Source organism: Ruegeria sp. AL1 (genome assembly GCF_056540905.1).
Window position 1 is genome coordinate 1 of the sequence record NZ_JBQFXP010000003.1, and the last position, 56,953, is coordinate 56,953.

Annotated in this window: 54 protein-coding genes and 3 pseudogenes (1 of these 57 cut by a window edge); 16 read left to right on the top strand and 41 right to left on the bottom strand. The window is 56.7% G+C overall.

The features are described 5' to 3' along the window. Window positions 1-56: 56 nt before the first annotated feature. The 4 genes and pseudogenes from ACRZ9X_RS05415 to ACRZ9X_RS05430 form a co-directional block, all read right to left on the bottom strand. Window positions 57-624: pseudogene (locus ACRZ9X_RS05415) on the bottom strand (IS6 family transposase); the annotation flags it as partial. Between the two features lie 530 nt (window positions 625-1,154). Next, entirely contained in the window at window positions 1,155-3,077 is a 1,923-nt protein-coding gene (locus ACRZ9X_RS05420; protein WP_480516597.1) for a DUF3604 domain-containing protein, read from the bottom strand. A gap of 183 nt (window positions 3,078-3,260) precedes the next feature. Beyond that, entirely contained in the window at window positions 3,261-3,968 is a 708-nt protein-coding gene (locus ACRZ9X_RS05425) for an IS6 family transposase (protein WP_480516599.1), read from the bottom strand. A gap of 109 nt (window positions 3,969-4,077) precedes the next feature. Beyond that, window positions 4,078-5,085, bottom strand: coding sequence for a LacI family DNA-binding transcriptional regulator (locus ACRZ9X_RS05430; RefSeq protein WP_480516601.1), 1,008 nt, complete (start codon window positions 5,083-5,085; stop codon window positions 4,078-4,080). 94 nt (window positions 5,086-5,179) lie between these two features. Here ACRZ9X_RS05430 and ACRZ9X_RS05435 point away from each other — a divergent pair, with 94 nt between their 5' ends. The 3 genes from ACRZ9X_RS05435 (at window position 5,180) to ACRZ9X_RS05445 (ending at window position 7,943) form a co-directional block, all read left to right on the top strand. Continuing rightward, entirely contained in the window at window positions 5,180-5,536 is a 357-nt protein-coding gene (locus ACRZ9X_RS05435) for a TRAP transporter small permease (protein WP_480516603.1), read from the top strand. A gap of 128 nt (window positions 5,537-5,664) precedes the next feature. Next, window positions 5,665-6,945 (top strand): TRAP transporter large permease, encoded by a 1,281-nt coding sequence (locus tag ACRZ9X_RS05440; protein WP_480516605.1) that lies wholly within the window; start codon window positions 5,665-5,667, stop codon window positions 6,943-6,945. A gap of 17 nt (window positions 6,946-6,962) precedes the next feature. Then, window positions 6,963-7,943 carry a DctP family TRAP transporter solute-binding subunit gene (locus tag ACRZ9X_RS05445; RefSeq protein ID WP_480516607.1) on the top strand — a complete coding sequence of 327 codons (981 nt, stop codon included), beginning with the start codon at window positions 6,963-6,965 and terminating at the stop codon, window positions 7,941-7,943. A 454-nt stretch (window positions 7,944-8,397) separates the two neighbouring features. Here the strand turns inward: ACRZ9X_RS05445 and ACRZ9X_RS05450 are convergent. The 17 genes and pseudogenes from ACRZ9X_RS05450 to ACRZ9X_RS05530 all read right to left on the bottom strand — a co-directional run bounded on the left by ACRZ9X_RS05450 (window position 8,398) and on the right by ACRZ9X_RS05530 (window position 24,579). Beyond that, window positions 8,398-9,105 (bottom strand): annotated as a pseudogene (locus tag ACRZ9X_RS05450) (IS6 family transposase). Window positions 9,106-9,308: 203 nt separating this feature from the next. After that, entirely contained in the window at window positions 9,309-10,004 is a 696-nt protein-coding gene (locus ACRZ9X_RS05455) for an RraA family protein (RefSeq protein WP_480516609.1), read from the bottom strand. After that, a complete protein-coding gene (locus ACRZ9X_RS05460; protein ID WP_480516611.1) occupies window positions 10,001-10,696 on the bottom strand; it encodes an alpha/beta fold hydrolase in 696 nt (231 codons plus the stop codon). Before ACRZ9X_RS05460 ends, ACRZ9X_RS05455 begins: the two co-directional genes overlap by 4 nt. After that, window positions 10,693-11,817 carry a cobalamin-independent methionine synthase II family protein gene (locus tag ACRZ9X_RS05465; protein ID WP_480516613.1) on the bottom strand — a complete coding sequence of 375 codons (1,125 nt, stop codon included), beginning with the start codon at window positions 11,815-11,817 and terminating at the stop codon, window positions 10,693-10,695. The genes ACRZ9X_RS05460 and ACRZ9X_RS05465 overlap by 4 nt, the downstream gene beginning before the upstream one ends. 10 nt (window positions 11,818-11,827) lie before the next feature. Beyond that, window positions 11,828-12,430 (bottom strand): class I SAM-dependent methyltransferase, encoded by a 603-nt coding sequence (locus tag ACRZ9X_RS05470; RefSeq protein WP_480516615.1) that lies wholly within the window; start codon window positions 12,428-12,430, stop codon window positions 11,828-11,830. After that, window positions 12,427-13,386, bottom strand: coding sequence for a cupin domain-containing protein (locus ACRZ9X_RS05475; RefSeq protein WP_480516617.1), 960 nt, complete (start codon window positions 13,384-13,386; stop codon window positions 12,427-12,429). The genes ACRZ9X_RS05470 and ACRZ9X_RS05475 overlap by 4 nt, the downstream gene beginning before the upstream one ends. A 144-nt stretch (window positions 13,387-13,530) precedes the next feature. Beyond that, window positions 13,531-14,520 (bottom strand): nuclear transport factor 2 family protein, encoded by a 990-nt coding sequence (locus tag ACRZ9X_RS05480; protein ID WP_480516619.1) that lies wholly within the window; start codon window positions 14,518-14,520, stop codon window positions 13,531-13,533. Next, entirely contained in the window at window positions 14,517-15,560 is a 1,044-nt protein-coding gene (locus ACRZ9X_RS05485; protein ID WP_480516621.1) for a LacI family DNA-binding transcriptional regulator, read from the bottom strand. The genes ACRZ9X_RS05480 and ACRZ9X_RS05485 overlap by 4 nt, the downstream gene beginning before the upstream one ends. Further along, on the bottom strand, window positions 15,553-16,308 hold the full coding sequence (locus tag ACRZ9X_RS05490; protein WP_480516623.1) for a hypothetical protein: 756 nt from the start codon (window positions 16,306-16,308) through the stop codon (window positions 15,553-15,555). The genes ACRZ9X_RS05485 and ACRZ9X_RS05490 overlap by 8 nt, the downstream gene beginning before the upstream one ends. Continuing rightward, window positions 16,308-17,072: an SDR family NAD(P)-dependent oxidoreductase gene (locus ACRZ9X_RS05495; RefSeq protein ID WP_480516625.1), complete on the bottom strand. Its 765-nt coding sequence runs from the start codon at window positions 17,070-17,072 to the stop codon at window positions 16,308-16,310. The genes ACRZ9X_RS05490 and ACRZ9X_RS05495 overlap by 1 nt, the downstream gene beginning before the upstream one ends. Continuing rightward, window positions 17,072-18,124 (bottom strand): ester cyclase, encoded by a 1,053-nt coding sequence (locus ACRZ9X_RS05500; RefSeq protein ID WP_480516627.1) that lies wholly within the window; start codon window positions 18,122-18,124, stop codon window positions 17,072-17,074. Before ACRZ9X_RS05500 ends, ACRZ9X_RS05495 begins: the two co-directional genes overlap by 1 nt. Then, window positions 18,121-19,452: a histidinol dehydrogenase gene (gene hisD, locus ACRZ9X_RS05505; RefSeq protein ID WP_480516629.1), complete on the bottom strand. Its 1,332-nt coding sequence runs from the start codon at window positions 19,450-19,452 to the stop codon at window positions 18,121-18,123. Before hisD ends, ACRZ9X_RS05500 begins: the two co-directional genes overlap by 4 nt. A gap of 11 nt (window positions 19,453-19,463) precedes the next feature. Next, entirely contained in the window at window positions 19,464-19,994 is a 531-nt protein-coding gene (locus tag ACRZ9X_RS05510; protein ID WP_480516631.1) for an ester cyclase, read from the bottom strand. Window positions 19,995-19,998: 4 nt separating this feature from the next. Then, window positions 19,999-21,153, bottom strand: coding sequence for a carbohydrate ABC transporter permease (locus ACRZ9X_RS05515; RefSeq protein ID WP_480516633.1), 1,155 nt, complete (start codon window positions 21,151-21,153; stop codon window positions 19,999-20,001). A 1-nt stretch (window position 21,154) separates the two neighbouring features. Next, window positions 21,155-22,177 (bottom strand): carbohydrate ABC transporter permease, encoded by a 1,023-nt coding sequence (locus tag ACRZ9X_RS05520; RefSeq protein ID WP_480516635.1) that lies wholly within the window; start codon window positions 22,175-22,177, stop codon window positions 21,155-21,157. Window positions 22,178-22,244: 67 nt separating this feature from the next. Then, the gene (locus tag ACRZ9X_RS05525; protein ID WP_480516637.1) at window positions 22,245-23,456 is read right to left on the bottom strand and encodes an ABC transporter substrate-binding protein; all 1,212 of its coding nucleotides are present in this window, start codon (window positions 23,454-23,456) and stop codon (window positions 22,245-22,247) included. Window positions 23,457-23,532: 76 nt separating this feature from the next. Then, window positions 23,533-24,579 carry an ABC transporter ATP-binding protein gene (locus ACRZ9X_RS05530; protein ID WP_480516639.1) on the bottom strand — a complete coding sequence of 349 codons (1,047 nt, stop codon included), beginning with the start codon at window positions 24,577-24,579 and terminating at the stop codon, window positions 23,533-23,535. 153 nt (window positions 24,580-24,732) lie between these two features. On the opposite strand from ACRZ9X_RS05530, the gene ACRZ9X_RS05535 reads away from it, so the two are divergent. Then, window positions 24,733-25,746, top strand: a complete 1,014-nt coding sequence (locus ACRZ9X_RS05535; RefSeq protein WP_480516641.1) for an ester cyclase — start codon at window positions 24,733-24,735, stop codon at window positions 25,744-25,746. Next, window positions 25,743-26,615 (top strand): amidohydrolase family protein, encoded by an 873-nt coding sequence (locus ACRZ9X_RS05540; protein ID WP_480516643.1) that lies wholly within the window; start codon window positions 25,743-25,745, stop codon window positions 26,613-26,615. The genes ACRZ9X_RS05535 and ACRZ9X_RS05540 overlap by 4 nt, the downstream gene beginning before the upstream one ends. 419 nt (window positions 26,616-27,034) lie before the next feature. Here the strand turns inward: ACRZ9X_RS05540 and ACRZ9X_RS05545 are convergent, their stop codons facing one another. From ACRZ9X_RS05545 to ACRZ9X_RS05560, 4 genes are all read right to left on the bottom strand, one after another. After that, the gene (locus tag ACRZ9X_RS05545) at window positions 27,035-27,517 is read right to left on the bottom strand and encodes an HAD family hydrolase (RefSeq protein WP_480517294.1); all 483 of its coding nucleotides are present in this window, start codon (window positions 27,515-27,517) and stop codon (window positions 27,035-27,037) included. A gap of 230 nt (window positions 27,518-27,747) precedes the next feature. Beyond that, complete coding sequence (locus ACRZ9X_RS05550) at window positions 27,748-28,737, bottom strand: quinone oxidoreductase family protein (RefSeq protein WP_480516645.1); 990 nt, start codon at window positions 28,735-28,737, stop codon at window positions 27,748-27,750. 36 nt (window positions 28,738-28,773) lie between these two features. After that, window positions 28,774-29,421 (bottom strand): DsbA family oxidoreductase, encoded by a 648-nt coding sequence (locus ACRZ9X_RS05555; RefSeq protein ID WP_480516647.1) that lies wholly within the window; start codon window positions 29,419-29,421, stop codon window positions 28,774-28,776. Between the two features lies 1 nt (window position 29,422). Next, entirely contained in the window at window positions 29,423-30,130 is a 708-nt protein-coding gene (locus ACRZ9X_RS05560; protein ID WP_480516649.1) for a glutathione S-transferase family protein, read from the bottom strand. A 115-nt stretch (window positions 30,131-30,245) separates the two neighbouring features. On the opposite strand from ACRZ9X_RS05560, the gene ACRZ9X_RS05565 reads away from it, so the two are divergent. The 6 genes and pseudogenes from ACRZ9X_RS05565 to ACRZ9X_RS05590 all read left to right on the top strand — a co-directional run bounded on the left by ACRZ9X_RS05565 (window position 30,246) and on the right by ACRZ9X_RS05590 (window position 35,517). Next, window positions 30,246-30,620 carry a winged helix-turn-helix transcriptional regulator gene (locus ACRZ9X_RS05565; RefSeq protein WP_480516651.1) on the top strand — a complete coding sequence of 125 codons (375 nt, stop codon included), beginning with the start codon at window positions 30,246-30,248 and terminating at the stop codon, window positions 30,618-30,620. Then, window positions 30,565-31,482, top strand: a complete 918-nt coding sequence (locus ACRZ9X_RS05570; RefSeq protein ID WP_480516653.1) for a hypothetical protein — start codon at window positions 30,565-30,567, stop codon at window positions 31,480-31,482. Before ACRZ9X_RS05565 ends, ACRZ9X_RS05570 begins: the two co-directional genes overlap by 56 nt. Before the next feature lie 186 nt (window positions 31,483-31,668). Beyond that, a pseudogene (locus ACRZ9X_RS05575) lies at window positions 31,669-32,379 on the top strand (haloalkane dehalogenase); the annotation flags it as partial. A gap of 110 nt (window positions 32,380-32,489) precedes the next feature. After that, window positions 32,490-33,452 carry an HlyD family secretion protein gene (locus tag ACRZ9X_RS05580; RefSeq protein WP_480516655.1) on the top strand — a complete coding sequence of 321 codons (963 nt, stop codon included), beginning with the start codon at window positions 32,490-32,492 and terminating at the stop codon, window positions 33,450-33,452. Continuing rightward, window positions 33,449-34,375, top strand: a complete 927-nt coding sequence (locus tag ACRZ9X_RS05585; RefSeq protein WP_480516657.1) for an ABC transporter ATP-binding protein — start codon at window positions 33,449-33,451, stop codon at window positions 34,373-34,375. The genes ACRZ9X_RS05580 and ACRZ9X_RS05585 overlap by 4 nt, the downstream gene beginning before the upstream one ends. Then, window positions 34,372-35,517, top strand: coding sequence for an ABC transporter permease (locus ACRZ9X_RS05590; protein WP_480516659.1), 1,146 nt, complete (start codon window positions 34,372-34,374; stop codon window positions 35,515-35,517). Before ACRZ9X_RS05585 ends, ACRZ9X_RS05590 begins: the two co-directional genes overlap by 4 nt. 195 nt (window positions 35,518-35,712) lie before the next feature. Here the strand turns inward: ACRZ9X_RS05590 and ACRZ9X_RS05595 are convergent, their stop codons facing one another. The 5 genes from ACRZ9X_RS05595 to ACRZ9X_RS05615 all read right to left on the bottom strand — a co-directional run bounded on the left by ACRZ9X_RS05595 (window position 35,713) and on the right by ACRZ9X_RS05615 (window position 40,994). Next, window positions 35,713-36,369, bottom strand: coding sequence for a lipid-binding SYLF domain-containing protein (locus tag ACRZ9X_RS05595; RefSeq protein WP_480516661.1), 657 nt, complete (start codon window positions 36,367-36,369; stop codon window positions 35,713-35,715). A gap of 7 nt (window positions 36,370-36,376) precedes the next feature. Next, on the bottom strand, window positions 36,377-37,486 hold the full coding sequence (locus ACRZ9X_RS05600; protein WP_480516663.1) for an HlyD family secretion protein: 1,110 nt from the start codon (window positions 37,484-37,486) through the stop codon (window positions 36,377-36,379). A 75-nt stretch (window positions 37,487-37,561) separates the two neighbouring features. Then, window positions 37,562-38,422 (bottom strand): tyrosine-protein phosphatase, encoded by an 861-nt coding sequence (locus ACRZ9X_RS05605; RefSeq protein ID WP_480516665.1) that lies wholly within the window; start codon window positions 38,420-38,422, stop codon window positions 37,562-37,564. Between the two features lie 90 nt (window positions 38,423-38,512). After that, on the bottom strand, window positions 38,513-39,265 hold the full coding sequence (locus tag ACRZ9X_RS05610; RefSeq protein ID WP_480516667.1) for a porin family protein: 753 nt from the start codon (window positions 39,263-39,265) through the stop codon (window positions 38,513-38,515). A 73-nt stretch (window positions 39,266-39,338) separates the two neighbouring features. Continuing rightward, window positions 39,339-40,994: a sulfatase-like hydrolase/transferase gene (locus tag ACRZ9X_RS05615; RefSeq protein ID WP_480516669.1), complete on the bottom strand. Its 1,656-nt coding sequence runs from the start codon at window positions 40,992-40,994 to the stop codon at window positions 39,339-39,341. 268 nt (window positions 40,995-41,262) lie between these two features. Between ACRZ9X_RS05615 and ACRZ9X_RS05620 the strand changes: the two genes are divergently transcribed. Then, window positions 41,263-42,243 carry a helix-turn-helix domain-containing protein gene (locus ACRZ9X_RS05620; protein WP_480516671.1) on the top strand — a complete coding sequence of 327 codons (981 nt, stop codon included), beginning with the start codon at window positions 41,263-41,265 and terminating at the stop codon, window positions 42,241-42,243. Window positions 42,244-42,417: 174 nt separating this feature from the next. Here ACRZ9X_RS05620 and tnpA read toward each other — a convergent pair whose 3' ends face one another. Both tnpA and ACRZ9X_RS05630 read right to left on the bottom strand, forming a co-directional pair. Continuing rightward, a complete protein-coding gene (gene tnpA / locus ACRZ9X_RS05625; protein WP_480516673.1) occupies window positions 42,418-42,663 on the bottom strand; it encodes an IS66-like element accessory protein TnpA in 246 nt (81 codons plus the stop codon). A 317-nt stretch (window positions 42,664-42,980) separates the two neighbouring features. Further along, entirely contained in the window at window positions 42,981-43,691 is a 711-nt protein-coding gene (locus ACRZ9X_RS05630; protein ID WP_480516675.1) for a M48 family metalloprotease, read from the bottom strand. 645 nt (window positions 43,692-44,336) lie between these two features. Here ACRZ9X_RS05630 and ACRZ9X_RS05635 point away from each other — a divergent pair. The 3 genes from ACRZ9X_RS05635 (at window position 44,337) to ACRZ9X_RS05645 (ending at window position 49,155) form a co-directional block, all read left to right on the top strand. Next, entirely contained in the window at window positions 44,337-45,422 is a 1,086-nt protein-coding gene (locus tag ACRZ9X_RS05635) for a hypothetical protein (protein ID WP_480516677.1), read from the top strand. A 258-nt stretch (window positions 45,423-45,680) separates the two neighbouring features. Next, a complete protein-coding gene (locus ACRZ9X_RS05640; RefSeq protein WP_480516679.1) occupies window positions 45,681-47,333 on the top strand; it encodes a hypothetical protein in 1,653 nt (550 codons plus the stop codon). Between the two features lie 265 nt (window positions 47,334-47,598). Then, window positions 47,599-49,155 carry a flavin monoamine oxidase family protein gene (locus tag ACRZ9X_RS05645; RefSeq protein WP_480516681.1) on the top strand — a complete coding sequence of 519 codons (1,557 nt, stop codon included), beginning with the start codon at window positions 47,599-47,601 and terminating at the stop codon, window positions 49,153-49,155. Window positions 49,156-49,422: 267 nt separating this feature from the next. On the opposite strand, the gene ACRZ9X_RS05650 is transcribed toward ACRZ9X_RS05645, so the two are convergent. Then, window positions 49,423-49,878, bottom strand: coding sequence for a hypothetical protein (locus ACRZ9X_RS05650; protein ID WP_480516683.1), 456 nt, complete (start codon window positions 49,876-49,878; stop codon window positions 49,423-49,425). 95 nt (window positions 49,879-49,973) lie between these two features. Further along, entirely contained in the window at window positions 49,974-51,056 is a 1,083-nt protein-coding gene (locus ACRZ9X_RS05655; RefSeq protein WP_480516685.1) for a class I SAM-dependent methyltransferase, read from the bottom strand. A gap of 54 nt (window positions 51,057-51,110) precedes the next feature. Here ACRZ9X_RS05655 and ACRZ9X_RS05660 point away from each other — a divergent pair, with 54 nt between their 5' ends. Then, window positions 51,111-52,952 carry an ankyrin repeat domain-containing protein gene (locus ACRZ9X_RS05660; RefSeq protein ID WP_480516687.1) on the top strand — a complete coding sequence of 614 codons (1,842 nt, stop codon included), beginning with the start codon at window positions 51,111-51,113 and terminating at the stop codon, window positions 52,950-52,952. 48 nt (window positions 52,953-53,000) lie between these two features. Here ACRZ9X_RS05660 and ACRZ9X_RS05665 read toward each other — a convergent pair whose 3' ends face one another. The 7 genes from ACRZ9X_RS05665 to ACRZ9X_RS05695 form a co-directional block, all read right to left on the bottom strand. Continuing rightward, window positions 53,001-53,456: a GNAT family N-acetyltransferase gene (locus ACRZ9X_RS05665; protein ID WP_480516689.1), complete on the bottom strand. Its 456-nt coding sequence runs from the start codon at window positions 53,454-53,456 to the stop codon at window positions 53,001-53,003. Window positions 53,457-53,725: 269 nt separating this feature from the next. Next, window positions 53,726-54,385 carry a DUF2461 domain-containing protein gene (locus ACRZ9X_RS05670; RefSeq protein WP_480516691.1) on the bottom strand — a complete coding sequence of 220 codons (660 nt, stop codon included), beginning with the start codon at window positions 54,383-54,385 and terminating at the stop codon, window positions 53,726-53,728. A gap of 12 nt (window positions 54,386-54,397) precedes the next feature. Next, window positions 54,398-54,742 (bottom strand): TfoX/Sxy family protein, encoded by a 345-nt coding sequence (locus ACRZ9X_RS05675; protein WP_480516693.1) that lies wholly within the window; start codon window positions 54,740-54,742, stop codon window positions 54,398-54,400. Continuing rightward, entirely contained in the window at window positions 54,742-55,140 is a 399-nt protein-coding gene (locus tag ACRZ9X_RS05680) for an MAPEG family protein (protein ID WP_480516695.1), read from the bottom strand. Before ACRZ9X_RS05680 ends, ACRZ9X_RS05675 begins: the two co-directional genes overlap by 1 nt. Window positions 55,141-55,161: 21 nt before the next feature. After that, complete coding sequence (locus ACRZ9X_RS05685) at window positions 55,162-55,548, bottom strand: VOC family protein (protein WP_480516697.1); 387 nt, start codon at window positions 55,546-55,548, stop codon at window positions 55,162-55,164. Between the two features lie 68 nt (window positions 55,549-55,616). Continuing rightward, a complete protein-coding gene (locus ACRZ9X_RS05690; RefSeq protein ID WP_480516699.1) occupies window positions 55,617-56,852 on the bottom strand; it encodes an RNA polymerase sigma factor in 1,236 nt (411 codons plus the stop codon). A gap of 3 nt (window positions 56,853-56,855) precedes the next feature. Then, window positions 56,856-56,953, bottom strand: partial view of a YciI family protein gene (locus ACRZ9X_RS05695; RefSeq protein WP_480516701.1) — the end only. 274 nt of this gene lie beyond the right edge of the window; only the last 98 of its 372 coding nucleotides appear in the window; its start codon lies off the right edge, out of view — the gene reads right to left on this strand; it ends in the stop codon at window positions 56,856-56,858.

Genomic DNA, 56,953 nt, shown 5'->3' on the forward strand with positions numbered 1-56,953 from the left:
TATTCCGCAGATGAGAAGATCAGGATCGTGCTGGACGGCCTAAAAGGCGAGGACAGCATTGCAGAGCTGTGCCGTCGTGAGGGCATCGCGCGTTCACGCCGTCGGAAAGGAAGGTGCGAATTCTCGACGCCGTTATTTAGCCACCTGCCCGTCTGTTGTTTTTCGAGCGCACTCATTTCTCTGAACGCAGCCTTGTAATAAGCGAAGCGATCTGTGACGATCTCTTCGGCGCAACCGTGACGCTTCATCAATTTCTTGAGGAATCTCAATGCCGCCTGCTTGTTTCGGCGTTTGGTAACGATTGCTTCCAACACTTCGCCCTCATGATCGATGGCCCGCCAGGTAGTGTCTCTTCACGAAAACCTCGTCCAAGTGCCAGTTCCATTTGGAGAACGCGCGCAACTGCTGAATACGCTTCCGTCTGATCTCAGCAGCAAACATCGGGGCAACCCTGTTCCACCAATACCAGACAGTTTCGTGGCTCACGTCGATGCCTCGCTCGTGCAGCAGATCTTCGACATTCCGAAGCGAAAGTGGGAAACTGACGTACAGCATCACCGCCACGCGGATGATCTCGGGGCTGGTTTTGAAGTACTTGAATGAGGCAGATTTGCTCGTGGGCAAAAGCTACGAAAGCCCCCTGCCCATCTCAACTCAAGTTCTTCTGACAAGGCCGACGTGGCGATTGCTTCTGTCAGAAAGCCCATTTTCTGGCTTAGCCGAGACATGATCACGGTATCTCCGCGATCCAGGTCAAGTTTTCATGCTTCTCTGACCAGAATCTCCTCACGAATTGAAGCATTAACCAAGGCTTCTAGCTCAGCATTGCTTGGCCGACGTTTCCACCTAGCTTCAAACTGGTCTGCCAAACTCGCGACCGCGTCATCGTCTATCGTGATGAATTCGGAATTTTCGACCGCCTCGGTCTCCGGCGCAACAATGTGGAACCAAATGAAAATAGCCGCCCCAATCAAAAAAGAAATGGAACAGCGGTTCGTTCAGATTCTTCGTAAGGGCTCCTGCAAAACCCGAGCTTGCGCTCTCATTTCAATTGTTTTTTGCAAAGGATCCCACACCACGCAATCTTCACACCTATAGTGACTGCCCCGAGGTTAGTTCACCGTCTCGCTGTCCAAGTCCATGCCAAAATCATGTTACTCTGCGGGGGTGTACCAAATCGGGGAGGAATACGCGCGCTCCTGATGCGTTAGAACAGCATCTTGGGGCAACTCTGCGCCGAACCTCAGCTTGTCATAAAGAACCCAACGAGGAGTTGGGATTTCGATTGCCCGAACGTAGTAAAACGCCCTTGCGTTGGGGTCGAAATCCGGATCGGACCAAACCTTCACCAACTCGGCGGTGCCGATTGTGTTGGTCCAACTTGCCGTCTCCAGGTCCACGGTGTTTCCAACCGCGGGAACCTTGCCGTTTTCATCAGCCACGCGATCATCTGACCACGCGACATCGTAAACTTTTTCCCGCAAACCACCGTCCGGGTCGAGCCATCCCTTCACAACCTGAACGCGGTCGAGATTTGCACCAACCGGGTCGCGCAAGGCAGCAATCAGGAAGGACGGTGCCCCATCACCTTCGCGAGGGCGCAAATCCGACCCCATGGGAACACCCTTGGTATAGCCAACATCTGCAAGGAACCGGGTCTCTACGTCCGTATCGCTAAAGTCCCAGCCGCCAAAGAATCTCAACCCGATCCGAGGTCCGGTTGTCGCGTAGGTTTCGCGCCGCTTGAATGCATCGAAGATCGCCGCGCGCGTGTTCTCGGTCGCCCAAACGGCTGTGTACCCCGACGCGACCAGAAGATCGCCGGGTATTTCACCAAGATCGTTGGCGATGAATGGGTGCTTGATACGAGAGGCCGATGGCTCAACGCTGACCGACTTGCCAAAAAAGTTGTCCTCTTCGGCCGTCGCCAGTGATGTATGGCTGTCCGTAGCACCGCCCATGCCGAATTTGTAGGGGTTCACGCCGAACTTTTCTTCCAGCATCAAACCGCGCTTCAGCGCTTCTCGGGCATATTCTCCGGCCAACATATCCTCTGTCTTAAGCTCGGTGATATCGAGATTGCCGACGTCCCAGTTTTCATAGTCTGCAAACTCATCATCCGGGCTCAGGAACGGGTGCGCTTCGCCGTCACCCTTGATCTGCGTGACTTCATAATGCGGCTCCCATTTTGCACGAGCCGCCACGTATTCTTCGTCGACCTTACCGCCGTGGTATGTGTCTTCGGTCGGAAACATCCATCCATTTGACAAGTTTCCGTTATGGGCAAAGGCAACAGCACGACCCCCGGTCTTCTCCTGATATTCTTCCAGCCAGGCATAGAGCGATTTTGGATCTGTGTCGCCGTATGGCGGTTGCGTGACCGGGGGGACCATCTGGAGCGCTCTGATCGGCCCGTCCCGCAACATAACGTTCCGGTGTAGGTTGAACCCCTTCGGGACAGAGGTCCACTCGAACCCTATAAAGGCCGTAAAACTCCCAGGGTCGTTGTGCCGCTCTGCCGCGAGCACAATGTGTTCCCAGGTAAACGCAAAGGCGTCGGCACCAGGGCTGTAAGACTCAAGCAGGATTTCCGGCAGGGTCATTTGAGAGAAATTTGTAATGATATCAAAGGCGGTCTTCCCGGCTTCTTCACCGCCAGCTTTATACCCTTCGTACCACTCCAGACCTTTTGGGTCGGAAATAACGCCCGGCTTGCCGGCTTGCAGATCCGGAGCGAACCCCATCAGATCAGTGTGATCCGTCAAGACCATCCAGTCCAATGGTCGCCCTAGTCTGACGGGTTGGCCTGTCGAGGAGATGACCTGTTCACCCTTTGCAAAGCGCCATGCATCGTCCGGCAGCAACGTGTTTCCAAAAGCGCCGGCGTCCAGAGAAAGCCCCGTGTGAAGATGGGTATCACCCCATAACGGCCGCTCTGGGAAACTGCGTTGTGCATATGGGGAGTAGGGTTGTTCCAGGAACAAGCCTTCAGCTGCCTCTTCGCTTGGCACGGCATCTGAAAAAGCAGAAGCTGGCGCAATCACCAGCGAGAAAATAAGGGTGGAAACCCGGTACATATTGACCTCCCATATCAACAATACAGTTCGAAACAAGCTCTTGTCGGCTCATTAATATTCGATTTTCTTTATATCATAATGCGTCGACTTCGGTAAAAAGTTTTTTCCGACGATGTTCATTAAGCCATCGGTTGCTGCCCGACGAATTCCAACCAATCTCCACAAGGACAGAATGGCCGCCCCTTATGCCTCGCAGAGACCACGCCACTCAGAGACAGCAGCAGCCCGATTCATCTTGAAGTCGGATCTGGAAGAGAAGCTGCGTTCCGAAGTGAAAAGGTTGGAGATCGAGGCTTGAACTGCGGCGAATTTCTGTAAACTTCGCATGCGCCTAAAACGGAGCATGGCGCGTTCGCGTCGTCGGAACGGCTGGTGCGAATTCTCGACACGGTTGTTGAGCCACCTGCCCGTCCTTTGGTTTTCGAGAGCACCCATTTCTCTGAGCGCAGCCTTGTAGGATGCGAAGCGATCTGTGACGATCTCTTCGGCGTAACCGCGCCGCTTCATCAATTTCTTGAGGAATTTCAGTGCTGCAGCTTTGTTTCGACGCTTCGTGACGACGGCCTCAAGCACTTCATCTTCGTGATCGACGGCACGCCAGAGATAGTGGCGTTTACCATTCACCTTCACAAAAACATCGTCAACGTGCCGCCTGGATTTTGAAAAGGCTCGGAGTTGCTGAACCCGTTTTCTTCGGATCTCTGATGCAAACATCGGGCCAAACCTGTTCCGCCAGCATCGGACAGCTTCATGGCTCCCGTCGATGTCGCGCTCGTTCAACAAATCTTCGACATTCCGAAGCGAGAGCGGGAAGCGGATGTAAAGCATCACCGCAAAGCGGATGATCGCGGGACTGGTTTTGAAGTATTTGAAAGAGGCAGGTTTGGTCATGGGCAAAAGCTTCGCAACTGTCCTGCGCCGCTCAAACCAGGTTCTTCTGACAAGACCCCTCGACCAGCCTTTATGCCATCACCCTGAACAGGTCCGGCGTGCAAATGCCTTAAGTGGTCATTCCCACGACCAGCTTGTCGGGCACCAGATCAACAGGGTTTTGCAGCGCCTCCCGATCCACAATCAGCTTCGCGGCACAGCGTCCGATTTCACGCCGGTCCACATCCTGCGTGGTCAGGTTGGTCCTGACCGCGTAATCCCGCGAGGTTCCGTTGAACCCGGCAACGGCCACATCCTCAGGGATCCGATAATCCTGCGCGTACAAGTAGGACAGGCATCCGGCAGCCATGGAATCGTTTAGGCAATAGATCGCGTCCAAGGGACGTTTGCGATCCAGCAAACGTTGAGCCAGAACCTGCCCGGTCTCGCGTGTTCTCGGTAAATCTGGATTGATCTCTTGGTGCAGCGATAGACCGGCCTGCGCCAGAACGTCTCTGAATCCGTCCAGTCGCTGGCCAGCACAGAGATCGACATCAAGCTGAGCGCCGATATAGGCCACATTGCGGAATCCGCGCTCGATAAAGTGCCGGGCGATGGTGACTCCGGCCCCTTGATGAGACAGGCCAACCGCCGCATCCCCGTCTGTGTCGTCCGCATCCCAGATCTGAATCAGCGGGCAGGTGCGTTTGGCCAACAACTGCCGGGTCTTGTCCAGACGCGCCAACCCGCTGCTGGCAATCAGCCCCGACGGGCGCAGCGACAGCATCATGCGCACCAGCGAAAGCTCGATCTCGGGGTCGAACAACGTCTCGCCGATCAGGGTCTGCAACCCATGGGGGCGCACCACGTCGTTGACGCCGCTCAGAACCGCCGAGAATACAAAATCCGACGTCGACGGGATGATCACGCCGATGAACGGAGATTTCTTGGAACTCAAGGCACTTGCAAAAGTGTTGGGCACATATCCCAGCGTGTCGCAGGCGCTGAGGATGCGTTCACGGGTCTTGCTGGAAATGCTGCCGGTGCCGCGCAGAACCTTGGACACTGTCATGCGGCTGACCCCGGCCTTTTCGGCAACGTCGGCCAAAGTGACCTCTGCGATTTTGTTGTCGTTCACGGCGTTTCTCACTTTCGACGCTGTTATGCACTGACAAGTGTTACGTCGCCATTAGGTTATCGTTAACCTTACCTTCGAACAAGGGGGGGGGGGGATGCCCGGAACAAAGTTCAAAAAGACTGTCGACCGGCTGTTTCAGCGGCTTGATGTGGTCATCGTCGTGCTAATGGCAGCCATGATCGGGCTGGTTTTCGTGAATGTGGTGATGCGCTATGGCTTTTCGACCGGGTTTCGCGAATCCATCGAACTGTCCCGGCTTGGATTTGTCTGGATCGTGATGCTGGGCGCGGTCATTGTGCTGCGCCGGGATCAGCATCTGGCCATTACCGAAATCGCGCAGGCGCTTTTCCCCCGCGCCGTACCCTGGCTGGACAAGATCAAATGGAGCGTTGTGCTGGTGTCCGTGGCATTGCTGTGCTGGGGCGCGCAACAGCAGACCGTGGCGAACTAGAACAACATCTCGCAACTGACCGGGCTGCCCAAGGGAATCCTTTACCTACCCGGCGCAATCGCCGGTGCCATGATGTTCTGCATTGCACTGTCGCGCCTGATTTGGCCGCAAAGACATGAGCCCGACGCATGACGCTTGCACTGTTTCTCGGGATTCTGCTGATCGGGATCGCCATCGGCATTCCGGTCGCATTTTCGCTGCTGTTGGCGTCCATGGCCCTGATGCTGCAACTGGACTTGTTCAGCGCCAATGTCATGGCCCTGTCGATGATCAACGGGGTCAACAGCTTTCCGTTGCTGGCGATCCCGTTCTTTCTGGTGGCAGGCGAAACCATGTCATCGGGCGGGTTGGCAAAACGGATCGTCAGGCTGGCCAGCGCCCTTGTCGGGCACCGGCGCGGCGGGCTGGGATATGTGGCGATCTTCACCTCGGTTCTGCTGGCGGGGCTGTCGGGCTCTGCCGTCGCCGATGCCGCAGCGTTGTCCAGTATGCTGTTTCCGATGATGGCCAAGGCGAATTACCCGCGTGGCCGGACGGCGGGCCTGCTGGCATCGGGCGGGATCATCGCTCCGGTCATCCCGCCATCGCTGCCGTTGATCCTGATCGGCGTCGCGGGAAACATCTCGATCGCAAAACTCTTTATCGGCGGCATTGTTCCCGGCCTGATGATGGGGGCCACGCTGGTTCTGGTCTGGAACTTTCTGGTACGCGGCGAAGACCTGGAAGTGTTCGAACCGGCACCGCGATCGGAAAAGCTGCTGGCTTTGCGGGATGCAGGTTGGGCACTGCTGTTGCCGGTCATCATCATCGGCGGCATCCGGTTCGGGATTTTCACGCCAACCGAGGCGGCCGTGGTCGCCGCTGTCTATGCGTTGGCCGTCACCACCTTCATCTACCGCGAGATGACCTGGCGCCTGCTCTACGACATCCTGCTGAGCGCCGGCCGGTCCACCGCCATGGTCATGTTCCTTGTGGGATGTGCCATGGTCGCCGCCTGGTTGATCACCATCGCCCAGCTGCCCCAACAACTGGCGGCCATGCTGGGACCGCTGGTCGACAACCCGCGCCTGCTGATGGCGACAATCATGCTGATCGTCTTTGTGGTGGGTATGTTCATGGATCTGGGGCCATCGGTCCTGATCCTTGCACCGCTGTTCATGCCGGTCATCAAAGCCGCCGGGATCGACCCGGTTTATTTCGGCCTGATGTTCGTCATCAACGCCTCGATCGGTCTGATCACGCCGCCGGTCGGCAATGTACTGAACGTGGTCTGCGGCGTCTCGAAAACACCGATGACCGAGGCGGTAAAAGGCGTCTGGCCGTTTGTTCTGGCCTATGTCGTGTTGTTGGCGCTGTTCGTCATTTTTCCGCAGATCATCATCTACCCCATGAAACTTCTCATCGGCTAACTTAGGGAGGAAACTAAATGTCGTTGAAAATCAAATCGCTCGTGACAGCCGCGGTGTTGGCCGTTTCGGCCTCTGCCGCAGATGCTGAAACCCGGTTGAAATTCGGACACCCCGCGCCGGACACCGATCTGACCCACAAGATGGCGGTCATGTTCGCCGACAAGGTCAAGGAGGGCACCGGTGGAGAGGTCGTCATCGACGTCTTCCCCAACGGCCAGTTGGGGACAGATGATCAGCTGATCGACGGCGTGCGGTCGGGCGTCATCCATTTCACGCTGTCAGGTCTGAACAACTTTACCGGCATGGTTCCCGAAGCCGGGGCCTTTACCCTGCCCTTCATGTTCCCCGATCGCGACAAGGCTTATGCCGTGCTGGACGGCCCCGTGGGTCAGGGCGTGCTGGCCGATCTTGAAGAGTTCGGACTGAAAGGTCTGGGTTTCCCCGAGAACGGGTATCGCAATATCTCGACCAACAAGGGGCCGGTGCGCGCGCCTGCCGATCTGTCCGGTGTCGTCATGCGGGTGAACAACTCCAAGGCGCTGAACGACCTGTTTGAGACATTGGACGCCAACCCCCAGCAGATCCCGGTTGCCGAACTTTATACCGCTCTGGAAACCGGCGTCGTCAATGCGCAGGATCATCCGATCTGGGTGGTTGAGGCGTTCAAGTTCTACGAGGTTCAGAAATACCTGAGCCTGTCGCAGCACGCCTATTCCGCTCTGGTTCTGGCCATGAACGCGGATACGTTCAACGGCCTGACGGACGAGCAAAAAGCCGTCATCGAGGCCGCCGCTGCCGAGGCGGTGGCCTTCCAGCGCAAAGGCAACCGCGACAAGGAAGAACAAACGATTGAATGGCTAACCACCGAAGGCGGCATGGAAATCAACCGCGACGTCGACGGAGCAGCTTTTCAGGAAGCAGCCAAGCCGGTGTGGGCAACATTCATCGAGGAAAACGGCGACACTCTGATCAACGAAATCCTCGAAGCGCAGAAGTAACTTAGAAAAACCGCGCTCTGTCCCATAGATCTTTGGGGCAGAGCCTTCCGAGAAAACTTGCGCTACGTCGCTGTCACCTGCAGGAAATCAGCAGGAATAGATAGCCAGCAATCTACGCGCCACGTTTTAACAGTTGACCAAAGTGTCGAGGACGTTCGAGAGGCAAAACGCCTCGACGCGTTCAGAACTTTTCAACATGTAAAACAGGCCCTTGCGCAAGAGGTCATTCCGGAACTGCTGCTGACGCGCCACCGGTTTCGGACATGTTTCCGACCTCTTTTGCGGCCCCGTATGGCGTTCGAAGGGCGGGTCCAGACTAAAGCTACGTGCTCACAGGCACATTTCGTACACTTGTTTCCCGATCCCGTCTCACGTCCATTACGCCAAACGGATGTGTCGCAGGTGCGGTCAGACGAATTCGAACCAGTCTCAGTTTGCCGCAGAAACCGCGAACCTATCCGGAACAAATTTGACGCCACTCGGCAAGAGCGGCGGCGCGGGTCAGCTTGAAGGTGTCTCGACTGGCTAACGATCTTTCCTGGTTGAAGTGGTTGCAAACGGAGGAATGGACAGAGGCGAATTTCTGTAAACTTCGCATGCGCCTGAACCGCTGCATCGCGCGTTCTCTTCGGCGGAACGGCAGGTGAGAGTTCTCAACTCGGTTGTTGAGCTATCTGCCCGTCAATTGTTTTTCCGTATCACCAAGCTCTCTGAGAGCGGCCCGATACGATGCGAAGCGAGCCGTGACGACAGTTTCCGTTTTACCATGTCGTTTCATCAACTTCTTGAGGAATTTCAGTGCGGCGTGCTTGTTTCGGCGTTTGGTCACGACTGCTTCGAGCACCTCGCCTTCATGATCGACAGCGCGCCACAGATAGTGCCGCTTACCGTTCACCTTCACAAAGACCTCGTCGATGTGCCACTTCCATTTTGAGTATGCTCGCAATTGCTGAGCACGCTTTCGTTTGATCTCGGAGGCAAACAACGGGCCGAACCTGTTCCACCAATAACGGACGGTTTCGTGGCTCAACTCAATTCCCCGTTCGTGCAAAAGATCTTCCACGTTTCGAAGCGAAAGCGGAAACCGAATATACAACATCACAGCGAGGCGGAAAATCTCCGGACTGGTTTTGAAATACTTGAAGGCGGCCGGTTTGGTCATTCCCAGACGCTATGAAACCGCCCTGCCCCGCTCAAGCAAAGTTCTTCTGACAAGACCCGCCAGTAAGCTCAGGTATTGTTCAGAACCACTCTTTAACTACCGTGAAGGATCTCGGCAATTCTCTTCACCTTACCTGATGCGGCTGGTTTAAGTTCCTGCTATCTTTTTACTTTGCATGCGATCCTTTCATGTGCCGCTTGCCATCAGACTCTCGCCTTTTCGAACGCAGCCCATGCGGTCTCAAAGGTTTCGAAATCAAACCCGGATTGGCGTGCAGCATCCAGAACGATACGCTCTGTCACCAGCAGCTTTCGGATTGCCGCTTCCAAATGCACAATGACATCCTCTGGTATTACCAGTGCTCCATGACGGTCAGCGTGTACCAAATCACCTGGGCTTACAGTTAGGCCAAACACGGAAACCCGTGTATCAATCTCGCGTATGTGGACGAAACCATGGCTCGGGCCTATGGAACCGGCGACCACCGGAAACCCATCGGGTAAGTCCCCAAGATCGCGCATCACGCCATTGGTGACGACCCCCAACATACCGAACCCTTTGTGGACCGACGTGTTGATCTCACCCCAATAGGCGCCGATACAGTCCGGGTAATCTACATCCTCAATCACGGCCACAGATGGCTCTGGGGCCTCGGCCATATACTTGTAGTAGGCCATGCGGCGCGCCCGGATCACATCCGCTGGCTCGGTTGGCGGGTTAAGGGCGGCGATCTTGGCGGTGCGTGCATAGCCTACAATTGCTGGCTCATCAGGGGCAGAGCATTGCATGGTTCCCCGGGTGAACTGATCAAAGCCTCGTTTGCCCTGCGCCACTTCGATGGCGTTGCAGACGGTGGGGGTGTCGACCTTGCGAAGCAGGGATAGAAGCGACGGGGTCATGTGTCCTCCAGCCAGCGGATCAGGGCCGCTGTGGTTTCTTGTGGTTGTTCCAGTGTGGGCAGGTGTCCTGCGTCTTCAATGATCGTCAGCACGCTGTCTGGCAGAAGATCGTGCATAAGCTGGTGGCGTTCGACAGGGCAAAGACCGTCGGCACGCCCGCACAGAACCAGCGTTTTGCCGGTATAGGCCGAAAGGGTCGCTTGTTGGTCGGGACGATCCATGAGCGCTTGCGACTGACGAAGAAAGACGTCCGGTCCCAGATCTGTGGCCATCGCCATGCACAGATCCAGAATAGCGCCCTGTCGCGGACCATCCGCCAGATAGTTGGGCTTCATCTCATCACGCATCACCTGCCGCAAGCGCCCGTTGCGCACGGCGGCCATCTGCGGCACACGGCGCGCCTTGACCTCGGACGCTTCTGCCAGCGGGTTGGTATCCAGCAAAGCAAGCCGTTCGACCCGATCCGGGGCTTGACGCAGCACTTCCATCGCAACAATTCCACCCATCGACAGCCCCGCCAAAGCGAAGCGAGGCGGTGTATTGTTCACAATCTCGGCGGCCATGTCCCCAACGCTGTCCTGCTGGCTTAGCGGAAAGCTCATCAACGGCACTCTGTTTGAAAATGTGTCGATCTGCGGACCAAAGAGGCGCGCATCGCACATCATGCCGGGCAACAGGATTAAGGGCGTCATGACGCCGCCAGCTTTGCCCCGGCCGACAGCGCCGCCAATTTGGCATAGGCAATCTGCGGATCAACCGCCCCGAAGCCCGCGAAGGTGCCAAAACCGCAATCGCTGCCTGCAATCACCCGATCCGCCCCGACAATGCCCGAGAACCGGTCGATGCGCTGCGCCACAAGCTCGGGGTGTTCGATGAAGTTGGTGGTGGTGTCGACAACGCCGGGGACCAGCACCTTGTCATCGGGTATCTCGCCTTTTCGGTCGCGGAACACGGTCCACTCATGAGCGTGTCGTGGGTTCGAGGTTTCAAACAGCACATAGCGCGACTTGGTCGCCATCAGGGTCGAAAACACCTTGTCCATCGCAATGTCACAACAATGCGGGCCTTCGTAATTGCCCCAGCAGATATGCACGCGCACACGGTCCTGCGGGACGTTCTGCAGCGCATGATTCAGGGCCTCGACATGCATATTGGCAATCTTCACGAACGCGTCATCCGACAGATCGGTGAACAGCATATGCCGTGACAGGGCCAGATCGGGGCAATCCAGTTGCAGGTCCAGACCTGCGGCCACGATTGTTTCGTATTCCTCTTTCATGGCATCGGCCAACGCGGCCAGATACGCCTCGCGTGTTGGGTAGTGGTCATTCTGCAGAAACAGCGAAATCACGCCCGGCGACGCGGCATTCATGAAGCCTCGGTCGATCCCGTGCTGGGACATCGCCGCCTTGAGGTTGGCGATGTCCTTCTGCAACTCGCCCTGTCCTTTCGAACGCACCTCGCCGGTGCACATGGGCCTTGCATATTGCGGGGTGCCGCCATCATCGGCCAGACGCTGCAAAAAGCTGGGAAACATCTTCAGATCCGCAGGTGCATTGCGCGGGCTGTCGCCGGAAAAACCAGTATAGCGGTCTTTGACATAAGTAGCGTAGGAAATCTTCGAGGTTTCGCCATCGCTGACGATATCCACCCCTGCTTCGACCTGCTTGCGCACCGTCTCGGACACCGCTTCGGTCATGCAGGCATCAAAACCTGCCGCATCATAGGGTTTACCGTTTTCGCGGGCAAAGATGTAATCCACCACGTCCTGCGAGCGGGGCAGAGATCCAACATGCGTGGTCTTTACGGTCATCGGGACCTCCTCAGATTTTGCGAGCCATCAGGATTGTGTGGCTTTGGGTTTCAGGGTCTTCGGCCAGAAACCCGGTCAATTGCAGCTCGTTCTTTTCAAGGCACGTGGCGTAGCCCGCGGGCGAGAGCGACGCGTGATAGACAGGTTCCGATCCAACGGTTCCACTGACCTCCCCCGCGCGGGGACCGACGGTCAGCATCAGCATTCCACCGGGTCGCAAATGACGGGACATACGGGCGATACAATCCCTTTGCTCGTCGGCTGTCAGATGGAAAAAGCTGTTCCATGCGATGATGCCGTCGAAGGTCTGATCCAGTTCGAAATCGCGCATATCGCCATGACGCCAATCCCCGTCGGGCCAGCGGGTCCGGGCAATGGCCAACATCGCCTCAGAGAAATCGACACCCGTGACGTCAAACCCTTCGGCTCTGAACCACCGCGCAATGGGATCACCCGTGCCGCAACCCAGATCCAGAACGTGATCGCCAGGCTTCAGACTCGCGGTAAAGCGCGCCAGCCAGCGCGCCTCGAACAAGGCCTTTGAGCGGCGCTTGTCATATTCGCTCGCCTGCCTTTCGTAAATGGCATGGGTGTCGTTTGGGTCTGCGGTCATCCTGTCCAGGTCGCTCCGGCGGGGTCATCGGTTGCGGTGATCCGGTACAGTCCCGCCTGCCCGGTCATCGACGGTTCAACGCTATAGCGTTCTCCCGGAAGAACCAATGCCGTGTCCCCGGCGGACAAGGTAGTTTCAAATCCATCAACAGATATACGCCAATGACCACTGGCGGGCATCAGAACCACCGGTTTTTCCACCGCCACCGGATCAGTCACGCTTGAGCCACGCCCAAGGAAATCAACCTCGAACCCCGGCTTGTCTTTGATCAGCGCATCCTCTCCGATCACCTTCGCCGGTTTGTGGGCCGACAGCGCCATCAAGTCCCAGTAACGGGCAACGTATTCACCCACCACATCCTCGACCGGAACCTCAGGATAGGCTTTCAGTTCCTCCTCGGTCAGCAGAGGCATCGGTCGTACATTGTGGGGCAGTTCCTGACCCTTCTTGCTGTCGTAAAGCACACCATTGTCGCCCAGCATCAACCCATGCGCCTGCGCGTCTTCGATGACCTGCGGGGCCCATGTCACACCGCCACCTGCATCGTCTCCGCCCAGAATCGACATGATCATGCCGTAGTCCTGACCGACATTCTCGAACCCGCGGAAGATACCGGTGGGAATGTTGAAGATATCGCCTTCCTCGGCAATGAACTCACCCGCAGTGCCATAACGGCCCCAGAAGAACCGCCAGCGGCCCTTGGCGACAAAGAACACCTCGGCCGTGGTGTGACTGTGCAGAGAGTTCCGGCATTTCGGCGGCTGGCCCGCAGCGCCGATGTTAAAGCCGATCTTGTCGGTGATATGGACGTGTTGGTCAGGACTTTCAGACACGCCGCCGCCGATGATGGTGAAGTTTTCCTTCTGATCGCTGCCCGGTGTGTGGGCATCGATAAAGGCGGTTTTGCAGGGCTGCAGTTCGCCGTAGCGGACGATGCGTTGTTGGATGGTGCTCATGAGGGTCTCCGTTGTTTGAGTTGGTACAAAGGGGTCAGGAACCCCTTGCGCCCGGAGGTCGGTTGTTCAGTCGCCTAGCCCGCAAAGAGGCCCGGTGGCCATGAAAACGCCGCGCTTCTTCACCAGTTGTCAGACAGGTGGGCATCACAGGTCTCCGGTTGCCAGCAAAAGCTGTTTCCAGATCGCCGTTTCATCAAACAAGGTCCATTCGCGGCGCAGGCGGATATCGCCGCCGATCAGCTCACCCCATTCTGCGTGGCTGATGCCCAACACATACAGCTCGGCCCCGGTGGGTATGCCAAACGCCCCCCAGCCATCATGCTTGCCATGCAGGCTCCAGCGAATTGCGGACCGGGGCGGCATGTTGGGATCATCGCGCCCGATCTGGTGGTGGATGGTAAAAGTGGCGTTGGGCAGTGCCGCGCGCAGAGACATCCAGAACCGATCCACCGCGTCGCGCCCATGTCCTGTGGCTCCGCCTGGATATTCGGTCTGTACCGCACGGTCATAGTCGCGTTCAACCACGCCCATATCCGCGCCCATCATCCGGGTCAGCAGATCGGCATGGCGCTGACCCCATTCATTGTCATTGCCGCGCCCGGAATAGGGCCCCGGCAAATCATTGGTTGGGGTCAGTGGTTTCGCGCAAACTTCGGCCCCACCCTCGCGCGCGATCAGGTCGCGGGCGAACTCTTTCGGCTCCCACCCCATTTGCCGGACGATCGCGTCGTTGTCGCGGATCAGCCATTCATCGTCGATGGCATTGTTGCGCGCGTGGCAGTCGGCCAGAATGCGATAGCGCAGTTTGGACCCGGTGGCCTTTCCAAACGCACCATCGCCCAGATGCGTGGCGGTGGACATGATGCGGTGGCTCGACAGCATCCCGTCCTCGGGCGTGCCGGACCAGATCACATCCTCGCCCAGAAGGGTACGGTCGGGGAACTCGGCCAGCGTCGCCATGGTCGCGCCGATGACACCCTGATTGCCGGTCGAGACACTGCCCGGCATCCGCACCACGATATCCTTGCCGTAATACTCGTGCAGGGTCGCGATGCCGCGATCCTCCCAGATTTCTTTGGTGATCCCGATGATGTAGTCCGGGAAGTCCCGGAATTTCGGATCAAAGCCCTTCATGTCTCGGTCCTTTGTGGTTTCCACCCCTTCGGCAACCGGGCCGAGGTCCGCACGATCAGCGGCCCGTCAATGGCCACTTTGCGTGGTTTGGCCGTGGCCGGGGTGTCGATATGGTCAAGCAATGCGATGACGGTTTCGGCCACCATCAGATTTGCGCGCTGGCGGATTGTCGTCAGGTTATAGGCAGGCCACCCGGCGGGCGGCACATCGTCGTAACCGATGACCGAGACATCCTCGGGCACGCGCAGGCCCAGTTCAAAGCGGATTACGTCCATCGCGGCCAAAGCCATGTGGTCATTGGCCACAAACACCGCGTCGGGCCGTTTGCCGGGGGCAACATCAAACATCCGACGGGCAGCGGCGCGGGCGTTTTCGGTGTGGAAATCTCCGACATCATGGGAGAACACATCCTGCCCGCCTTCTGCCAATGCCGCACGGAACCCGGCCTCGCGGTCGCGCTGGGTCGAGGCACCCTGCCAACCCGCGATATAGGCGATGCGCTTATGCCCTCCGGCCAGTAGAAACTCGGCCACTTTGCGCCCGCCCGCATAGTTGTCCGAGGCCACCGTGGTAATCCCGTCCAGATCCTGCGTGCGGTTGAACAGCACCACCGGAACGCCGGCCTGCTGGCAGCGCATGGCAATATCCGACGACATCGGAACCGAGGCCAGAATGACCCCGTCCACCTGATAGTCCAGAATCTCGTCCATCACGTCGTCAATATTCCCGGCCGAGCGTGAGGCCATGAAGATCAACACGTGATAACCCTGTTCCTGCAGCGCGTTGGAGAGCTTCTCCAACGCCTCGGGGTAAAAATAATTCTCAAGATACCCCACCACCAGACCGATGATGCGGCTTTTGCCCGACACCATCGCGCGGGCCAGAACATTGGGTCTGTAGCCCAGTTCAGAGGCGGCCTTGCGCACTTTGTCTTCGGTCTTTTTACTGACCGAGGCACCGGGCGTGAACACCCGGCTGACCGCTGACTGGCTGACACCGGCCAGTTGCGCAACCTGCAGGGATGTGACCTTTTCAGCCATCCGGTTTCTCTCTGAACAGTGCAGCCAGCAATTTCATCCCAGCATCTAGCCCCATCGTCGGCATACCACGCGGTACGGTCGGGTCGTGAATGCTCAGCCATGCATTGCCATCGTAGTATTGATTCAGGGATTGCAATGCCGCCATTGAACCTTCGGTTTTTGCTATGTCCCGAAGACCGTCTATGGCATGCATCGGAGCTGATTTTACAAACGCACGACCGCACTGTTCACGTTGCTCACGAAATTCGGAAACCATAGCCTGGCTTTCGTCCTGCTTGGACACACCTTCATGGTCCCAACGTTTTGCGTCACGCATGACGGGGGCAACCCGCTCGGTCCAACGAAAACCGCGCGAGATCGTCGGAACCGCAAAGGTCAAATCGCAACAGGCATCCATTACCCCGCGCAGACTATCCGGTATTTGGAAGTCACCCCGGGTGTCCGGCAGTTGGCTTCCGGGGCGCTCGCCCAGAAACTGAACAAATAGCTGATGCACCGTATCGGCATCGGGTTCGTTCAGTTTACCGATCAATTGCTGCGCATCTTCCCGAACAGAGTCTTTGTCGATCTGTTTCAATCCGTATTCGTCCAAGATCGGGCCAAAACGCCCCCAAAAGTGATGCGGTTCCTCATTCACCGTCCCGGCTGAGGGTCGATAGATCATCGTTTTGCCTTCTTCCACGATAGCATCAAGGATCGCATCCCGTAGTCGGCGTTGAATGCTGATATCTTTGTCGTCATAGCGCATCAGTCCGCCGTCCACCCGCCGTCAATCAGCATCGAAGTGCCCGTCACCAGCGCCGAGGCGTCCGAGGCCAGATAGGTGACGGCCCCCATGATGTCTTCGACCTCGCCCACGCGGTCGAGCTTGATCTTGTCCATGATCCATGCGGCGCGTTCTGGGTTGTCGAACGTGGCCTGCGTCAGCGGCGTGCGGATGAAGGTCGGGCAGACCGTGTTGATGCGGATGCGCTGTTTGCCCCATTCGATCGCCATCGCTTTGACCATGCCCTCAAGCCCGTGTTTCGTTGCGCAATAGAGCGCCCGGTCCACACCGCCGACATGGCCCATCTGGCTAGAGATATGGATGATCGAACCTGGCCGACCCGCCGCCAGCAGCGCTTTGGCCGCATAAGATGACAGGAAATAGGCCGAGCGCAGGTTGACGTCGGTCACCGCGTCGAAATCTTCGGGCGTGGTGTCGATTGCCGGACCGTGGCGGGCGGTTCCGGCGGAATTGACCACCACGTCAAAGGCGCGGCCGTCGAACAGCTTTTGCAGCGCCTGCAAGTCACCCTGATCCACCACCGCGGCCTCGGCAGACCTGCCCTGCGCCTGCAGCGCGGCGACGGTCTCCGCCAGACGATCCGCCCCGCGCGCCACACAAACCACATGCGCCCCGGCCTCGGCCAGCGCCACGGCGCAGCCCTGACCGATACCCGACGAGGCACCAGTAACCAGCGCGGTTTTGCCGCTCAGCGAAAACGAGGGGGTGCGGGGCAGGTCAGTCATCAGCTCATTCCATCCGGTATTTCAATTCGGCCCATATTCCGGGCCTTGTTGAATTCCCGCAGACGGGCGAACACGTCAACTCCCAGTTGGCGATAAGCGTCCAGAAGATCGACCAGAACCCAGTTTTCGCGGATCAGGCCATTCTCGAGCCGCCAGAAATCAAGGCTGCGCATGGTGATCCGCTGGCCCGAGGGCGCAATGCCCATCCAGCCGTCATGGGTTACCGTCTGGATCATGTTCGGCCAGCCGGTGACGGCGGCATAATCGCCATCGCCGAAGAAGTGATAGGTGATGTCATCCACATACTTCCCGCGATCGGGCATCCCGTTCAGAAACGGAATCTGGTGCCAGTTGCGAAACCCGGCAAAGCCGCGCCCGGTGCCGATCCCTGCCGGGCCGTACCAGTTCATGCGGGGGTGCCAGAATTTCTCCATCTCCATCACCTCGGGCCCACCTTCCGAGGGGTGTTTCTTGAGGTGATCCAGCATGTCGATGATGTGCTGGCATGTCTGCTGACCTTTGGCGGCATCATATGGCCCCGGCACCAGACCATCCTGCGTCGCGGGACCCGGCACATGCCATTCGTGGCCAAGGCTGGGGGCCATGGGCCAGGCGTTGGCCTGCATCATTACTTCGGGGATGTCCCACAGCGCCTGCATCTCGACGATCTTGCCGTTGCGGAAGCGATAGAATTCATGGAACCGCATCGTCGCCTGATGGCCGGTCGGCGGGATATCCAACCATGGCCCGGTGAAGGTACCGGTATAATAGCCACCGCAACCGACCCAATCCGCACCGTGTTCATCCGGCCCGGCTATGACGATGTAGTCGCGCCGCTCCAAGTCAGGCCATGCGTCCAGCAAACCTTTGTAAGCGGTGTCATAAAACGCATCGCTGCCCGTGCTGTCGCCGAACGGATGGCACAACCGAAACAAGGCGTCCGGAGCGCTGACATTTGCCAACGCCTGCCGCACACCCGTTTCGGTGAAATCATACATAGCCGCCCTGACCTGCGCGATCAGGACCTTGTGCTGTGTATGGATATCACTCATTCGGCGGCGTCCCGATAGGGTGCGGCCTCACCATAGGGCACATTGATCCCGCCATAGCGGCGGACGCGGACATTACATTGCTCGGCATGGCCCACGAAGCCTTCCAGCATGCACAGGCGCGAGCCGTATTCGCCGATCAGCGTCGCCGCCTCATCAGTCAGAACCTTTTGGTAGCTATGTGTTTTCAGGTATTTACCCACCCATAGCCCGCCGGTATAGCGCCCAGCCTTCTTGGTCGGCAGCGTGTGGTTGGTGCCAATCACCTTGTCGCCGTTCGACACATTGGTGCGCGGTCCAAGGAACAGCGCGCCATAGCAGGTCATGTTCTCAAGGAACCAGTCATCGCGGTCGGTCATCACCTGCACATGCTCGGAGGCGATGTCGTCGGCGACCTGCAACATCTCGTCATAGGTGTCGCAGACAATCACCTCGCCATATTCGGCCCAGGACACTTTCGCCGTGTCGGCGGTGGGCAGGATGCCCAGCAGGCGGTCGACCTCGGCCAGAGTCTCTTCGGCCAGCTTGCGCGAATTGGTCAGCAGCACGCACGGGCTGTTATAGCCATGCTCAGCCTGACCCAGCAGGTCTGTAGCACAGAGTTCTGCATCCGCTGCAGTCTCATCGGCGATCACCATGGTCTCGGTCGGGCCAGCAAACAGATCGATGCCCACACGGCCAAAGAGCTGGCGCTTGGCTTCGGCCACAAACGCGTTGCCGGGGCCAACCAGCATGTGGACGGGATCAATGGTTTCGGTTCCCAGCGCCATCGCGCCGATGGCCTGAATGCCGCCCATCACATAGATCTCATGCGCGCCGCCCAGGTGCATGGCCGCGATCACCGCCGGGTTCGGCTTACCCTGAAACGGAGGCGTGCAGGCGATGATGCGCGGCACGCCCGCCACGCTGGCCGTCGCCACCGACATATGGGCCGAGGCCACCATCGGGAACTTGCCGCCGGGCACGTAGCAGCCCACCGATTGCACGGGGATATTCTTGTGGCCCAGAATGACGCCGGGCAGGGTTTCAACCTCGATATCCAGCATCGAGTCCCGCTGTGCCTGGGCAAAATTGCGCACCTGTTCCTGGGCGAATTTGATATCGTCCAGCTCGCGTTCGGTGAGTTGGCCGATCAGATCGTCGATCTGCTCCTGCGACAAGCAGAACGAGGCGGGGGAATAGTTGTCGAACTTCTCGCTCAGCTCGCGCACGGCGGCGTCGCCACGGGTTTCGATGTCTTTCAGCGTGGCCTCGACCACGGCGCGGGTCTTGGCGTCATCTTTGGCCCGGTCAGCGTCAGATTTGCCGCGTTTGAGATACTCGATTGCCATAATCCTGATCCTTATTTGTCGGGGCGGGGCGCGGTTTTCTCACCCCGGTCATAGGCTTCCCAGCCCTCACCGTTGAACAGATCGACCCCCAGCTGCGCGGCCACATGGGCGAAATCCACGTTCACCCAGTTGTCGACGATCTTGCCATCGACCACTTTCCAGAAATCCATATAACGGATTTCAACCCGTTTGCCGGTGGGGGCGATGCCCAGAAACTCGCCGGAATGGGTGGCCTCTTGCCGGCCAAAGGCGGCGGCCCATTCGCCCATGTAAAGACGCGCCTCATCAATGCAGGTTTTGTCCGAAAACGCCGCCTGAAACGGGCGCTGCCAGTTGTCCTGAAACTCTTTCAGGCCGGTTTTGGTGCCGCAACCCTGATTGCCCATCCAGCGGAAACCCTTTGAGAAGAACTCGCCGATATCGTCAATACGGTGGTCGTTCAGACCGTCCACCATGGTTTCGATCACGCGGCGGGTTTCATCCGTTTTGGACATATCCGTATCGCGTGTCAGAACGGCTTGTTCCGGGCGAGAACCCTTCATTTCTTTATCCTTTTACTGCGCCAGCGGTCAGACCGCTTACGATTTGGCGTTGGAAGATCATCACAAGGAAGAACAGCGGGGCGATGATCGACACCGCAGCGGCCACGGCGACCACCTGATCGGTCGTCGTTGTCTCGCGGTTGAACATGCCCGCAATGGCGGGGACCATCGTCTGGTTCTGCGCATCAAGCAGCAGTGAGGTCACAAGAAAGTCGTTATAAGCCAGCAGGAAGCTGAACAGCCCGGTCGTGATCACCCCCGGCCACATCACCGGCATGATCACGCGGCGGAAGGCCTGAAAGTGGTTACAGCCATCGACCCGTGCGGCCTCGTCCAGTTCGGCCGGGATGTTCTGGAAGAACGAGCGCAGCATCCAGATCGTGAACGGCTGATTGATCGCCACCAATACCGCGATCACGGCGAAAGGCTTGCCATAAAGCGTCGGCGCGTTCTCACCCAGAATTGGTGCCAGCCATTCGGCCGAGTTGATGAAGACCGGCAGATAGCCCGCCACCAGAACCGAATGGGGCAGCGCGCGGAAGATCAGCGCGATCAACAAAATCCAGAAGGCCAGCGTCGATCCCGACCGCGCCAGCCCATAACCCGCCAGCGTTCCCACGGTCAGCGATACGGTCACCACCCCGGCGGTCACAATCAGCGAGTTCTTAAAGTTGTTTGAAAAACCCCGGTCAACCCAGACAGTTTTATAATGTTCAGTCGTCATGCCCAACGCATCGCGACCCAAGGGACCGAACAGCGGGTTCAGTACGTTCAGAACCGCAGGCAGGATGACAAAGAACACCAGCAAGAATGCGATCAGTGCGACCAGTACTCCGACCACCCAACCGAACCACTCCTGTCCCGGCGAAGTGTATTCCTTGATCTTTCCGGGCAGTACTTTGGTCACGAGCATCGCCGCGCCCCAGATCACCGCGATGCCTAGGATGATATCCAGAATCGAAAGCCCATTCCCTGTGGCCAGCGTCGCGGGGCCAAAGATCACGTTCAAAGCGTTGCTGTCATAGGCGTCCACTGGGGATTTGACGCTCATGATTGCGATCCAGACGATCGGGAAAGCGGCAACAAGGCACCAAAACGCCAGGAAGATGTTCGAGGTCAGCCGCAGGCTGAGAGGTTGGCGAAGTGCGCGCGAGGACATGTCAGTGGCCTCCTTTATGGTCGCGCCAGGTGCGGCGCAGCGGCAGGATCAGCAAAATGACGATCCCGATCATGGTCAGCATCGCGCTGGCCGAAGCCCGGCTGATCGACCGGTTGCCCGCCTGATCCGGCACGAGGAAGTCGAAGGTCAGCCATTGCAGCGAGATGACATAAGCTTGGCTCGAGAAACCGACGATCTCTTCGAAGACCCTGTAGGCGTCCATCAGGTGGATCATCGAGACAAAAATGATCAGCGGCATCAGATGCGGAATGACGATGTATTTCATCCGCTGCCAACGAGTCGCCCCGTCGATCACGGCGCTTTCCAGACTGTCCTGATTGACGGTCTGCAGCCCGGCGTAAAACACAACGGCCGCAAACGGGGCCACGTGCCAGACACGGTAGAACATCATCAGGATTTCAATCGTCCACGCCTGCGCAAACAGCGCGATGTCTCGGTTCAACCACCATTCCAGCAGCGCCGTCAGGATGCCGTCCCCACGGAACAGCCAATTGATCGACAGCGCGCCAATCACCGGCGTGATGATGAACGGCAGCAGCGAAATAAAGATCACCGGCCCGCGGATTGACCGCGCGGCGTTGTTGATCAGAACCGCGATACCCAGCCCGAACCCGATGACCAGAGGCAGCGTGATCAGCGTGAAGGTCAGCGTGAACCGCAGCGCCTTCCAGAAGTTGATCGTGGACAGGACCGACCAGTTGCCCTCGGTGATCGCGCGCCACGCGCGTTCAGGCTCCAGCACGTTGCGATAGCTTTGCAGGCCGACATATTCGGTCTGGGTGATCACCTCGCCATGCTCATCCAGCTTGGGTTGCGACTTTTCTTCGGTGACGCAAGTCTGGGTCAGAAAGCCGGGGGTGCAGGTCTCGACTTCGACCGTCTCGTAGACGGGTTGGGTGATGTAAAAGCTCTGCTTGAACACGCTGGCCAACGGGAACGCGATAAAGAGAAGCATCATAAAGACAGAGGGGCCAACAAAGGCGGCAAATGTCCTGAAATTCATGGCTCTGCCTTTCTCATGGTTCTCGGGTGGGGAAATAGGGAGGGCACGGGGCCCTCCCCAGAGAGGATCAGTTGCTGATCAGACCAGCCTCTTTCGCGGCGGTGATATAGTCCGCCTCGATATCGGCCAGTGCGGTCTGCGCGTCCTTGGCCCCGGTCAGGTAATCGGCCAGACCATTGCCCAACGCGCTGTGCAGCACACCCATTGCAGCGCTGGCCGGGTAGGCCCCCGCACCGTTTTCCGCCGAAGCCGCAGCGCCAGCAGCCAGTTCGCCGGGCTGGTAAGCAGCGTTCAGCCAGACGGCGGTGTCATTGTTGGCGCTGACCATGTCTCCGTCGATCCCTTCCATGACCAGACGGAAGGCGGCGTCTGCCTCTTCGTCGCTCATGTTCGAGGCCAGAACGATGCCGTCCCACCAGATCGTGGTCGAGGGGCGCTCGGAGCCCATCGGGGCCGACGCCATGGTGACCTTGCCGACCACCTGGCTTTCAGCCTCGTCATTCATGGCAGCGGCGCGGCTGGCCCACAGGTTCGCCATGGCGATCTTGCCCTGCTGGAACTGCTGCTGAACATAGGTGGAATCGGACACGAGGTATTCGGGATCCATGAACTCGGTCATGGCCTTCATCGTCTCAAGCGCTTTAACGCCCTTTTCATTGTTGATCGCAGGCATGTTGCCTTCGCCGATGAACGTGCCGCCTTCGCCCATATACATGTTGACGAATTCCTGTGCCAGGTTCCAACCGGTTTTGAAGGTGCCGCCGATGGGGTATTCCATCACACCGGCCTCTTTGATCTTGGCCGCGGCGGCCAGAACGTCGTCATAGGTCTTGGGCTCTTCGATGCCCAGATCGGCCAGAACGTCCGAACGGTACATCAGGTGCTGCGCGTTCACCATCATGGCGATCGCCATCACCTTGCCGTCGACTTTGATCAGCTGGTTGGGCAGCAGGTCTTGCCCGTATTTTGCAACCAGATCATCCAGCGGACGGATCGTGCCCGCGTTCAGCAGCGGGATCATGGTTTCATTTGCCACACCGCCGATTTGATAGAGCGAGGGGTCGGCAGCGAATGCTTCGGGCTGCTTCTCGCGGAATTCCTGATCCAGCGAGGCGCTGAAATTACCGCACTCGGCCATCGCATCCGTTACCGCTTTCCATGCCTCGAACCCCGCCGATAGCGATTTCAGCGGCACTTCGTTTTCATAGGAACAGGCTGCTGATGCACCGCTTGCTGCGATGGCCATGGCGCCTGCCATTAGGATTGTCTTGAGTTTCATGCGTTTCTCCCTGTCAGGATGGGTCCGTCGTCGACGCCCGGACCGCTGTTGTGCCCCTATGGGCTGTCGTTGGGGGTTACTCCCCGATCCGCGCACCGCTTCCAGCTTCGAAGAGGTGACAGATTTCTGTTGGCACCGAGAACGAGACATCATCTCCGATCTCGGCGCGGAAGGCTTTGTCAGCCTTGACCGAGACCAATGCCCCGCCGACCCGGACCGATATCATGGTTGCGTCGCCCAGCAGTTCCAGCGTGTAGATCGGTGCGGTAATCTGGCCTGCGCCTTCGGCAAGGCTGGCATCTTCGGCCCTGAAGCCCAGCGTCATCGGGCCGTTCGGCGCATCGACCGGAATTTCGACATGCTCGGCGCGGAACACACCACCCGACACCTCACCGTCCATCAGGTTCATGGCGGGCGAGCCGATAAAGCTGGCCACAAACGTGTTCGCCGGACGGTCATAGATCTCGGTCGGGCTGCCGACCTGCTGAACCACGCCCTGTTTCATCACCACAACGCGGTCGGCCAGAGTCATCGCCTCGATCTGATCGTGGGTCACATAGATCGTCGTCACCGCCAATTCGTGGCTGAGGTTCTTGATCTGCGCCCGGGTCGAGACCCGCAGCTTTGCGTCAAGGTTCGACAGAGGCTCGTCCATCAGGAACACATTCGGCTCACGCACGATGGCGCGGGCCAGCGCCACACGCTGCCGCTGACCGCCAGACAGTTCAGCGGGCTTGCGATGCAGGAAATCGTCCAGCTCGACCATAGCGCTCGCGCGGCGCACCTTGTCATCATGGGTCGCCGGATCGATCCCGCGCACTTTCAGCGGAAAGCGAATGTTCTCGTAAACGTTCATGTTGGGGTAAAGCGCATAGCTCTGAAACACCATCGCCACATCGCGGTCTTTGGGTTCCAGATCATTCACCACGTTGCCGTCGATCAGAATGTCACCCTCGGTCACATCCTCCAGCCCTGCGATCATCCGCATGGTGGTGGTCTTGCCGCAACCCGATGGCCCCAGCAGCACCAGAAACTCGCGATCCGCGATTGTCAGGTCGAAATTATGCACCCCAACAAACGCACCCCATCGCTTGCCGACGTTCCGCAACTGAATTTCCGCCATGGTGCCCCCTGCAAGGATTCGGTTTTGCATACGTTTGCAAAACTGTAATTCGCATGCATCAAATCAGGCAAGACTTTTTTGCATACGTATGCAATTATACGCTAGCTGCTCGATTCACCCCCGCGGCACCACACTCGTAATACCCTGACAAAAATGGGAAATACCGTGACCTTCCAGAAAGAGAAAAAAGTTGTCACCGACTTTCACGCGGCCTTGGAGTCAGCGTCAGTCCAAGACGTTTCCGGTGTGATCAGCCGTTTCTGTGCACCAGATATAGTGTGGCGCGGCTTTCACCCGTTCAACCTGATCCAAGGCCCCGACATGGTTGCACAGCAATTCTGGACACCCCTGAAATCCAGCCTGACCCAATTGCAGAACCGGGTCGATATCCTGTTCGCCGGGCAGAATTCGCTGCGGGATGAGGCGGATGTTTGGGTCGTCACCATGGGGCATTTGATGGGGCTTTTCGACCATCCCTGGCTGGGCATTCGCCCGACCGGAAAGCTGGCCTTTCTGCGCTATTGCACATTCTACAAGGTCGCCGGCGGCCAGATCACGGAAACGGCGATGTATTTCGACATACCACATCTCATGGTGCAAGCCGGACAGAACCCGTTTCCTCCGCAAACAGCGGCGCATCTGGTGCAACCCGGCCCAAGGCCACATGACGGTCTGCTGTTGGCAGAACAACCCGTTGCGGACGGGGAAAAAACACTGGCCGTGATCAACGCGATGATTTCGGATCTCGGCCAGTGGGGAAGCGGGTTACCGCTGGAAGAGGAATTGGCCCGAACCTGGCACCACGACATGATCTGGTGGGGGCCCGAGGGGATCGGCGCGACCTACACGATCGAACGCTATGCCAAGCAACATTCGGGACCGTTCCGCGCCGCTTTCAAAGACCGCTCAAAGACCAATCATATCTGCCGCCTGGCCGAGGGGCATTATGGCGGCTTCTTTGGCTGGCCCAACTTCACTGCCACACCCTCAGGGGGGTTCATGGGTATGCCGGCCACGGGCAAACCCGGCGAGTTCAGGGTGATCGATATCTATCGCCGCGCGCAGGACAAGCTGGCCGAAAACTGGATATTCATAGACCTGTTGCATTTCTGGAAACAGCAGGGTGTCGACATTCTGGGTCGGACAACCGGGATTGAGGCACCATGAAGATAGACGCACATCATCATCTGTGGGACCTGAACGCGGTGGAGTATCCTTGGTTGATGGAAAAGGGCGCCGTTCGGTTCTTTGGCGACCCCACGCCGATCCAGCGGGATTACTTGTTGCCAGAGTATCGCGCGGATGCGTCAGCGCAGGGTTTCTCTGCGTCGGTCCATATCCAGGTCGGTGCCGCGGATCCCTGGGCCGAGGCGCAGTGGGTGCAATCCGTGGCCGACCGATATCCGGACTGGCCGCTGGTTCAGGTCGTGTTTTGCGATCTGACGGCCAATGATCTGGAGTACCAACTCGACCGCTTTCAATCGTTACCCTCGGTCCGCGGTGTTCGTCAGATCGTAGGGCGCGCGCCCGGTGAGGATGCCAAAACCGGCACAAATACTCTGCTTGGAAACCCGGCTTTCAAGACCGGTCTGACAGCCTTGGGTGAGCGTGGCCTGTCCTTTGATCTGCAATTACTCCCCGAACTGATGGAACAGACTGCCGAAGTGCTTTCTCAGGCACCGCATACGTCTGTAGCGCTTTGTCACGCGGGCTCACCATATGACCGCAATGCCGAGGGACTAAGTCACTGGCAAGAGGCGCTCAGTTCCTTATCCGAACTGCCTCACGTTTATTGCAAGCTCTCCGGTCTCGGTATGTTTGATCACAACCGGAGCGTGGAAAGCGTCGCACCAATCGTTTCAACCTGCTTGTCGCAATTCGGCGCCCATCGCTGCATGTTCGGCTCGAACTTTCCGGTCGACAGTCTCTCTTCAACCTTCAATGAACTGGTGTCGCGTCTTCAAGAACTGATCCCTGATGCGCATCAGAACTGCGTGTTCCATGACATTGCAAAAAGGTTCTACCGTTTTGAGTAAGCTTTAAAACTGTACTCGAATCTGCTCTGTTTGTTTCGAAGCATTGAAACTAACGGTGCCGGGCGCTTCGCTTCCAAGCTCGGCCCATACCCGACATTCAGCCACCAATCGAGATGCTGCGACCGCAGCCCGCTATCTGGACATTCGCCGCAACCGCAAAATCAAAGACTGCGTGAACTCACGGTTCGCGGGACAAAGACGCCACTAAGGCCAACGAACTGAATGGCTACTTCCTCGAACCTCAAACGGATACAAGAATTTCCGCACCGTAGAGCAGCGGATTTTCAATGCGCGCCATGGCGATCTAAGTTGCGCATTTCGTTGGACCACAACGAAACTGTGCTGGGCCTGGGCATCGACACGCACACGACGCTTGGCCCACCACATTTACGTTGCCTCGGTATCACAAGGTCACTCCGTCAGCGGATAGCACGCGCTAGCTCAACAAAGCTATCCACTTCGAAATCGTACGTGCCGATTTGAGGGAGCTCCGGTTGGTCCTCTGGAGCGTCGCCCCATTCTTCGGGTCTTCGCACGAGAGCTGTTCTGAACCCCACCGCTCGTGCAGCATCAAGATCGAAGGGATGGCAGGCTACCATGAGGCATTCTTCCGGCTCGAACTGGAGCATGCTGGCTGCCGATCGATACGCCTCGGGCAACATCTTATAAACTCCGAGGCCTTCGCAGGAGAGGATCGCATCCCAGTCTAATTCATTAGCGCGGGAGCTATCGATGACCAAACGATAGGAGAGGAGAGTGAAGCTCACGACGAGATACCGTTTGAGGAGCTCTTTCAGGCCTTGCCGAACATCAGACCACGCTTTGATACTGTGCGGAGCGTCCCAGGCAGTCGCTTTATGGTCGGCCACGTCGAACGCCTCAAGGCCCTCGGCGGTCAGCAGGGCATCAAGACAGAACCTGTGCGGTCATCAAAGTTGTAGCTTGGTGGGCCGTTTTTGCCGAGATCAACCATCGCTTCCAAGCTTCGGCGGCGCAGTTCATTTGCCAACGTCGACCAATCACGACTGATGCCACGTTTTAGGCCGTTTGAAAGGCCTCGCGGAACCCAGTATGCCAATCGAGCACCGTTCCCCCGTGTCGAAGGTGAGTGCTTTTATCCCTGCAAGACCACTCATGGGACCAGGACAGTCGCACCAAGCGTGGTTCCGCTTTCAATTGCCTCATGAGCTTTGACGGCATCCTTGAGCGGGTATTCATAGTTAATGTTGGCATCCAGAATGCCGTCGCCGATGGCCTTGAACAAATCGCGGGCTGTCCATTCAAGATCCGATCGTTTGGCCACATAGTGCATGATCGCGGGACGGGTGATGAACAATGATCCTCGCCGTCCGAGATCTTGAATGATATCGACTGGATCGGGGGGGCCAGAGACGTGGCCGTAAGCAGCGCAGACACCCATCAGACGCAGACAATCCAGCGAGTCCTGCAATGTGTCTTTGCCGATCGCCTCGTAGACCACGGCGCATCCTTCACCATCTGTGACCTCACGTACGACATCGACAAAGCTCTGCTCCGACCGAACGACCGGGTGGCCGCACCCTGCGGCCCGCGCCACCTCAGCCTTTTCCGGCGTTGAAACGGTGCCGACGACAGTGGCCCCCAATGCTCGGGCCCATTGGCACAGGATCAACCCCATGCCACCTGCTGCGGCGTGGACGAGAATCGTATCCCCGGGTTGCACAGCGTAGGTCCGATGCAGAAGGTAATGCGCGGTCATGCCTTTCATCAAAAGGGCCGCCACTTGCTTGTAGTCTAGCCCATCCGGCAAGTGCAGCAGCTTATCCGCAGGGTAATTGCGTACCTCGGAATAGCTGCCCAATGGCGGGATGCCGTAGGCCACCCGGTCCCCGGTTTCGAAGCCGGTCACGCCGTCCCCAACACCTTCGACAATCCCAACACCTTCGAACCCGATCACGACCGGCTCATCCGGCACTGGCCATGGATGAGAAATGCCTCCGCGATGATAGGTGTCGGCAAAGTTCACACCAACAGCGGTGTGCTTCAGCCGAACCTCTCCTGGGGCGGGATTAGGGACAGGCCAATCTTCCCACACCATGCAACTGGGCGGACCCTTCTTGTGGATCACCTGTGCTTTGCTCATTGTATTTCCTCCCCTAGCCGCGGTTGCTTGGCGAACCTAAGCGGCTTCTGTTTCCACCAGATGTTGTAGAATTCGAGCGTAGTTGTCCTCGCCCTGCGCCCCGCTGACGAGGTGCTGGCGTTGAAAGATCATTGCGGGCACGCCGGTTACGCCGCGGGACGTCCAGAACTGCTCTTTCTGGCGCACGATCTCGGCCGTTTCACCGGATGCCAGCATGGCCAATGCCGTATCACGATCCAACCCGATGCTTTGTGCGATTTCGGCCAAGACACTTGGGTCATTCAGGTTCTTACGCCATGTGAAAAAGGCTTCAAACAGCGCAAGCTTCGCCTCATGCGCAAGGTCCTGATCCCCGGCCCATTCAATCAGTTGGTGAGCGCGGTAGGTATTCACCATCCGCATGTCGTCCGCGTAGTTGAAGGTCAACCTCAAGGCTTTGCCCAATTCCGTGAGACGCGCACGAGCCTTCTTTGAGCCTTCCGGTGTGGTTCCATACTTAACTGCAAGATGCTCGCGCAAATTCTCACCCTCTTCAGCCATCTGCGGATTGAGCTCGAAGGGATGCCAATGAACCTCGATCCCGATACCGGTTTCATCCGCTGCCTTGACCAATTGGTAATACCCGATGGCACACCATGGGCAGACGACGTCCGAAACGATGTCTACGCGAATAGGTTGGGTCATCTCAGGCCTCCTTGAACCGTGCGGCATTTGCATTGGCGGCTGCATCAATATCCCCTTTGCCAAAGGCTGATGGCCTCGGTTCTGGCAATTGCAACGCCTCTTGGACCTTTGGCATCGCATCCAGGCGGTCGAACCAAGCCTGCAGATGGGGCAGCCCCTCCACGCTGACTGTGGCCCAGAAATAGCTTCTCGCCCAAGGGTAAGTTGCGATGTCTGCAATCGACATTGCGTCGCCCACAAGCCAATCCCGCCCTTCCAGTTTCGTGTCCAGCACTTCCAACAGGCGCCTGCTTTCATCCACGTATCGTTTGATGGCGTAAGGCACGTCATCGCCATTGGGCTTGGCAATTCGTTGAAAGAACATGGCTTGTCCCATCATTGGGCCAATACCGCCCATCTGGAACATCAACCATTGCAAGGTCTCTGAACGTTCCTTCGGATCATGGCTGAGGAAGCGATCGAATTTCTCCGCCAGGTACCAAAGGATGGCTCCGGACTCGAAGACCGCAAAGTCTCCATTTCCACGGTCCACGATCGTGGGAATGCGCCCATTGGGGTTGAGCTTCATGTAGGCCGGCGCTTTCTGCTCTTTCTTGGAAAAGCTGATCGGTACCATGTCGTAGTCAATTTCTGCCTCGTGCAGAAAGATTAGCGGCTTCCAACCGTTCATAGTGTTCGCAGTATAAAGAAGAATGTCGGGCTTGGGCATATCTGGATCCAGTGATGTCTATTGGTGCTTGACAGCGTGTGTGTGTTGCCGAAATCTTTGAGCAACGCGCACAAATTGCAACCAGTATACTTTTGGTAACCTAATCGGGATCGAAATGAGGGCACGGGTCAAACAAGACGAACTGGGGCGGCGACATGCGGTCGAAGCCTGTGTCGAGCCCTGCGCCATTGAGCGCGGCATGCGAATTATTGGCGGCAAGTGGACGGGTTCAATCCTGTGGCATCTCAAGGACGGCCCGGTCCGGTTCAACGATCTTGCCCGAATGATTGGCGGGGCGAGCAAGAAGATGATTGTCGAGCGGCTGCGCCAACTCGAGACGCAAGGATTGGTGCGACGCGAGGTTTTGGATTCCGCTCCCGTCTCGGTCCAGTATGAAATCACGAACTTCGGCCGAACCGCGTTGACGTTCCTCGATGAACTCAGAAGATGGAGCGAGGGATTGCCGCAAGAGACGACAGCGGATGCCTGAACTAAGCCGACAGAGGCCTGATCCGATCCCAACCATCCAGCCTGTCCCGGAATATGCAGCTGATGCGGCGCTGGCAGACGTTTACGAACGCACCAAACGCGGTCTTGGTGTGCCATGGATGGGTGTCGTCGCGATGGCCTTCGCTCACTACCGAAATTTTTACGACTGTCTGTGGCAAGCGATGGAGCCTGCCGTGGCGACCCAAGCGTTCGCAGACGCTTGTCGGGAACTGCGGGCGGTCGCGGAGCAAGAAGCAGCATCCCTTGGTCCTGCTGCCATTCGCCCAAAACTCACCACATTGGGCTACGATGATCGAGAGATCGAAGAAATCAAAAACTGCAACGAGATCTTTTCGTCCGGCAACATGCCGTACGTGCTCATGGCGACCTTGGCGCGTCTATTGCTGGAAGGTAATGCCTGGGACGGCAACGGTCCTACGCAACCGCACGATGCACGGGGCACTACAGCTATGAAGCCCGTGCTGATCGAGCCGCATCATGCGGACCCGGTTATTGCAGCGCTTTATGCAGATATCCGGCAAACGCTTGGTTTGCCCTTTGTGAACACGGACTACCGCGCCTTTGCACGGTGGCCAAGCTACTTCGATCCCGCATGGACCGATCTGCGATCAATTGTTCTATCGGGAGAACATGAACATGCTGTCAGGCATGTGCACGAGGCGGCCGTGTCACTGGCCTTCGGACTGCCCAATATGTCCAAAATCGCGCCACTGCAGCTCATGTGCTGTGCCGAACGCGATGCACAACTAAGCGAAGTTCTGTCAGTGGTGAGATTATTTCAATGGCTTCTGCCCGGGCTGGCGGTGAACGTCGCAGTATTGCGGCATCAACTTCTGAAATAGGAACGACATCCTCACTATCTCAGGCCAGGCGGCGCTTTTAGGGCTCAAGTCTCTCGCGGAAGATTTGCTCGGATTTTTCAAGCAAGTTACTGATAGTTTGCCGAGTAAGGCCTAGGCCGGGATGTTGTTTTCTTGAGTTCGCGTCGGCATTGAGTAAGTAAAGTCGCTTATGCCGCCAGGCAGGGCCGCGCTATCGCGATGGATCTGATCGGCCTGGGCAAATCGGATAAGCCGGATATTCCCAATCGCTTTGTCGACCACGTTCCCTACGTTGACGGCTTCATCAAGGCGCTGGGGCTGAAGGACATGACGCTGGTCATCCATGACTGGGGCTCGGCATTGGGGTTCCACTATGCGCACCGGCATCCTGAAAACACCCGCGGCATCGCGTTCATGGAGGGCGTCATTCGCTTGATGAGCTGGGGCGGGTTCCCGCCCGACTTCCGCGCCGGGTTTCGCATGATGCGGACGCCCGGGCTGGGGTGTATGATGATCTCGGGTCTAAATATGTTCGTCGAGAAAATCCTGCCAAGCGCCGTTGTGCGCGACCTGACACCGCAGGAAATGGAGCGCTATCGAGCGCCATTCCCCACCGCGCGCAGTCGCAAGCCGGTTCGGGTGTGGCCTTGTGAAATACCGATCGACGGCACACCTTCGGACGTTCACGACATTGTCGACGCCTACAGCCGTTGGCTGAGAGAAACTCAGATCCCGATGCTGATGTTCCATGCGAAACCCGGAGGCATCATCGGGCCAAAAGAGGTCGCTTGGTGCCGCCAAACCATCCAGAATCTCGACGTGGTGGATATCGGCGAAGGCATTCATTTCCTGCAGGAAGATAACCCCCATCTGATCGGAAAAAAGCTGGAGGACTGGCTGGCGCGGCTGCCCGCATGACCCTGTCCTGCCATCTGCGGTGACTGAACCGTATACATAAATCGGATTTCCTGATTTTATGCTTTGACGATCGCCCAATGCGTTCAAAGGCCAAGCACCGGAGGGAAGCCTTGTTGAATCTGACGATCCCCTTACCTTTGATCCTGGCGGCTGTCCTGCCCGCCTTTCTGGACCGGTGCTCTGGGTCCGATACCGGCGTCGCTTTGGGCGTATTGGCGCGCGACCGGGTGGCTTTGACCGCGACGGCCAGCGAAATCGTTGTCGATTTGCCGATTGCCGAAGGTGCTGTGGTGAAGGCTGGCGACACGCTGGTTCAGCTTGACCCCACCCTGCAAAGCGCAAAGCTGGCACTGGCACTGGCTGAACTGGAAAGGACGCAGGCCACGCTTCTGAAACTGCAGGTGGGCCCGCGCGAGGAAGAGATTGCGGTTGCCGAGGCCAAGGTTGCAGGCGCTGTTGCGCGCCTTGCCGATGCCGAGGCCATCTATGACCGAAACGCCAGACTGGTCGAAAACTCGGTCGTGACCGAGGCGCAGGTGGCAAATGATCTGGCCCTGCGCGATTCCGCGCGGGCTGAACTGGCCAGCGCTCAGGAGTCCCTGAAAGAGCTACAAAACGGCACCCGCCCTGAAGACCTTGCAGTTGCCGAGGCCAATGTGCGGGCGGCAGAAGCCTCAGTCGCCGCCGAACAGACCGTGTTGGACGATTTGACGGTCACTGCCACCCGCGACGGCGTGTTGGATTCCCTTCCGTGGAATTTGGGCGAACGTGTAACCTCCGGCAGCCCGGTTGCCGTGATGGTCACGGGCCAGACGCCGTACGCGCGCGTCTATGTGCCAGAGCCGCATCGCGTCAATCTGAAACCCGGCGACAGGCTGGACGTGCGCGTTGACGGGCTGGCCGATCCGCTGGACGGGGTGATCCGCTGGATCAGCGACGATGCGTCGTTCACGCCCTATTACGGTTTGAACCAGGATGACCGGACTCGTCTTGTTTATCTGGCCGAAATTGACCTGCCCACCGCATCCCCGGACCTGCCCGCCGGAGTGCCCGTGCAGGTCCCCATGCCATGAACGATGTCGTCGTCTCGACGAAAGGTCTGACCCGCCGGTTCGGGGACAACACTGCCGTGAACAATCTGGACCTCGAAATCCGAACCGGCCAGATCTACGGCTTTCTCGGCCCCAATGGCTGCGGTAAGACCACCACCATGCGCATGCTGACCGGGCTGCTGACCCCCAGCAGCGGGGCAGTCTCGGTTCTGGGTCAATCGATGCCCGAGGCGGCAGAGCCGTTGAAGAATGAGATCGGGTATATGACCCAGATCTTCTCGTACTACCGTGACCTGACCGTGCTTGAAAACCTCCGGTTCGCGGCAGAGATTTATGGCATTCCCGTGAGAACGGCTAAGGATCGGATTGACGAGTTACTTCAGACCTATGATCTGACAACGAACATCAATCAACTCAGCGGCAGTATGAGCGGCGGACAACGACAAAAACTCGCCCTTGCGGCGACGGTCATGCATCGACCCAAATTGCTGTTTCTGGACGAGCCGACCTCCGCCGTTGATCCCGAAACCCGCCGCACATTCTGGGAGCAATTGTTCGATCTGGTCGATCAGGGCGCGACGATGATCGTCTCGACCCATTTCATGGACGAAGCCGAGCGCTGTCACCGGCTGGCGATCCTGCAACACGGTGTGAAAAAGGCCGACGGGTCTCCACGCCAGTTGATGGATGATCTGCAAGCCGATGTTGTCGAAGTTGAAGGCCCGGACCTGCGCAAGGTCAAACACGCGTTGGACGGTCAGTCCAAGATTCTGTCGACCGCGCAAGTCGGGTCGCGGCTGCGTGTGCTGGTGGACAAATCCGAGCCTCAGCCGGTGGATATGCTACGCAGCCAGCTTGCTGCGTTTGCCAACCTGTCGCTGACCCCGCAGCGGCCAAATCTGGAAGACGTGTTCGTCAGCGCCACACGGGGCCTGGAACAGTGATCTCTCCTCGTCGCATTGCCGCTGTACTGAAGAAAGAGCTGCTGCAACTGCGGCGAGACCGGATGACGTTCGCCATGGTGATCATGATCCCGCTGATCCAACTGCTGCTGTTTGGCTATGCGATCAACACCAACCTGCGCCATGTGCCCGTCGCGGTGGTGGATCAGTCCGGAACCGAACTATCCCGCACACTGGCGCAGATCGTTCAGGCCACGCAGGTCGTGACCATCACCGAACAGCTGACCACCCCGCAAGAGGCCGAACGCGCGATCACTGAATCCCGCGTGCGCGCCGCGCTGATCATCCCGCCGGATGTCAGCCAGCGACTTGCCCGCAGCCCGTCGGTCGGGCTGGGCTTGCCCGACGCAACCGACCAGACCAGCAGCCGGCCTGTTGCCCATTGGATCGTCGATGGTTCGGACACGATGGTGGCCAGCGCGATCAAATCCCTGCGCACGATGCCTTTGACCGAATTGCTGCAACAGCCGCCAAACCGGCAGGTGCCCACGTTCGAGGTGACGCTTTATTTCAACCCCGAGCAGCGGTCGGCGGTCAATATCGTGCCGGGTCTTGTCGGTGTGATCCTGACCATGACGATGATCCTTTTCACTTCAGCCGCCATCGTCCGCGAACGCGAGCGGGGCAATATGGAGATGCTGATCAACACCCCGATCAAATCGATCGAACTGATGATCGGCAAGATCATCCCCTATATCTTTCTGGGCCTGATACAGGTCGCAATCATCCTCGGCCTCGGGCACGTCCTGTTCGATGTCCCGATCAATGGCGGGCTGGGTGTGCTGTTGGTGGTGACGTTGCTGTTCATCGTCGCCAGCCTGTCGCTGGGACTGGTGATTTCCACGCTTGCAAAGAACCAGCTTCAGTCGATGCAGATGACCATCTTTGTCCTGTTGCCCTCGATCCTGATGTCCGGCTTCATGTTCCCCTTCGACGGAATGCCACAGCCCGTCCAGATGATTGCTCAGGTCCTGCCGGCAACGCACTTTATGGAAATGATCCGCGGTGTGGTCCTGCGGGATGCGTCGCTGTACGACTTGCGCTGGGGAATTCTCTGGATGATCGGATTTGCGGCATTCGGGCTGCTAGCGGCAACTCTGAGGTTCAAGAAGCGGTTGGGTTGACGACGGCCCATATTAGATCTTGAGCGAGGCCTTCAGATGCTGCAGCAGAGCCCGCCTTCCGAACTTTCGTCGCGATTACAAAAGACAGAGGCAACAAACTCACAGTCTGCGGGACAAAGCTGCCGTAGGCTCTTTCGTTTCGGATGACCGGTATCAGCATGTTGGATCATGGGGAGCCCTGAGTGCATTCCTTCGTCACTTGTCGAGCTGACTGATCTTTGTCCCCTGAAGACTGGTTCCGGCCATCAACCCTTCTTGGCCGAACACTATCGGTACGATGTCGCCCTGAAGGTCATTTGTTCCCATAGACGCAGACCAGCCCTGGTCTCCGCCAACCAGTGTTGGTCCAGTACCGGCTTCCCAGCCTCGGTTGTCACGGAAATATTCCAGCGCGGATGTGTTCATAAAGAACATCGCGTATGAGAACTGCTGCACGCCTGCCTGAAACCCGTATGACGCGCCAGCGATGCTGTAGTAACCGGTCGTGGCATCGTTTTCGCGCATGGCTCCCTCGCCGAACTGGCCACCAACCCCGAAGCCCCCTTTTGTAATCTTCGGGAACACCAATATGGCTACCGCTTGTTCGGACAGGTCTCTGGCTTCGGATGAGCTTTGGTACAATTGATCGAGCGCAACGGTGACCTCGCTGTCGATCTCGGTTGGGGTAGAAACACTGGTCGCGTCCAAAACAGTTTCGCCCGCAGATTCTGCGACGTCCCCGGCCTTTTTCGCAACACCTGCTACGCCTTTCATCGCTTTGTCCAGAGGGTTTTGCGCATCTGCGGGTGAGCCGGCGAGGCTGTATGCAGCACCAAGTATGAAAGCGCCAAGGAAGGATTTGGTGAGTGACATCTTATCCTCATATGTAGTTGAGCTTCTTGGTGATCCAGAACAGTATCTCGGCAAGTACGGAAATGGCTCCGGCCTCTTGGGTGATCACAAGTGCTGTCCCGGATGCGCCCAGTTTGGTTACATCTGCGTTCAGATCGTCGGGGATGTTGGCGATGACGGTGTATTCGGAAGACCCGGCCAGTTCACGCAAGGACGGAAGGCCAGACCTTAAATCCAGCGCGCCTTCGCTCGTGGCGGGGGGAATGTCTCGAATGGTTGTTTCGAACTCTCGTCCGGGTGCGCCTCTAAGTGCAATCCGAATTTTGTCGCCTGCATGAACGTTCTGAAGGCTGCTCAGGGGCAGGGTTGCGATCAGAACCCGATCCTCGGGTACTACGAAATTGATCGCGCCTTGCAATGTTGTGACCCGATTGCCTGGACGCAGGGACAACCCGGTCACCACGCCATCAGAAGGGGCGCGGACCACGGTTTGCTCCAACGTCCATTGGGCCTGCGCCAGCAGGTTTTCGACTTCAACCACCCCGACGTCGACGCCGTCGACCTGCGCGGCGATACGGCGTTCAAGGCCGGCTTTGCGCGCTTTGGCAGCGCGCAGGCCAGCCTCAAGCTGGTCAATGGCGGACATGGCTTCCTGTAGTTTGAATTCCGACGACGCCCCACGATCAGCAAGACGGATAATGTCATCGCGACGCGCCACGCCAAAGGTCAGTTGCGCCTCAAGAGACGCTATATCTGCGTCGGCGGCATCAAGATCATGCCTTAGTTGATCGGCCTCGGCCTGAGCCGAAGCCAGCGACGCCTCCAGTCGCGCAACCTCTGCCGCCTGTTCTGTGTCATCGATGCGGAACAGGACGTCGCCTGCTTTGACCGGCTGATTGGCTTTGACCGCAACTTCAACTACCGGCCCCGACACGTTTGGTGCGATATTGATGACAGCACCTTGAACGGACGCGGTGCCGGACGGGGTCGTGTGATTCAACGCACCGATCACCACAAGTGCAATGATCACGCCGCCGCTGTAGATGACTGTTTTGGATACAGCGTTCCATGGCAGAAGCCTGAGTTTGGAAAACACAAGCCACGCGATACCAAAATACAGCCCGAGGACTATCAGCATGTTTTAGCGCCTTATCCTAGCGTGTCTTGGTCGCAAGTGTTTGGTTGTGCCGAACAAAATCACGGTCGAATTGGATCATTCCAGGTAACGATTGCGCAGCTTTTCCAAGTCGTCATCCGTCAAGCCGAGACCTTCAAGCAGGTAGTTATCCACCGAACCATAGGTTTCGTTCACGCTTTTGTAGAAGTTGTCCAAATACCCCATTCGAACACCCAACGAGGGCCACACGGCCTCGGGCGGCATACTGGTGCCGTGTTCAGCGTTAACCTGCTCTGCGATCTTCACAGACGCGTTGTCGGCATCCTTGAGAACGTTGCTCATCATGAAATCCGCCTCAATCTCGTCTCGCGTGACCCCCAAGGCGCTCAGGACCAGGGCAGTGGTGACACCGGTTCTGTCTTTCCCACCCGAACAATGGTAGAGCACGGCTTCACCTTCGGGCTGGTTGATCAGCACGTCAAACACGTCCCTTAGTTCTTCCGTATAGTCAGTCGGGATATATCCGAAGGCATCGAAAAAAAGCGTATCCGTTTCTTCTTCGGTTGCGGTCCCGGACTTGATGCTTGCGCGCATGTCTTCGATCATCTGAGCCTCTTTTTCCATCACCGCAAAATTGTAGCGCGCGGGTCCTTGTCCATCGGGCCAGAGAACTGGATCGGCGGTCGCTTCCAACGTGGTTCTAAGATCGACAATGGACGTCACGCCGAGGTCTTCGACGAGGGTCATCCCTGCCGTCCCCATGTCATCGATTTCACCGGAACGGATAAGCTGTCCCTTTCGAACTGTGCGGCCGTCTTTGGTTTTAAGACCACCAAGGTCTCTGGTATTGGCAACGCCTTCGATTGGGATGGCGCGGTCCTCGTTGGCTTGCGCTTGATCTGTAACTGCCAAAGCGCAAAGGGCGACAGCTACGATTGTTGCTCGTGCGATTTTCATTTGCTTACTCCTCCTGAGTGTATACGAAGCTGTGTTCGACGCTCCTGGCTTCACAATTTAAGAACTTCAAAACGGCATCTCGTGATGGCTTCAGAAATCGAACCGAGCGCCGACGAAGGGGCCGTCAAAGGTCAGATCCGAAATCGCCTGTGAATTTCCGATGTTCCAATCCAGGTACCGGTAGCCCACCACCAGATCCCAGTTGTTGATCTTGTAATTAGCCGCCAGGCTTAGCTGTGTTGTCAGGTCGCTTTCTCCGGCGCCGATATCTGCGTAATATGACATACCCCAACGGTCGCTGAACTGACGCGTTCCACGTATGCCAACAACAGCGTCCCAGTTGTTGATCGAACCGGAAACACGTTGCGAGCCGCCGCCGACGGCAAGGTCAACAGTATTGTCCAGATTAAGGCTTCTGACCCCGCCTAAAACAATGAAACGGGCATCTGTTGCGTCGATCAAGTCATACCCAACCGACCCCGTAAACACCGTCCCTTCAACATCAACGTCAGCGGAGACCGGAATTCCTGGACCAACCGCACTGTCCTGATCGTTGCTCAGGTTGAGGTACAACGCGTCAACAAATACCGAGACTTTACCGCGTCGCGCTTCGAGAGCGCCCATAAACCCGAAATCCAGATTGTCCAGAATGTCGCTGAAACCGATGTCGATGCTGTTTCCTGTTGTTGTTTCACCGCTTAAAGCAGGCATCCAGAGATACAGGTAGCCGGTGAAGTCCCAGGTCGGATTTTCCGCACGTGCGGATGGCGCAACCCCGATGCAAAGCGCGCAAGCAAGCACAGGTAACCGCCATTTATTTCCGGCGAAAAAGGTATTTTTCATTTCCGGGGCCTTTATGACATTTCAAGTTTGAATGCGGGCGCAGAGTTGAAGCCTCCGCGCCCGGCCGAATGGCTTATTGCCAGCTCATGAACACGTCGCGCGTTTCTTCGCTTTCGGGACGCAGGTTCTCGATACCGCCATAAGGAATGTCCTTGCCGATTTCCGAGTTTGGATACTTGGCCATCATTTTCTGATGGCGCTTGACCATGTCCTGAAACGAGGCTCCGGCCCAAAGAGAATACCCAACCAACGGGTGTTCTTCGCGCGGATCCCGATAGACATTATAGGTTGGCGCGGCAGCACCCGGCGCGCCCGGCGCAGGCAGATGCATCTTGAATTCCTGCTTGACGATAGACCGCAGAACAGGACCTTCGTAGACATACACGTAGTCGCGTCGCCCGTTGCCCTCACCCTCTAGCAGCAATGCTGTTTGGTCGATGCCATCAATCACCCGGTCACGCGGGATGAAATCTGTCGCCCCAGCAATACGCGCAATCGTCGTGTAGATGTCTGAGACGTGAAAGATGTCGCCAGCGGCACTATCGGCTTCAATCACACCTGGCCAGCGAATAAATGCATCCGTACGAACGCCGCCTTCCAGATGCTGGGTCTTGCCACCGCGATAGATGAGCTGGTTCAGACCCGATGTTCCTTCGAAATGGTACATCAGGCCGTTGTCGGCCATGATCATAACGATGGTATTGTCGGCCTCACCCGTCTCTTCCAGTTTGGCCAGTACCTCTCCGATCCATCCATCCAAAAGCTGGAGCTTGTCCGCGTGGAAACCTCCGTTACGCGAAAGGGCCTGATCAGGATATACAAAGTTCAACGGATAGAGAGGCCAGTATTGCAGAAAGAACGGCTCGTCAAACGCGGCAACACGCTCTAGCTGTTCCAGTGTTTGTGCCTGATAGCGTTCATTCATCTCTTCGTATTTGGCTTGGGTCCACTCTTCGCCCGGAGCCATTTTAACCTCGCGCGCGAGTCCACCTGCTTCGGCCTCAACCCCAGTCACCAAACCGTAAGGTTTGAAGCGTTCATCCAGCAAAAACTGGTTGTTCTGACCCGAGGCGTGGTATCCTAGCATATTGTTCGCCTGCATAGCCTCGCGGGTCATCAGACTTAGCTGCACCTGTTGGTGCAGGGGAAAAGCCGCATAGTCGAACCCCTGATTGTGAGGATACGCTTCTTCGATATCGCCCTGATGCCATTTGCCGACATGAGAGGTATTGTACCCTGCCTGCTTGAGGATTTCCGGCAATGTAACTTCGCTTGCTGGTAGGCCTTCGCCGACCAGGGCCACCTTGACCTCTTCGACGCCCGCGCGGATCGGATGGCGCCCAGTCAACATGGCGGTACGTGTCGGCGTACACGAGGGTTCGGTATACATGCGCATAAACGACATGCCTTCCCGGGCAAAATCGTTGATGTTGGGTGTCTCGATCCCCATCACATAGTTCATCTTTCGCTCACCCATCTGACCAAAGCTGATGTCGTCGATCAGAATGTACAAAAAGTTTGGGGGCTTGCCGCCGTTGGCGGTGCGAATCTCAGCAAGTTTAGAGTCGATCTCGACATCTTGCGCATCCCATTGCTCGCCAAATTGAGCACGCAGGAAGTCAAACTCGCCGTCATGAACAATTGGTTCACTCTGCGCGGAAACATGCGCGCCTGATAACAACACAAGCATGGCAGCAGCTGACGCCATGTAAGATAATTTAGTCTTCACTGCGGGTTCTCCTGTTGGTAGCCACTTCTTGCAACGCCTCGGCAAGAAGGTCGTGGCATTGGGCCGATAGTGATTGTTCGGATTGATCTGCTAATTCTGTAAGACGCTGGTATTCGGGCGGAGTAACAAAGGTCACAACCCTCTCGGAGCGGGCGTCGGCATCGGGCAGACGAGGCCTGCCCATGCGCGGGTTCGAAGCTTGGCGCGACACTTGACTTGGCCCCCCTCCAGTTTGTTTTCTTTACCGGTAAAGTGTCAGGATGCTGAAATGGACCACATCAAAAATCGGCCAAACTTGCATGAAAACGATGCTGGCACCCGTCATGCCGCTTCTCCTGCGCTCAGGTTCGATTTGATGCATCCCAATGATCTTGCGGCGATGACACCATGGGAGATGGATTTTCGTCAGTTGGACCCTGGACACTTGTCGACACAGATCACTGTTCGTTCCAGCCAGAACGCTTCTGTGCTGAACATCTCGCTCAGTGGTGCCGTCCATCAACGCGGTGTCTCACCTGACGGCTGGAGCACATTCGGTATCTCACGTCAGGGCACCTTGAACTCCTGGCAGGGGTGCGACATGGAGTACGACGCTTTCCTTAGCTTCGGTAACAATGATGGGTTCGATGGTGTATCGACGGATCGCTTCTTTGGCAATGTTGTGTCGTTTAACACTCGGCGTTTAGAGAGCCTTGCGCAGTCTTGTGGATACTTTCTGGAAATTGACAACCCGGCGGTGAGGTTGGAGATATCCGAGAACAATGCTCACAGGATGGACCGGTTGGAACGCAGGATGGGAACGTTGTTGAACAGCACGAAGGAGCTGTGGTCAGAGGATGTTGATGAGGACTTGATGGTTGAAGTGCTGACCATTCTGACAAGCAGCTCCGTCCACAGGGATAAAAGTTCAGCCCAAACCAGGCGTCGCGCGCTCAACCGGGCGTTAGAGTTGATGAACGGCAATTTGCACAACCCTGTTTCAATCGAAGAGCTATGTACAGCAAGTGGCGCTTCACTGCGTACTTTGAACCGGGCATTTAAAGAACGGTTTGGACATGGTCCAAAGACCTACTACATCCGTTTGCGGCTGGATGGCGTCCGTGAAGACTTGCTCAAGGAAACTTCTTCAGAAACAATTGCTGACATTGCTAACAAGCACGGGTTTTGGCACATGGGTCAATTCGCACGGGACTATCGCTTGTTTTTTGGTGAATTGCCATCAAAGACGCTGATGAAGCGCGGTGCTTGATCGAACCTAAATCGCATCCAGTAAGCAGTTAAAGTGTTCGACTTGTGGTCCGTATCCAAAATTGTAGCGGTCACAGCAGTGACGAGAGCGAAATGATATGTGGTTATAAATCGCGGATTCGAAGGGGATCAGGTTGTCGCACTTCTACGAAGCGCGTCCAACCACTTGGGCCGGTCAGGTTACGGACTTTGGCCGTGAAGGCTCTGCAATCACCTCCACCGGCAGAAACTTGACCTCATCCTCGGCGGCCTGAATGTCCGGCACAAACTTCGGGTCTTTCAACCAGTTGAAAACCTGGTTGGCGTTCAAATCGTAGCGCCGCGCCACCTGAGCAACCGAAACACCAGGAACAACGGTCTGCGCACAAATCATGCGCTTCTCGTCATCGCTCCACTTCCTGCGCTTGCGCCGCTTCGCCATCCCGGCCCCTTAAGTGTCCACTTAGCTAAGTGGACACTATCCGACATTAGCGCTCCTCTGGCAGGGCAGTCAGACCGGACGCTTACCAGCTCCCCTAATTTGATCCCATTGTTTCGGACTAAACCTGACACTTGCTGCCAGAAATCACCGTTCACAGCATGGCGGCATTACGCGTTTCTTGATCGTTGGTCAAACGCACTATGGGGAAGAAAAACTCTTATTTTAGGCTGCAACGTCCGAGCACGGTTCGTTCCAGACCTTTATCATTCAGCTTTGCAAAACCGAGATCAGGATTTCAAAACACAAATTCAAATTGGTCAACGACCGATTTGGGTCATTGTATCTTGCACCGCATAATATCGTTGAGCATTTGGAGGATGTGTCCCTAGAAAACGATCACCAGGATCAGGAACTCGTGCGAAATACAGCGCACCTTTGAGAGGATCATATCCCGCCTTGTAGGCTATAACCGTACCTAGTCGATCAGCTTCCAGTTCAAAGTTTTTTGAATAGCTGCGCCCTCCAACAAAGGCCCCAATGTCTTGTGCTGCGGCAATATCATTCGGCCCAGACCCCGCAATTGTCGCTAATCCCGCCAAAAGCACCGCACCAACTGCCGCATTTTGGGCCTGTCGCGCCAAATGCCCTTGAACGTGGTGAGCGGCCTCATGCGCCATAACAAATGCAAGTTCATCGGTATTGTTCACATTCCGTGTCAGCGCTTGGGTCATTGTGATAACAGGGCGTCCTGACTTGCTTAAACTCTGATACGCGTTTGAGGGTGCATTCTTGTTTGGATCAATTCGGATCAAAAAATCGCAATTCACTCCCCGCGTTTGGCGGCGACATTCCCGCTCTGCGACGGGCTCAATTCGAGAGGCGACCTGCCGAAATCTAACTTGTGCCTGTTGTGAACTGGCCGGAGCACTCGTGCGACCGGGATTTGGGATAGATGCTGATGGCGGAGGCACGGTTGAAACGCATCCCGCCAGCAACAATGCAGCCAATACGAAGATACTCTGCTTCATAAATACCTCTTTCTATTTTCTAAAGAGCCGGAATGGAGCTCGTAGTCGTTGGTAGAGCAACGTCCTATCCCGAACTTTAGGACCTGTGTAAATTGTTATTCAATATCAGTGGAGATTCGGTGCAATCGCATCATGATTTAGCTGCCGCCAAAATGGTAAGCAACGCAAATGGCTTTGAGCCGAGTGGCCAGCCGGTCCGCGCCCCCGTCACCAACGAGCTGAACCGCGCTGAACACCACATCCGAGGCCCCGACTTTCGCTGCACGGCGACTTCAAATCTATCTACTTTACGGCAAAGGGAATACTGCGAGTACATGTATAACTCAACGAGTGTTCCCGTTATTGGCTAACCGTTGACACTCCCTGCAAGTCGCTCTTGCGGCGAGTCACGGCCCATTGCGGACCTTGATCGACGATCGCCAATGCTGCGACGTGCCCGTCAAACCGGACTTTCGCCGCACCGCCGCAATCCCGACGTATTCTAACTCACACATCGCGGGACGAACTTGCCGTTCGGCAATCATTTTAGACGGTCTTCTTTGGGTAGCTGCTGTTCACATACCGTATCCTCTATCGGCGGCACCTGTCACAAATCAGTGCTAGGCTAAATGTAATGCTTTATTGGGATGAACGGAGGCTGCATTAATGAAACTCGCCGTCTGGAACATGGAATGGCTCAACGACCTCGTTGATAGCAATGCAAGCGCACTCAAACTAGGTGACCGTAATGTGCGCGGACCCTGTCCACCTTGGGAAAACGAGGGGCCCACAGTTGCGGAGCGCATCGCGTTGCTGCGCGAGGGTCTTGCTGACCTAGACCCGGATATACTGCTGATTGTCGAAGGTCCTGATCGGACTGAAGATATGGAAATCCTCATGGCCTCCATCTCCGATGCGGAATGGACAATACATATTCAGCGTTCGCACTTTCCTTCCGCCCCGGACAACTCACGTCAAAACACCTCAACTCAATGCGTGGGCATCGCACTCAGAACAGATCGTGGAATTTTTGCTGACACGCCAATGACCACCACAGATGTGGAGGACCCTGCTTACGGGCTGATCCATACTGCGACAGAACCGTTCTTCCTCGACCTCGGTGCTGACAAAGTGCCCGAATGGTTCCGTTATGAGCTCCGCCCCCTCTGGGTCACGATCCACCCGGCACAGGGATCAGATTTCAATGTCATGGGCCTTCATTTGAAATCGAAGGGAATCTTTGCCGCGCATGAATGGTCGCGCTGGTGGCAACTAGCAGATGCAAATAGAATGCGTTTACTGGCGCAGTGTCGCCACATTCGCGAAGCTTTTCTGGATGTATACCTCTCCGACCCCGCGTCGCTCCCGCTTATCGTGGCCGGTGACATCAATGATGGCCCAGGTTTCGACACATCAGAAATGCGGCTTAACGCTAGCGGGGTCGAGACGTTGATGGGTTCCGTCTGGAAACCAGATCTAAGCCTCGGCAATTCGCTCTTCGATGCTTTGATTGACCGCGATCGAGCGCGCCTTGATTTTAGTGAAGTGACAACGACGCGTTTCGCTGATCCGATTTTCAACGATACCTACCATAGAGTGATGATCGACCACATTCTCTATTCCCGAAACACTCCGGACTGGGTGTCTCCAGATGAGGTCCCGCGTGAGACGGCGGCTGGCACCGAGTACTGGAAGATTTCCGACCACTTTCCTGTCGTAGTCGATATCACCCCGCCAAACGTTGGCACCTGAAAACAGCGTCAGTTCCGGCCCTTAGCCGACATTCAGCACGGCACCGGTATTCTGCGGACGCCGCCCGCTTTGCTGACATTCGCTGCAAATGCATAATCTCGGAGTCTTCGAATTCACCGGATGCGGGACGAAGCGTCAATTCGCTTCGGTTGAACGAACGGCCGCATTGAGAAAGTGCCTTCGGCCATATCCGATCTGCATCCAGATAGCGTGTTAGCTAAACATGACAACATCTATTCGGCGGACTAAGTTGCTTGCATGAGACGCCGTCTTGCTGTGATCCTGATGGCCGATATGGTCGACTACACGTCTGCGATGGAATCTGACCAGGCGGGCGCTATCGGATTGATCCGCGAACTCAGGCAAAAGTGGTTGGAACCAGAAGCCACGAAGCGTAGCGGTGAAGTGCTGAAGCGTCTAGGTGATGGCTGGATATTCGCTTTTCCCTCAGTAACAGATGCAGTCGAGGCAGGTCAGTCGATCCAATCGGCATTGACCGGTCATGAGAAAATACAACTTCGGATTGCTGCTCATCTCGGAGAAATTGTTGAAGATGATGTAGATATGTACGGTGCCGGCATAAACATTACCGCGCGCCTCCAGACAGAGGCCCCGCCAGGCGGCTTTATGATTTCAGAAGACCTGCGCAGGCAGTTGGATGACCGGCTTGCAAAGGGCTTTAGCGACGCAGGTACATTTGAACTCAAAAATGTCGCGCATCCAGTAACCGGGTTTCAATGGCGACCGACCAAACTTCAGACTACACGCATTGATGCTGTGCCCGTAATTGCGGTCGAAGATGTCAAAGCAACACCTGAAACCCGCGAGACCCTTGAAGCCGGGGCTGATTTACAAGACCAACTTGTCCACAATCTGTCGCGACGTACCGGAGTAAGAGTTCTTGCAGCAGACGAGTCTGCCGAGTCTGAAGCAACCTACAGTCTTAAGTGCCGGATTCGCACCCGTGCAACGGTTGCAAGGATCACCGCCAGTCTTGTCCGCCGCAGCGACGGGCAAGTTACATGGTCGCGGGTATTCCAAGGAGACGCGCAGGATCTGTTTGAGGTAACAGACCGGGCCGCTGAACAACTCTCGGACGCGTTGCGACTTCAGATCAATGCCTTTGACGGTGAAAGACTGGCAAAATTGGCTGATGATCAATTGAGCTCCAGCGAATTGAGGACCCGTGCAGCGATGCTTGTCTATCGCACCACGATTGCAGACGATTTTCACGCTATAGACCTTTTGGAGCGCGCACTTCGCCTCGATCCGCGGAATGCATCTGGGCTTGCAATGTGGAGCGAGGCACAGTTGTGTGTGCTGGCGGCGTACTACAGGAGCGCTGATGCGGATCTACTGAAACGCATTCAGGAGTGCTCTTACACAGCTGTTCAGCTTTCGCCGCGGTCCGATTACCCTTTGTATGTTCGTGCGCTAATACGTGCACGCCTCATAGGTGACGTTGACGGGGCAAGAAAGGACGTAGAACGCCTGACGCAACTTAGTCCTGGCTATACGCTTGGAATGGAGGCACGTGGTTACCTCGAGCTCATCGTCGGAAACTGGGAAATCGCCTCAAAATATTTGGCAGAGGCGGTCAGTCGTTCCGAAGACGATCCCTATCTACCCTACCGTCTTTATCCGCTTGCCGTTGCGCGAATGATGAACGGACAGGCTGAACTGGCACTTTCAGCAATAACGGAAGCGACCGAATTACGGCCATCTTGTCAGCATTTCTGGCTTGTCAAAGCCTGGGTCCTAAGGGAAACCGGCAAAACCCACGAAGCAGTTGAAGCCGCATTCGCGGCGGATAACGCGTCCGGCAAGGTAGACGTGCTGGCACCGGACTTAAAGTTGCCCGAAGACATTCGAGAAGCGATTGGACTACCCGACAGGCCGATCGAAGCCTAGCGTTCGGAGATGCGTTCTAAGCGCAGCAAGAAGCCGAATACACCCGCTTGGCGATCAGTCAATATCAGAGAAAGCGCAGTATCAGTCCGGGCTTCAAGTTTTGCATTCTGAACTCAAGCCCATCGTCGGACATTCAATGACCGTCGCTCCGGATGACAAGCCCATTGCTAAAATGAGCAATTTTGCCACTATAAATCTGTCGCGCAGGCTACGTCCAATGTTCAATCGTACTGCATTATTTCTTTAAGCAACCTGAGAATACACGATGCCGACACGCCGAACCTTTCTAACGCAAGCTGGCGCTGCTGGTGCAATAACTCTCGCGTCGCCTGTACTTCACGCACAAACCAGAACAACCGATCTCGACGTTGCAATAGTAGGCGGCGGTGTGGCGGGATTGTTTTGTGCGATGCGATTGAGCGAGACGCCGGGACCAAAGGTAGGCGTCTTTGAAGCGACGGACCGGATCGGAGGGCGCCTCCTCTCGCTGCATTTCCCCGATTTGACAACGCAAACTGCAGAAATCGGTGGCATGCGGTTGCGGCACACCGACAAACACGCGCTTAAGGTCGTTGATGATATGGTCGGGCATGAGAAGCTGCAGGACTTTGCCTATCCGATCACCGGATATTACCTACGCGGCCAACATGTCTCAGAGTTGTCCAAGGCCACGACTCTTCCATACGCGTTGAGTGATCAGGAACGTGCGGTCATCACCAGTGGTCAAGACCTACTGACCCATACGATCAACGATCTGAACAAGAAGGTTGCCGCCGGCACGCTGTCGCTCAGTGGAACGGGACTGTGGGAGCTTTTGCTGCAAGAGCGCAGTCGCGAGACATATAGTTTCATGCGCGATGTTCTGGGTTACAATTCCCCATTATCCAATTGGGACAGCAAAACCGCAATCAGCTGGTTCGAACGCGACTTCGCGTACAAAACCAAATACCTTAAGCTGGAAGGTGGTCTTGAACAAATCCCACAGGCAATCGCAAAAAGCTACATGTCGAACGGTGGCGAGGTTCACCTAAAACACAAGTTGGTCGACCTCCGGCGGCGGCCTGATGCGGGCTTTGAGCTGATTTTCCATACAGATGCTGGCCAGGCAAAAGTGTCCACTGCTCGGGTCATCTTGGCAATTCCGCCAAATGCCTTTCCTTCCTTGATCGACACCGACGTTTTTGCAAGCGACGCCCGTTTCACAAGGGCCGTGGACAGTGTGCACAAAGTGCCCCTGGCTAAGGTGCATCTAGCGTTTGATCAGGATTGGTGGACGCCTCGGAACCTGTCCGACGGTCGTGTTATCACGGATTTGCCTGCAAGGCAGATTTATCGCTGGGGCGTAGACGACACGTCTGGCCATGCGCTTTTGATGGCAAGTTATCACGACGGCGAGATGATTGAGTATTGGGACGCGTTGTCCGAAGGGTCGACTTTTGGTGCGCCGAACTGGATCGATCAAGCGACGGGGCCCAACGAAGATCCTATCGCGCCATCAATGCGCAAACTTCTTCCAGCGTCTGAGCGACTTGTGAAAGAGGTCTGGAGTCAGGTCCGCAAATCTCACGACATTGGTGATGACTTGCCCGAACCTGTTGCTGCGACCTACCAGAACTGGGGGCGCGAGCCCTGGGGTGCTGCCTATCATCTGTGGGGTATTGGGGTGAACCCACAGGACTCCATCGCCTACATGCAAGAACCCGTTCCGGGAATACACATTTGCAACGAAGCGTGGTCGGTATCACAGGGTTGGACGAATGGCGCAATGCAATCGGCAGACAGCCTGCTTGTTGCCAAATTCGATAAGGAACCCTTTGTCTAGAACAAATCTTTTGAGCCTTTCGAGACAATCGAGCCAGGAGAAAATCAGCCAACCAACAATGCAAGCCCCAGACGCGCTGTCTTCGCGAACTTCGTCAGCCGATCATCCTTCCAAGTTGCAACTGGAACCGTGATGTTTTGGCATTTGATAGACCGGCTTGAATTGAGGACAGACTAATGACGAATCAGGAAATACAATTTGCATCTAGGCCTAATTAGCCAGTAGCTTGCTTTACTTCTGACCGCCCTCGGCACTTGAAGACTTTGGCTAACCGGTGCACCTGACATCAAACGCGGCAGCACGCTTGTTGTCTTTTTTGAAGAATTTCACCTGACCACTCGCTCCTTGGAACACTCCGGTGCCACCGACAACTGCCAATTGCGTTTCGAAATGGGGCACAGTGTCGGGACTGCTCGGGGCGGGGTAGGAGCCAGAGTAGATCAGTTGGTTGGTGTCAATTGTCAAGTAAGCGTTAACGATTAGCTGGGTTTTACCCTCACTTGCGCCGGGCGCTATCATTGTCGTGACGTTTTGCATACCAATGACCTGTCCATCTTCACTGAAAACCGTGACGTGCCCGACCGCGACGTCCCCAATTTTGTCGCCACCAGACGTGATCTTCAGGTCTTCTAAGTAGACAGTAAATTGGCCGCATTCCGGAGCGCCGTCAGCTGAAGCAGCAAGGGCGTGGGTGAGAAGAAGCATGGCGGCGAAAAAACGCATTTTGACACTCCTGTGAAGATTAAAAAGGGCTGGCGAACTATTTCGACAAGCCTTGTGAAAAAGTGAGATTGAAACAAGCCTGCATGGTTGTTCGCTCACTGTCTTCTAAGTTCAATCGTCAACAACCAGATCTCAAAGGCGTATCTGCCCCCTCCTTCTTTGATGGTTGCTTCAAAACGATCATAAAACTGATCCAGAAGAGTTTCAGTCTTCTGCTCAGAGTCACTGCGTAACAAAGATTGCCTGAACGTGGACTCGGTGAAGGAGCGAACAAAGCCCTTATAGCTTGCTGCGTATTCTTGGGGCGCATTGATCTGGTCTGCAAAGATATCCTCCAGGTTTTGCTGAGCCGGAGCTACCTCTGCTCGTTCGATCAAAAATCCATCTGCCAATTCCTTGTTGCGTTGAAAGGGTTCAAGAGCTTCCTCCCTGGACATAAACCAGATTGGCATAACGAAGTCGCGTAGCGCGTGCCCGGATACCAACCCGTCACTCACCATCGTTTCGGCAACGTTGTACATCGCGCGGTAAGTATGTCGGCCAGAACTGCAAATTCCGTTGACCTCGCCCGCATCAGCAATTGCCCCCAGCGTCGAGACCATAAGCCTGCCGCCACTTCGCAATTCACGATGTCGCAAAGTAAGGAAGCTTTCCCAGTCGTGTTGCGCTTTTCTTTTGAGCTCCTGGCGAGCTTCTCCCTGCAAATCTGCGAACCAAAGCGTGCCCTTTGAAGAGATTACCGGCTGTGTGCTGAGCCAATGGCTCGCCCCAAACGAAGTCCCGACATCAATAGACGATGCCGGTGCAGCCATTGAAAAAAAACTACCCACACTTGCAACAGGGCGAATACTGGAAGAGAGATTGGTGTAACCGTCCTGGCCAGCAGCACAATCAAACAGGGTATTCCAATCGTTTTCCGCCTGATCGACATGGTGAACAAAGATGGAGCGACCCGGATAGCGATCTACAAAGGACTTTACGGCAGGCTTGACCGACAAGATCGCGTTTGCCCCGGTGCCACAGCCATAGTCAGCAATGTGTATTTCGTCAGATGAGGCCAGAACCTTATCGGCCATCTCCCGAACATCGTCCGCGCGAGATTGAATTGAGTGCTTCTGCGGGAGGGAATTTCCTGCATAGTCGATCATTCCCTCAGTTGGGCTGCTCCTATCGTCCATTCGATCCTCCCACGTGCAGTTGGGTTGGCAGCTAGAGCCGATAGTATACATTGATTGCCAGTCAAAATCGATGAATTGACTGGCCCAAAAGCCGGTAGCAAGTCGCCAACCGAAAAGCCGCGATCGCCGCCTACTCGGCAGCCATTCGATGCGAACAGCAATTGCCCAAACTGCCCTCTGATCCGCTGCCGACTTGCGGGACATTCCCGCAAGCGCTACGTTGACCTGAGGCTGTTCCGAGGCGGCCCCCTGGTCCGCGGAAAGCTGTCATCGGCACCTCGCACAGGATTTGTGAAAACCACATCGGTTTCTCAGCCCGGATTAGCGGACCGTCGGGCAGTGGAGGGAAGACCGATGACCAAATCACTCGATCAACTGCGCCGTGATGCCAAGGCTTTAGGCAAAGCTCTGACAGAAGACGACAAAGGCGCCATCTTGCGCGTGCACGGCATTGTCGCAACCCCCGCAAACGGGGCCTACAAACACGCGCATTGTCTGCATGTCATCGCACGAGAAACTGGATACGCTTCTTGGCCGGCATTGAAACTTGCCGTTGAAACGCAAGGTATGGATCGCGCGCAGAAACAGGGTCGGCTGCGTTGGGCGCTTTACAATGGCTCAAACGAGACGATCACGCATTTGCTTGCAGATGAGCCGGACCTCGCCGACGGTCAGGTGCCTCTTCTTGTCGCTCTCTATGACGTGGCCGCAATGCGAAAAATCCTCGCGCAGGATGCCGGTGCCGCGACGCGCGAATACCCTCCGCGGCGACCAATCTGCCATCTGGCGTTTTCGAATTACATCAAGACAGCGCCTGAAAAAGAACCCGAGATGCTCGCCGTGGCGGAATTGCTTGTCGAACACGGGGCAGACGTGAATGATAGTTTTGCATTCGACCCCGAGACAGATCACCGCTTGTCCGCGCTCTACGGCGCCATCGGCCATTCGGACAACATGCCGTTGGCCAAGTGGCTGTGGGAACATGGGGCAAATCCTGACGACAATGAATCCCTCTACCATTCCACCGAACTGGGCCATACCGAAGGTCTTCGTTTGTTGCTGGAACATGGAGCAAACCCGAAGGGCACAAATGCACTGCCCAGAGCGATTGACTTCAACAGTACCGATGCAGTTCGGCTGTTGCTGGAACACGGTGCTGATCCCAATGAAAGCATCAATCCTCATCCGTCGGGTGACCCTACACTGGTGATCCCCGCCTTGCATCAGGCGGCACGGCGTTTGACTTCGGGCGAAATCGTTCAGCTTTTGTTGGAGCATGGCGCGAACCCAAATGCCGTGAGCCGCGGCCGCTCTCCTTATGCTTTTGCACGCATCTTCGGAAGCCGGGATGTGGCGTCGGTACTGGAGCGCACAGGTGCATCCACGCAGTTGAGGTTGATTGAAGAGCAACTGGCTCGGGCAGCGGACGGTACGTCAAAGGAGGACGACCAGATCGACATGAATACCCTGTCGCAAGAGATGAGGTTTCTTCTTTGCCGCCTCGTCTGGCGCGAAGGAACCCTGCCTCATATGCAGCGCCTGGTCGAAATTGGCTTTGACCCAAATCTGCCGGACGAGATGGGAATGCCGCCCATGCACCTTGCTGGTTGGGAAGGCATGCCCGAAGTCATGTCGTATTTTCTGGACCAGAAACCGGACCTAGACCAAACAAATGCGTACGGAGGCACACTGCTGTCAACTATCATCCACGGGTCCGAAAACTGTCCGCAAAGAGCACATCGCCATCACATCAAGTGTGCGCACTTGGTACTGGAGAGAGGTTTACCACTTCCTCGAAAAGCCGCGCAATTTGCAACAGATCCTGAAATGTCCGACTTTCTTGCTGATTGGGCGGTGTCGCATCCGCTGCAAGTAACAGAACATGGGGTCGTTTAAGGGAAAAGGCGCTTGCGCCAGACGAACAGGCTGGCGCAGCCAGATTATCTAAAGGTTGGCCTTCATCGGCAAGATCGGCCCCCAAGACGTCTGCCGCGCAGGACCAAAGGCAAAGAATCCCGCCTTCTTATAAGCCGCGATCGCGCGTGCATTTTCAGGGTGCGGATCTGTTGCGACGACCGGGACACCTGCGGCGAACAATCCTTTCAGATGCTCTGAAATGAAGGCCGGGCCGTGCCCTCGCCCGATCATATCTGGTTCGCCAATGAACTGGTCGATACCTCGAGATCTCGGTGGAAGGGAGAAGAAATGATGATCCTCCCAACCGTGAACTGTGTAGTCCTGGATATATGCAAATGGGCGTACCTCAAGCGAAACGATCCATCGTTCGACCCGCGTGTCTTCCAGGTCTCTGTTCGTGCTTGGCTCATTGGTATCCCACCATTCGCGTACATGTGGGTACGATTGCCATGCCGAAATCATCGCAAAATCTGCTGACGTCATCTTGCGAAATGCATATCGGTTAGGACTAATCATGGTAAAGGGTAGCAAACAGTAGGTAGATGTTTAAACCCATTAGCATGTCCCTTGGGACGGCGCTCTGGGTGTAGAGGGTCAAGTGTTTGATTTAGCGCTGCACCGGCTCGAAGCTGCCGCTAAGTGACCTGAAGACTCGACACAGCAATAGCGGCCCATTCCTGTCGTTCATCCAACCGGAACCAAGTTGCGGCACCCCGTAAAAGCCGCCATCCGCTGCGTTCGCAATAGTGGGGTCACTTGATCCGGGAAAGCAGCTGAAACACCGGCATCAGCTTGGCGAACTCGGCGGTTGTTCGCTCCGTCAGATTCGACTTTAGAACAAAGGCTTGGGTCTCGGCATCCATCCAAACTGCAAAGCCCTTGCGCCGCAACGCTTCCTCACGGGGGTGGTCTTTGTCAAAACCGGACGGCACACGCTTCAACTCCGGCTCACCGATCCTGTAGCCCCGTTCTCGCATCTCTTTGGTGGTCTGGATTAACTCCGCCCCGAGGGGACCCGCCATAGCGTCGCGGAATGCGTCCAAAGATCCTTTTTCATACTGAAAAACCCCACAACCGAGGGACAGCATTTCAGGAGAGAACCCAAAGAACCACATCGGCGGTTGATCCCCCTGCCCCGTCGGCATGAACGCAAGGTGCAGATGGGCGTTGTAGGGTGTCTTGTCCTTGGAGAACCGAACATCGCGGTAAATCCGAAAGATCTTGCTGCTGTGATCCTGTCCGGTCAGTCCACCCAGGGCTAGCGCCATGTCATCGGCGAACAGCTTGCTGGGCGCTTTCAGGTGGGTTTCATAGATCGCTTTGTTCGCTGCAAACCAATCTTTCGTGTTGTTCGCTTTCAGGTCATGCAGAAAGCCAACCGCTTCAGGCGAGAAACAGTCAAACTGGGCCATGAAGTCCTCCGTTCAGTCTTTCTTGGGCAGCGCCGCGGCGTGTTCAAGGCACAGGTGCAGCCAACGCTTCAATGCAGCGCCATCGCAATCTGTTTCGTCCACTCGAACAAAACCACCCAGCTTGCGGTCTCCGTGGATCACGGCATGGGCCGTGGGGTTTTTCAGGGCGACGCTCTCGTTCGCCTTGCCAACCCGGAACATGAACCGCCCTACCCCGTCCGGGTGCCGCCGTGCACCGCAAAGCATGTTGCCGTTCAAAAAGAAGCACAACCCGCCCATCATCCGCTTTTCGGAAATGCCCACATGAGCGGCCAAAGCCTCTCGAATGCGGGCGTTCAGTGTTTCATCCACGGGCATCAGTTGGTTACCCAAAGCTGCCAGAGGATCGCCAACGCAAGGACCAGCATGGTCAATGTTGTGAGCGCCGCCCCAACCGCGCGCCCTCTGCCATTCACCGAAGCACTCAGGCTGAAATAGTGAATGGCACGCGCGAGCAACAGCACACCACCACAGGCAGCGACGAGCCAAGGTGCAGTTCCCGCAATCTCTGCCCCTGCAAGGGCCAGCAGGGCGAGCGGGACATATTCGATGAAGTTCCCATGCGCTCGCATCAGTCGCAGCAGGCTTTCATCCTCACCGTGAAGCAAAGGAATTCCAGTCTTGGTGCGACGCACACCAACGGCAATCGCCATCGGAATGCTCATCAAAACAAACATTGCCGTGACGGCCAGCGCGATTTGCGGAAACTGTTCCATCTGATCCCTCCTTTGCCGCGCTCAAGATGCCATGCTTTCATAGGTGATCAGCGCGAACCGCGCCCCTTGCGGGTCAGTCAGAGTGGCCATACGACCGACCCCCGGCATATCCATCGCAGGCTGAACAATCGCGGCGCCTTTGGCCTCAGCCTTGGCGACACTGGCGTCCACGTCGGCCACGGTAAAGAAGATCGTCCAGCTACCGTGATCCTCTGGCATGGGGGAAAAGCCACCAATTGCGGTTTCGCCTACGACAGCAGCAGAATAACTCGACCCGTCCTGCATGGGCATGTCATTGATCGTCCAGCCCAGCACCTCTTGATAGAAGGCTTTGGCTTTGCCCTGATCCGGGCCGGAATGTCCGATCCAGCCGGAGTTTCCGACAGTGGTCATCTCAAGAATACTCATGTGCGTCTCCCTTGGTTACACCCGCCACATACGGGTCTGATCCAAGGACGCACGACGCGCCGCGATCCCTACAAGCTACGCAAAATTTTTTGACTGATTGCAATTTTTTCAGTGATCGCAACACATTCGGGCGCGGTTGGACCAAGGGTCATCACCGTTTCAAAGGCCGCAATCGCAGCTTGGTGGTCACCCGCTTCCTGCAAAAGCCCTCCGCGCATGGCATGAAACCAGCGATACGCCGATAAATCCCGTGCCAGCGGCTCCATCGCTTTCAACGCGTAATGCGGGCCATGGAGCTTGGCCTGCGCTGCTATCTGATTAAGTCGGACAACAGGCGTTGGCTGCAATGCGTAGAGGGCAGCGTAGTGACTCTCAATCGACGCCCAGTCCGTTTGATCAACCAAGGTCGCCTGGGCATGTGTCGCTGCGATTGCAGCCTGAATGATATAGACACCATGATGACCAGTCCGCTGGGCCTTTTGCAAAAGACCCGTCGCCTCGGCGATGTCCGCGCGATCCCATAGACTACGATCCTGATCGTCCAGCGTAACAAGCTTTCCGTCCCCGTCAATGCGTGCACGCCGTCGGGCGTGTTGAAACAACAAAAGCGCCAGCAGGGCAGCCTGTTCCCCCATTGCCGGAAACAAGGCTGCAAGCAGACGGGCCAAGCGGATCGCCTCTTCGCACAAGGTCTGCCTGATTTGCTTTGGACCACCCGAGGTCGACCACCCTTCGTTGAACATCAAGTAAATCATCAGTGAGACTTCGCCCAAGCGCGCACCCCGCTCGACCGGGCTGGGTGTTTCGAAAGCAACCGGGTTACTGGCAATCTTCTTTTTCGCACGGGTGATCCGCTGTTCCATAGTCTTGGGCTTGATCAGAAATCCGCTCGCGATCTCGTCCACGTTCAACCCAAGGACCACGCGCAGCGCAATGGCAATCTGATCCCGACGGTCAAGTTCCGGATGGCAACAGATGAACAGCAGTCTCAATACGTCATCGCGCATCTCGTCCGGGTCCGGTGTTTCGGCGGGCATCGGCTGAAACTCCTTACTGTGGCGCGACAGGATTGCCGCACGACGCTGTGATTTGCGCACATGATCCAGGCCCGAGTTACGTGCCGTCGCCAACAACCACGCCAACGGGTCACGAGGTGCTCCGTCTTTGGGCCAAGCCGTCAGAGCCTTCAGGCAGGCATCGGCAAACGCCTCTTCCGCCATGTCGATATCCCGGAAGAATCGGGTCAGTGCCGCAAGCGCGCGTGGTCGGTGCAGAGTGAATGTAGCCTCAAGCCAGTCCGACATGATCTATTCCGACGAGATCACACCACCCGCCCAGGCCACTGGCCGCACCTCAAGCCTTGCAACGGGGGATGAGATCATCTTTGCGAATTCCAATGCCTCAT

Bases quoted from the DNA above. Each gene is read 5' to 3' on its own strand.
- ACRZ9X_RS05420 (WP_480516597.1), bottom strand. From the start codon at position 3,077: ATGTACCGGGTTTCCACCCTTATTTTCTCGCTGGTGATTGCGCCAGCT.
- ACRZ9X_RS05425 (WP_480516599.1), bottom strand. From the start codon at position 3,968: ATGACCAAACCTGCCTCTTTCAAATACTTCAAAACCAGTCCCGCGATC.
- ACRZ9X_RS05435 (WP_480516603.1), top strand. From the start codon at position 5,180: ATGCCCGGAACAAAGTTCAAAAAGACTGTCGACCGGCTGTTTCAGCGG.
- ACRZ9X_RS05440 (WP_480516605.1), top strand. From the start codon at position 5,665: ATGACGCTTGCACTGTTTCTCGGGATTCTGCTGATCGGGATCGCCATC.
- ACRZ9X_RS05445 (WP_480516607.1), top strand. From the start codon at position 6,963: ATGTCGTTGAAAATCAAATCGCTCGTGACAGCCGCGGTGTTGGCCGTT.
- ACRZ9X_RS05455 (WP_480516609.1), bottom strand. From the start codon at position 10,004: ATGACCCCGTCGCTTCTATCCCTGCTTCGCAAGGTCGACACCCCCACC.
- ACRZ9X_RS05460 (WP_480516611.1), bottom strand. From the start codon at position 10,696: ATGACGCCCTTAATCCTGTTGCCCGGCATGATGTGCGATGCGCGCCTC.
- ACRZ9X_RS05465 (WP_480516613.1), bottom strand. From the start codon at position 11,817: ATGACCGTAAAGACCACGCATGTTGGATCTCTGCCCCGCTCGCAGGAC.
- ACRZ9X_RS05470 (WP_480516615.1), bottom strand. From the start codon at position 12,430: ATGACCGCAGACCCAAACGACACCCATGCCATTTACGAAAGGCAGGCG.
- ACRZ9X_RS05475 (WP_480516617.1), bottom strand. From the start codon at position 13,386: ATGAGCACCATCCAACAACGCATCGTCCGCTACGGCGAACTGCAGCCC.
- ACRZ9X_RS05480 (WP_480516619.1), bottom strand. From the start codon at position 14,520: ATGAAGGGCTTTGATCCGAAATTCCGGGACTTCCCGGACTACATCATC.
- ACRZ9X_RS05485 (WP_480516621.1), bottom strand. From the start codon at position 15,560: ATGGCTGAAAAGGTCACATCCCTGCAGGTTGCGCAACTGGCCGGTGTC.
- ACRZ9X_RS05490 (WP_480516623.1), bottom strand. From the start codon at position 16,308: ATGCGCTATGACGACAAAGATATCAGCATTCAACGCCGACTACGGGAT.
- ACRZ9X_RS05495 (WP_480516625.1), bottom strand. From the start codon at position 17,072: ATGACTGACCTGCCCCGCACCCCCTCGTTTTCGCTGAGCGGCAAAACC.
- ACRZ9X_RS05500 (WP_480516627.1), bottom strand. From the start codon at position 18,124: ATGAGTGATATCCATACACAGCACAAGGTCCTGATCGCGCAGGTCAGG.
- hisD (WP_480516629.1), bottom strand. From the start codon at position 19,452: ATGGCAATCGAGTATCTCAAACGCGGCAAATCTGACGCTGACCGGGCC.
- ACRZ9X_RS05510 (WP_480516631.1), bottom strand. From the start codon at position 19,994: ATGAAGGGTTCTCGCCCGGAACAAGCCGTTCTGACACGCGATACGGAT.
- ACRZ9X_RS05515 (WP_480516633.1), bottom strand. From the start codon at position 21,153: ATGTCCTCGCGCGCACTTCGCCAACCTCTCAGCCTGCGGCTGACCTCG.
- ACRZ9X_RS05520 (WP_480516635.1), bottom strand. From the start codon at position 22,177: ATGAATTTCAGGACATTTGCCGCCTTTGTTGGCCCCTCTGTCTTTATG.
- ACRZ9X_RS05525 (WP_480516637.1), bottom strand. From the start codon at position 23,456: ATGAAACTCAAGACAATCCTAATGGCAGGCGCCATGGCCATCGCAGCA.
- ACRZ9X_RS05530 (WP_480516639.1), bottom strand. From the start codon at position 24,579: ATGGCGGAAATTCAGTTGCGGAACGTCGGCAAGCGATGGGGTGCGTTT.
- ACRZ9X_RS05535 (WP_480516641.1), top strand. From the start codon at position 24,733: ATGGGAAATACCGTGACCTTCCAGAAAGAGAAAAAAGTTGTCACCGAC.
- ACRZ9X_RS05540 (WP_480516643.1), top strand. From the start codon at position 25,743: ATGAAGATAGACGCACATCATCATCTGTGGGACCTGAACGCGGTGGAG.
- ACRZ9X_RS05550 (WP_480516645.1), bottom strand. From the start codon at position 28,737: ATGAGCAAAGCACAGGTGATCCACAAGAAGGGTCCGCCCAGTTGCATG.
- ACRZ9X_RS05555 (WP_480516647.1), bottom strand. From the start codon at position 29,421: ATGACCCAACCTATTCGCGTAGACATCGTTTCGGACGTCGTCTGCCCA.
- ACRZ9X_RS05560 (WP_480516649.1), bottom strand. From the start codon at position 30,130: ATGCCCAAGCCCGACATTCTTCTTTATACTGCGAACACTATGAACGGT.
- ACRZ9X_RS05565 (WP_480516651.1), top strand. From the start codon at position 30,246: ATGAGGGCACGGGTCAAACAAGACGAACTGGGGCGGCGACATGCGGTC.
- ACRZ9X_RS05570 (WP_480516653.1), top strand. From the start codon at position 30,565: ATGAACTCAGAAGATGGAGCGAGGGATTGCCGCAAGAGACGACAGCGG.
- ACRZ9X_RS05585 (WP_480516657.1), top strand. From the start codon at position 33,449: ATGAACGATGTCGTCGTCTCGACGAAAGGTCTGACCCGCCGGTTCGGG.
- ACRZ9X_RS05595 (WP_480516661.1), bottom strand. From the start codon at position 36,369: ATGTCACTCACCAAATCCTTCCTTGGCGCTTTCATACTTGGTGCTGCA.
- ACRZ9X_RS05600 (WP_480516663.1), bottom strand. From the start codon at position 37,486: ATGCTGATAGTCCTCGGGCTGTATTTTGGTATCGCGTGGCTTGTGTTT.
- ACRZ9X_RS05605 (WP_480516665.1), bottom strand. From the start codon at position 38,422: ATGAAAATCGCACGAGCAACAATCGTAGCTGTCGCCCTTTGCGCTTTG.
- ACRZ9X_RS05610 (WP_480516667.1), bottom strand. From the start codon at position 39,265: ATGAAAAATACCTTTTTCGCCGGAAATAAATGGCGGTTACCTGTGCTT.
- ACRZ9X_RS05620 (WP_480516671.1), top strand. From the start codon at position 41,263: ATGGACCACATCAAAAATCGGCCAAACTTGCATGAAAACGATGCTGGC.
- tnpA (WP_480516673.1), bottom strand. From the start codon at position 42,663: ATGGCGAAGCGGCGCAAGCGCAGGAAGTGGAGCGATGACGAGAAGCGC.
- ACRZ9X_RS05630 (WP_480516675.1), bottom strand. From the start codon at position 43,691: ATGAAGCAGAGTATCTTCGTATTGGCTGCATTGTTGCTGGCGGGATGC.
- ACRZ9X_RS05635 (WP_480516677.1), top strand. From the start codon at position 44,337: ATGAAACTCGCCGTCTGGAACATGGAATGGCTCAACGACCTCGTTGAT.
- ACRZ9X_RS05640 (WP_480516679.1), top strand. From the start codon at position 45,681: ATGAGACGCCGTCTTGCTGTGATCCTGATGGCCGATATGGTCGACTAC.
- ACRZ9X_RS05645 (WP_480516681.1), top strand. From the start codon at position 47,599: ATGCCGACACGCCGAACCTTTCTAACGCAAGCTGGCGCTGCTGGTGCA.
- ACRZ9X_RS05650 (WP_480516683.1), bottom strand. From the start codon at position 49,878: ATGCGTTTTTTCGCCGCCATGCTTCTTCTCACCCACGCCCTTGCTGCT.
- ACRZ9X_RS05655 (WP_480516685.1), bottom strand. From the start codon at position 51,056: ATGGACGATAGGAGCAGCCCAACTGAGGGAATGATCGACTATGCAGGA.
- ACRZ9X_RS05665 (WP_480516689.1), bottom strand. From the start codon at position 53,456: ATGACGTCAGCAGATTTTGCGATGATTTCGGCATGGCAATCGTACCCA.
- ACRZ9X_RS05670 (WP_480516691.1), bottom strand. From the start codon at position 54,385: ATGGCCCAGTTTGACTGTTTCTCGCCTGAAGCGGTTGGCTTTCTGCAT.
- ACRZ9X_RS05675 (WP_480516693.1), bottom strand. From the start codon at position 54,742: ATGCCCGTGGATGAAACACTGAACGCCCGCATTCGAGAGGCTTTGGCC.
- ACRZ9X_RS05680 (WP_480516695.1), bottom strand. From the start codon at position 55,140: ATGGAACAGTTTCCGCAAATCGCGCTGGCCGTCACGGCAATGTTTGTT.
- ACRZ9X_RS05685 (WP_480516697.1), bottom strand. From the start codon at position 55,548: ATGAGTATTCTTGAGATGACCACTGTCGGAAACTCCGGCTGGATCGGA.
- ACRZ9X_RS05690 (WP_480516699.1), bottom strand. From the start codon at position 56,852: ATGTCGGACTGGCTTGAGGCTACATTCACTCTGCACCGACCACGCGCG.